This window comes from Leifsonia sp. 563, assembly GCF_040545055.1.
Taxonomy (GTDB): Bacteria; Actinomycetota; Actinomycetes; order Actinomycetales; family Microbacteriaceae; genus Leifsonia.
Genome location: NZ_JBEPLE010000006.1, coordinates 112,105 through 169,775, shown reverse-complemented (window position 1 = coordinate 169,775; position 57,671 = coordinate 112,105). Strand labels below are relative to the sequence as shown.

At 69.8% G+C, this 57,671-nt stretch carries 48 protein-coding genes (2 of these 48 only partly in view); 23 read left to right on the top strand and 25 right to left on the bottom strand.

Annotated elements, in window-relative coordinates; genetic code table 11:
* From ABIC47_RS16235 to ABIC47_RS16220, 4 genes are all read right to left on the bottom strand, one after another.
* On the bottom strand, window positions 1-98 hold the 5' end (the start) of the coding sequence (locus ABIC47_RS16235) for an ammonium transporter (protein WP_354481977.1). The gene continues 1,147 nt to the left of window position 1, outside the view; the window shows 98 of its 1,245 coding nt (coding positions 1-98); its start codon is at window positions 96-98; its stop codon lies beyond the left edge, outside the window.
* Window positions 99-199: 101 nt separating this feature from the next.
* On the bottom strand, window positions 200-1,483 hold the full coding sequence (locus ABIC47_RS16230) for an ammonium transporter (protein ID WP_020077433.1): 1,284 nt from the start codon (window positions 1,481-1,483) through the stop codon (window positions 200-202).
* A 206-nt stretch (window positions 1,484-1,689) separates the two neighbouring features.
* Window positions 1,690-2,124 (bottom strand): SufE family protein, encoded by a 435-nt coding sequence (locus tag ABIC47_RS16225; protein WP_018191273.1) that lies wholly within the window; start codon window positions 2,122-2,124, stop codon window positions 1,690-1,692.
* 34 nt (window positions 2,125-2,158) lie between these two features.
* The gene (locus ABIC47_RS16220) at window positions 2,159-3,058 is read right to left on the bottom strand and encodes a sulfurtransferase (protein WP_354481974.1); all 900 of its coding nucleotides are present in this window, start codon (window positions 3,056-3,058) and stop codon (window positions 2,159-2,161) included.
* A gap of 137 nt (window positions 3,059-3,195) precedes the next feature.
* On the opposite strand from ABIC47_RS16220, the gene zapE reads away from it, so the two are divergent.
* Window positions 3,196-4,248: a cell division protein ZapE gene (gene zapE / locus ABIC47_RS16215; protein WP_018191275.1), complete on the top strand. Its 1,053-nt coding sequence runs from the start codon at window positions 3,196-3,198 to the stop codon at window positions 4,246-4,248.
* Here zapE and ABIC47_RS16210 read toward each other — a convergent pair.
* The gene (locus ABIC47_RS16210; protein ID WP_354481969.1) at window positions 4,245-5,468 is read right to left on the bottom strand and encodes an alpha/beta hydrolase family protein; all 1,224 of its coding nucleotides are present in this window, start codon (window positions 5,466-5,468) and stop codon (window positions 4,245-4,247) included. The two genes, zapE and ABIC47_RS16210, sit on opposite strands and share 4 nt — an antisense overlap.
* A 100-nt stretch (window positions 5,469-5,568) precedes the next feature.
* On the opposite strand from ABIC47_RS16210, the gene ABIC47_RS16205 reads away from it, so the two are divergent.
* From ABIC47_RS16205 to ABIC47_RS16190, 4 genes are all read left to right on the top strand, one after another.
* Window positions 5,569-6,180: a DUF3000 domain-containing protein gene (locus ABIC47_RS16205; RefSeq protein WP_020077430.1), complete on the top strand. Its 612-nt coding sequence runs from the start codon at window positions 5,569-5,571 to the stop codon at window positions 6,178-6,180.
* On the top strand, window positions 6,173-7,369 hold the full coding sequence (locus ABIC47_RS16200) for an HRDC domain-containing protein (protein ID WP_354481966.1): 1,197 nt from the start codon (window positions 6,173-6,175) through the stop codon (window positions 7,367-7,369). Before ABIC47_RS16205 ends, ABIC47_RS16200 begins: the two co-directional genes overlap by 8 nt.
* A gap of 74 nt (window positions 7,370-7,443) precedes the next feature.
* On the top strand, window positions 7,444-8,652 hold the full coding sequence (locus ABIC47_RS16195) for a thiolase family protein (RefSeq protein ID WP_026307199.1): 1,209 nt from the start codon (window positions 7,444-7,446) through the stop codon (window positions 8,650-8,652).
* Window positions 8,653-8,659: 7 nt separating this feature from the next.
* Entirely contained in the window at window positions 8,660-10,798 is a 2,139-nt protein-coding gene (locus ABIC47_RS16190; RefSeq protein WP_354481963.1) for a 3-hydroxyacyl-CoA dehydrogenase NAD-binding domain-containing protein, read from the top strand.
* Window positions 10,799-10,923: 125 nt separating this feature from the next.
* Here the strand turns inward: ABIC47_RS16190 and ABIC47_RS16185 are convergent, their stop codons facing one another.
* The 8 genes from ABIC47_RS16185 to dut form a co-directional block, all read right to left on the bottom strand.
* Entirely contained in the window at window positions 10,924-11,904 is a 981-nt protein-coding gene (locus ABIC47_RS16185; RefSeq protein ID WP_354481961.1) for an aldo/keto reductase, read from the bottom strand.
* The gene (locus tag ABIC47_RS16180; protein ID WP_018191282.1) at window positions 11,901-12,302 is read right to left on the bottom strand and encodes a MerR family transcriptional regulator; all 402 of its coding nucleotides are present in this window, start codon (window positions 12,300-12,302) and stop codon (window positions 11,901-11,903) included. The genes ABIC47_RS16185 and ABIC47_RS16180 overlap by 4 nt, the downstream gene beginning before the upstream one ends.
* Window positions 12,303-12,485: 183 nt before the next feature.
* Entirely contained in the window at window positions 12,486-14,441 is a 1,956-nt protein-coding gene (dxs, locus tag ABIC47_RS16175; RefSeq protein WP_354481957.1) for a 1-deoxy-D-xylulose-5-phosphate synthase, read from the bottom strand.
* A gap of 222 nt (window positions 14,442-14,663) precedes the next feature.
* Window positions 14,664-17,492 carry an aconitate hydratase AcnA gene (gene acnA, locus ABIC47_RS16170; RefSeq protein ID WP_354481955.1) on the bottom strand — a complete coding sequence of 943 codons (2,829 nt, stop codon included), beginning with the start codon at window positions 17,490-17,492 and terminating at the stop codon, window positions 14,664-14,666.
* A 139-nt stretch (window positions 17,493-17,631) separates the two neighbouring features.
* Window positions 17,632-20,007, bottom strand: coding sequence for a cation-translocating P-type ATPase (locus ABIC47_RS16165; protein ID WP_354481953.1), 2,376 nt, complete (start codon window positions 20,005-20,007; stop codon window positions 17,632-17,634).
* A 37-nt stretch (window positions 20,008-20,044) separates the two neighbouring features.
* Window positions 20,045-20,842 carry a DUF3159 domain-containing protein gene (locus tag ABIC47_RS16160; RefSeq protein WP_354481952.1) on the bottom strand — a complete coding sequence of 266 codons (798 nt, stop codon included), beginning with the start codon at window positions 20,840-20,842 and terminating at the stop codon, window positions 20,045-20,047.
* A gap of 9 nt (window positions 20,843-20,851) precedes the next feature.
* Window positions 20,852-21,460 carry a DUF3710 domain-containing protein gene (locus ABIC47_RS16155; protein WP_026307200.1) on the bottom strand — a complete coding sequence of 203 codons (609 nt, stop codon included), beginning with the start codon at window positions 21,458-21,460 and terminating at the stop codon, window positions 20,852-20,854.
* A 65-nt stretch (window positions 21,461-21,525) separates the two neighbouring features.
* The gene (gene dut, locus ABIC47_RS16150) at window positions 21,526-21,984 is read right to left on the bottom strand and encodes a dUTP diphosphatase (protein WP_018191288.1); all 459 of its coding nucleotides are present in this window, start codon (window positions 21,982-21,984) and stop codon (window positions 21,526-21,528) included.
* A 40-nt stretch (window positions 21,985-22,024) separates the two neighbouring features.
* Here dut and ABIC47_RS16145 point away from each other — a divergent pair, with 40 nt between their 5' ends.
* Window positions 22,025-22,471: a DUF3093 domain-containing protein gene (locus tag ABIC47_RS16145; RefSeq protein WP_354481949.1), complete on the top strand. Its 447-nt coding sequence runs from the start codon at window positions 22,025-22,027 to the stop codon at window positions 22,469-22,471.
* Window positions 22,472-22,482: 11 nt separating this feature from the next.
* Here ABIC47_RS16145 and ABIC47_RS16140 read toward each other — a convergent pair whose 3' ends face one another.
* Window positions 22,483-22,776 (bottom strand): DUF4193 domain-containing protein, encoded by a 294-nt coding sequence (locus ABIC47_RS16140; protein WP_026307201.1) that lies wholly within the window; start codon window positions 22,774-22,776, stop codon window positions 22,483-22,485.
* Between the two features lie 203 nt (window positions 22,777-22,979).
* On the opposite strand from ABIC47_RS16140, the gene sepH reads away from it, so the two are divergent.
* Window positions 22,980-24,155, top strand: coding sequence for a septation protein SepH (sepH, locus tag ABIC47_RS16135; protein WP_354481946.1), 1,176 nt, complete (start codon window positions 22,980-22,982; stop codon window positions 24,153-24,155).
* Here the strand turns inward: sepH and ABIC47_RS16130 are convergent.
* A complete protein-coding gene (locus ABIC47_RS16130; RefSeq protein WP_354482144.1) occupies window positions 24,152-25,276 on the bottom strand; it encodes an alkaline phosphatase family protein in 1,125 nt (374 codons plus the stop codon). The genes sepH and ABIC47_RS16130 overlap by 4 nt on opposite strands.
* Before the next feature lie 84 nt (window positions 25,277-25,360).
* Between ABIC47_RS16130 and ABIC47_RS16125 the strand changes: the two genes are divergently transcribed.
* On the top strand, window positions 25,361-27,847 hold the full coding sequence (locus ABIC47_RS16125) for a DNA gyrase/topoisomerase IV subunit A (protein ID WP_354481943.1): 2,487 nt from the start codon (window positions 25,361-25,363) through the stop codon (window positions 27,845-27,847).
* A 124-nt stretch (window positions 27,848-27,971) separates the two neighbouring features.
* On the opposite strand, the gene ABIC47_RS16120 is transcribed toward ABIC47_RS16125, so the two are convergent.
* Complete coding sequence (locus tag ABIC47_RS16120; protein WP_354481941.1) at window positions 27,972-30,068, bottom strand: DNA gyrase/topoisomerase IV subunit B; 2,097 nt, start codon at window positions 30,066-30,068, stop codon at window positions 27,972-27,974.
* A 215-nt stretch (window positions 30,069-30,283) separates the two neighbouring features.
* Here ABIC47_RS16120 and ABIC47_RS16115 point away from each other — a divergent pair, with 215 nt between their 5' ends.
* The 3 genes from ABIC47_RS16115 to alr are packed head-to-tail and all read left to right on the top strand — an operon-like array spanning window position 30,284 to window position 32,352.
* Window positions 30,284-30,520 (top strand): DUF7455 domain-containing protein, encoded by a 237-nt coding sequence (locus ABIC47_RS16115; protein ID WP_018191296.1) that lies wholly within the window; start codon window positions 30,284-30,286, stop codon window positions 30,518-30,520.
* A 36-nt stretch (window positions 30,521-30,556) separates the two neighbouring features.
* Complete coding sequence (locus tag ABIC47_RS16110; RefSeq protein ID WP_354481938.1) at window positions 30,557-31,279, top strand: alanine racemase; 723 nt, start codon at window positions 30,557-30,559, stop codon at window positions 31,277-31,279.
* Window positions 31,276-32,352 carry an alanine racemase gene (alr, locus tag ABIC47_RS16105; protein ID WP_354481935.1) on the top strand — a complete coding sequence of 359 codons (1,077 nt, stop codon included), beginning with the start codon at window positions 31,276-31,278 and terminating at the stop codon, window positions 32,350-32,352. Before ABIC47_RS16110 ends, alr begins: the two co-directional genes overlap by 4 nt.
* Window positions 32,353-32,429: 77 nt before the next feature.
* Here the strand turns inward: alr and ABIC47_RS16100 are convergent, their stop codons facing one another.
* The 5 genes from ABIC47_RS16100 to ABIC47_RS16080 all read right to left on the bottom strand — a co-directional run bounded on the left by ABIC47_RS16100 (window position 32,430) and on the right by ABIC47_RS16080 (window position 38,364).
* Window positions 32,430-33,146 carry a type 1 glutamine amidotransferase gene (locus ABIC47_RS16100; RefSeq protein WP_020077416.1) on the bottom strand — a complete coding sequence of 239 codons (717 nt, stop codon included), beginning with the start codon at window positions 33,144-33,146 and terminating at the stop codon, window positions 32,430-32,432.
* Complete coding sequence (locus ABIC47_RS16095) at window positions 33,143-34,417, bottom strand: MurT ligase domain-containing protein (protein WP_018191300.1); 1,275 nt, start codon at window positions 34,415-34,417, stop codon at window positions 33,143-33,145. Before ABIC47_RS16095 ends, ABIC47_RS16100 begins: the two co-directional genes overlap by 4 nt.
* Before the next feature lie 4 nt (window positions 34,418-34,421).
* Complete coding sequence (locus ABIC47_RS16090) at window positions 34,422-35,795, bottom strand: RNA polymerase sigma factor (RefSeq protein WP_354481932.1); 1,374 nt, start codon at window positions 35,793-35,795, stop codon at window positions 34,422-34,424.
* Between the two features lie 236 nt (window positions 35,796-36,031).
* Window positions 36,032-37,363, bottom strand: a complete 1,332-nt coding sequence (locus ABIC47_RS16085; protein WP_018191302.1) for an MFS transporter — start codon at window positions 37,361-37,363, stop codon at window positions 36,032-36,034.
* Between the two features lie 71 nt (window positions 37,364-37,434).
* Entirely contained in the window at window positions 37,435-38,364 is a 930-nt protein-coding gene (locus tag ABIC47_RS16080; RefSeq protein WP_018191303.1) for a proteasome assembly chaperone family protein, read from the bottom strand.
* Between the two features lie 119 nt (window positions 38,365-38,483).
* Between ABIC47_RS16080 and ABIC47_RS16075 the strand changes: the two genes are divergently transcribed.
* From ABIC47_RS16075 to sucB, 3 genes are all read left to right on the top strand, one after another.
* Window positions 38,484-39,968 carry a leucyl aminopeptidase gene (locus ABIC47_RS16075; protein ID WP_354481929.1) on the top strand — a complete coding sequence of 495 codons (1,485 nt, stop codon included), beginning with the start codon at window positions 38,484-38,486 and terminating at the stop codon, window positions 39,966-39,968.
* Window positions 39,969-40,074: 106 nt separating this feature from the next.
* Window positions 40,075-41,448, top strand: a complete 1,374-nt coding sequence (gene lpdA, locus ABIC47_RS16070) for a dihydrolipoyl dehydrogenase (protein ID WP_029043022.1) — start codon at window positions 40,075-40,077, stop codon at window positions 41,446-41,448.
* A gap of 79 nt (window positions 41,449-41,527) precedes the next feature.
* Entirely contained in the window at window positions 41,528-43,126 is a 1,599-nt protein-coding gene (sucB, locus tag ABIC47_RS16065) for a 2-oxoglutarate dehydrogenase, E2 component, dihydrolipoamide succinyltransferase (protein WP_354481925.1), read from the top strand.
* Window positions 43,127-43,131: 5 nt separating this feature from the next.
* Here sucB and ABIC47_RS16060 read toward each other — a convergent pair whose 3' ends face one another.
* Complete coding sequence (locus tag ABIC47_RS16060; protein WP_354481923.1) at window positions 43,132-44,637, bottom strand: hypothetical protein; 1,506 nt, start codon at window positions 44,635-44,637, stop codon at window positions 43,132-43,134.
* 115 nt (window positions 44,638-44,752) lie between these two features.
* On the opposite strand from ABIC47_RS16060, the gene lipB reads away from it, so the two are divergent.
* The 3 genes from lipB to ABIC47_RS16045 all read left to right on the top strand — a co-directional run bounded on the left by lipB (window position 44,753) and on the right by ABIC47_RS16045 (window position 47,156).
* Window positions 44,753-45,412 carry a lipoyl(octanoyl) transferase LipB gene (gene lipB / locus ABIC47_RS16055; protein WP_354481920.1) on the top strand — a complete coding sequence of 220 codons (660 nt, stop codon included), beginning with the start codon at window positions 44,753-44,755 and terminating at the stop codon, window positions 45,410-45,412.
* Window positions 45,409-46,398, top strand: a complete 990-nt coding sequence (gene lipA, locus ABIC47_RS16050; protein ID WP_354481917.1) for a lipoyl synthase — start codon at window positions 45,409-45,411, stop codon at window positions 46,396-46,398. Before lipB ends, lipA begins: the two co-directional genes overlap by 4 nt.
* 62 nt (window positions 46,399-46,460) lie before the next feature.
* Window positions 46,461-47,156 carry a DUF4191 domain-containing protein gene (locus ABIC47_RS16045; protein WP_020077407.1) on the top strand — a complete coding sequence of 232 codons (696 nt, stop codon included), beginning with the start codon at window positions 46,461-46,463 and terminating at the stop codon, window positions 47,154-47,156.
* 117 nt (window positions 47,157-47,273) lie between these two features.
* Here the strand turns inward: ABIC47_RS16045 and ABIC47_RS16040 are convergent, their stop codons facing one another.
* The gene (locus ABIC47_RS16040) at window positions 47,274-47,696 is read right to left on the bottom strand and encodes an RDD family protein (protein ID WP_354481914.1); all 423 of its coding nucleotides are present in this window, start codon (window positions 47,694-47,696) and stop codon (window positions 47,274-47,276) included.
* A gap of 188 nt (window positions 47,697-47,884) precedes the next feature.
* On the opposite strand from ABIC47_RS16040, the gene glnA (ABIC47_RS16035) reads away from it, so the two are divergent.
* The 4 genes from glnA (ABIC47_RS16035) (at window position 47,885) to ABIC47_RS16020 (ending at window position 52,698) form a co-directional block, all read left to right on the top strand.
* Entirely contained in the window at window positions 47,885-49,309 is a 1,425-nt protein-coding gene (glnA, locus tag ABIC47_RS16035) for a type I glutamate--ammonia ligase (protein ID WP_018191311.1), read from the top strand.
* 114 nt (window positions 49,310-49,423) lie between these two features.
* Window positions 49,424-50,902: a dicarboxylate/amino acid:cation symporter gene (locus ABIC47_RS16030; protein ID WP_354481911.1), complete on the top strand. Its 1,479-nt coding sequence runs from the start codon at window positions 49,424-49,426 to the stop codon at window positions 50,900-50,902.
* Between the two features lie 109 nt (window positions 50,903-51,011).
* Window positions 51,012-51,440, top strand: a complete 429-nt coding sequence (locus tag ABIC47_RS16025) for a YciI family protein (RefSeq protein ID WP_018191313.1) — start codon at window positions 51,012-51,014, stop codon at window positions 51,438-51,440.
* 22 nt (window positions 51,441-51,462) lie between these two features.
* Complete coding sequence (locus ABIC47_RS16020; protein ID WP_354481908.1) at window positions 51,463-52,698, top strand: RNA polymerase sigma factor; 1,236 nt, start codon at window positions 51,463-51,465, stop codon at window positions 52,696-52,698.
* A 151-nt stretch (window positions 52,699-52,849) separates the two neighbouring features.
* Here the strand turns inward: ABIC47_RS16020 and ABIC47_RS16015 are convergent, their stop codons facing one another.
* Both ABIC47_RS16015 and glnA (ABIC47_RS16010) read right to left on the bottom strand, forming a co-directional pair.
* Window positions 52,850-55,873 (bottom strand): bifunctional [glutamine synthetase] adenylyltransferase/[glutamine synthetase]-adenylyl-L-tyrosine phosphorylase, encoded by a 3,024-nt coding sequence (locus tag ABIC47_RS16015; RefSeq protein ID WP_354481905.1) that lies wholly within the window; start codon window positions 55,871-55,873, stop codon window positions 52,850-52,852.
* Between the two features lie 10 nt (window positions 55,874-55,883).
* On the bottom strand, window positions 55,884-57,221 hold the full coding sequence (glnA, locus tag ABIC47_RS16010; RefSeq protein ID WP_354481902.1) for a type I glutamate--ammonia ligase: 1,338 nt from the start codon (window positions 57,219-57,221) through the stop codon (window positions 55,884-55,886).
* A gap of 102 nt (window positions 57,222-57,323) precedes the next feature.
* Between glnA (ABIC47_RS16010) and ABIC47_RS16005 the strand changes: the two genes are divergently transcribed.
* Both ABIC47_RS16005 and ABIC47_RS16000 read left to right on the top strand, forming a co-directional pair.
* Window positions 57,324-57,584 (top strand): hypothetical protein, encoded by a 261-nt coding sequence (locus ABIC47_RS16005; RefSeq protein WP_018191317.1) that lies wholly within the window; start codon window positions 57,324-57,326, stop codon window positions 57,582-57,584.
* Window positions 57,581-57,671 carry the start of a type II toxin-antitoxin system VapC family toxin gene (locus tag ABIC47_RS16000; RefSeq protein ID WP_043742455.1) on the top strand. Its footprint extends 296 nt past the window's final position, so the window shows 91 of its 387 coding nt (coding positions 1-91); the start codon lies at window positions 57,581-57,583; its stop codon lies beyond the right edge, outside the window. The genes ABIC47_RS16005 and ABIC47_RS16000 overlap by 4 nt, the downstream gene beginning before the upstream one ends.

Below are 57,671 nucleotides of genomic sequence, written 5' to 3'. Positions count from 1 at the left end.
CCGGCGAAGAACGCCAGCCCGAACGCGGCCAGCAGCACCAGCGCGCCGCAGAAGAACAGCAGCAGCGCATCCACCTGGTCCGGCGTGGCGTGTGCCATGGGCTCCCTCGGTCGAAATGCCTGCACTCACCCTAGCGACGACAGAACGGGGCGCCGCCTTCCGGCGACGCCCCGTCCGTTGCGGTCGAGTGACGGTCCGATCAGACCGTCTCGAGCGAGTAGCCCTCCTCGCCGTGCACGACGGTGTCGACACCGGCGAGCTCGTCCTCGTTCTTGATCCGGAAGCCCATGGTCTTCTGGATGACCCAGCCGATGGCGTAGGCCAGGACGAAGGAGTAGATCAGCACCGCGAAGGCGCCGACGGCCTGGACGCCCAGCTGGTAGAAGCTGCCGCCGTACAGCAGGCTCGAGAACTGCGAGGTCGCCTCGCCCTTGCTGTTGTACATGTGGGTGAAGCCGAAGAAGCCGATCCACAGGGTACCGATGAGACCACCGACGAGGTGGATGCCGACCACGTCGAGCGAGTCGTCGAAGCCGAGGCGGAACTTCAGGTCGATCGCCAGGGCGCAGACCGCACCGGCCACGAGGCCGAGGAGGATGGCGAAGCCCGGGGTCAGGATGTTACAGGCCGGGGTGATCGCGACCAGACCGGCGACGGCTCCGGATGCGGCACCGATGGAGGTCGGCTTACCGTCCTTCAGCTTCTCGACGATCAGCCAGCCGATCGTGGCGGCGGCCGGGGCGGCGAGCGTGTTCACCCAGGCGATCGCAGCGACACCGTCGACCGCGGCCTCCGAGCCGGCGTTGAAGCCGAACCAGCCGAACCACAGCAGGGCCGCGCCGAGGAGCGTGAGCGGCACGTTGTGCGGCTTGCTCATGCCCTTCTGGAATCCGACGCGCTTGCCGAGGACGAGCGCGAGAGCCAGGCCCGCGGCACCGGCGTTGATGTGCACCGCGGTGCCACCGGCGAAGTCGTTCACGTGCAGGACGGCCGGCGCCCAGCCGTCAGCGAGGTTGAACACCCAGTACGCGACCGGGAAGTAGACGATGGTCACCCAGATGCCGGCGAACACCATCCACGAGCCGAACTTGGCGCGGTCGGCGATCGCGCCGGAGATCAGCGCGACGGTGATGATCGCGAAGGTGGCCTGGAAGCCGGCGAACGCGAGACCGCCGAGGTCCGGGGTGATGCCGTCCTTGCCCATCAGGCTGGACAGGAACCAGTCGGGGGTTCCGAGGAAGTGAGGGATGGAAGCGGGGCCGAACGCGAGACCGTAGCCGTAGAGCACCCAGAGGACGCCGACCAGGGCCATCGCGCCGAAGCTCATCATCATCATGCTGATGACGCTCTTGGCCCGAACCATGCCGCCGTAGAAGAAGGCGACACCGGGGGTCATCAGCAGGACGAGGGCTGCGGCGACAAGGAGCCAGAGGGCGTTGACCGTCCCTGCCTCCGCGTAGTCCGCTGCTGTGTGGAGCACCATGCGAATTGTCTACCTCTCTGTGCATAGCCCCGCGGGGTGACGCGATCCCGATCCGGGTGGGGGGCGCTTTCGGGGTGGAGCCAGTCTCGACGGGAGAGGTTTCGTGAGAGGGATGCTCGTGTTTCGCGAGTGTTACGCATCCCGGCGGTGTGTAAACACTGTGTTTCGGGATGCTGCCGATGTGCTCGGCGGGTGCTGCGACCCTCCTAGGCGGCGAGCTTCTGGCGCACCTGCCGCTTGGCGCGGCCGAGGAGGGCCGACATCCCGCGCAGCCGCAGCGGCGAGACCGCCTGCGTGAGGCCGAGGGTCTGCGGGAAGTCGTCCGGCACAGCGAGGACCTCGTCGGCGGTCAGACCGGCGAGGCCCTGCACGAGGATGGAGGCGAAGCCGCGGGTCGTCGGAGCCTCCGCGGGCGCGGTGGCGTAGAGGTGCACGATCCCGTCGCCGTCGACCTCCACGAAGATGTAGACCGGCGCCTGGCACTCCTCGACGCGCTCCAGGAGGTCCGGGTGGTCGCGGTAGCGCTCGGGCAGGTCGGGAAGCTCGTCGGAGAACTCCAGCAGTAGCTGCAGCCGGTCGTTCTGCTCCAGCGCCTGGAAGTCGTCGCGGATCTCGGCGAGGGTTCCCGTCAGTTCGGTCATCCCTTAAGGCTACGTCCGATTGCGCCGCGCACGGTCAGCGGGTCGGCACCTCGCCGGGCTCGGAGCCGGTGACGATCGGGACGCGCACGGCCGAGCCCCACTCCGTCCACGAGCCGTCGTAATTCTTCACGTTCTCGAACCCGAGCAGGTGGGTGAGCACGAACCAGGTGTGGCTGGAACGCTCGCCGATGCGGCAGTACGCGATCACGTCGTCCCCCGGTTTCAGCCCCGCGCCGTCGAGGTAGACCTCCTCGAGCTCTGCCCGCCGCTTGAAGGTGGCGTCGGGTGCGGCAGCGCGGGCCCACGGCACCGACTTCGCCGACGGGATGTGCCCGGCGCGCAGGGCGCCCTCGGTCGGGTACCCGGGGATCTCGGTGCGCTCCCCGCTGTACTCCTCGGGCGAGCGGACGTCGATCAGAGGCTGTCCGAAGTGGGCGAGCACGTCGTCCTTGAAGGCGCGCACGACGGTGTCGTCGCGCTCGACCACGGGGTACTCGACCGGGGCCGGCTGCGGCACCTCGCGGGTGAGTTCGCGGCCCTCGGCGATCCACTTGTCGCGGCCGCCGTCGAGCAGGCGGACGTCCTCGTGCCCGAAGAGGGTGAACACCCACAGCGCGTACGCGGCCCACCAGTTGTTCTTGTCGCCGTAGATGACGACGGTGGTGTCGCGGGCGATGCCCTTCGAGCCGAGCAGCTCGGCGAAGCGCTCCGGGCTCACGTAGTCGCGGACCACCGGGTCGTTGAGGTCGGTGTGCCAGTCGATCTTGACCGAACCCGGGATGTGTCCGGTGTCGTACAGCAGCACGTCCTCATCCGACTCCACCACGACGAGTCCCGGTTCGCCGAGGTGCGCGGCGAGCCAGTCGGTGCTCACGAGGCGCTCGGGGTGCGCGTAGCCGGCGAACTCGGGCGACGGGTCGGTCTCGATGGTCATGTCTGTGATGCCCTCCAGGGAATCGGTCGGTGGCGCAGGACTAGGCTGGGAAGCCTGCGACAGCTGGAATCTACGTCCAGCGTAAGCGGCTCGGAACAGCCGCGGTAAGACTTCGACACAAAGGTGCAGAACCCGTCATGACCCTCGAACAGACCGGCGCCCTCCCCCGTCTCGCCGACCGCTCGCCCGAGATCACGGGCGCGGAGATCGCCGAGAGCCTGGTGCCGCCGTCGCAGTTCGAGCACGCGACGTTCGACTCCTACCGTCCCGACCACGACTACCCCTCGCAGTCCGAGGCCGTCGCCACGCTGAAGCTGTTCGCCAAGACGTGGGAGCCGCAGCGACCGGCCGGCCTGTTCAGCCGCAGCCGCAAGAAGGTGGAGGCGATGAAGCCGGGCGTCTACCTCGACGGCGGCTTCGGCGTCGGCAAGACGCACCTCCTCGCGGCGCTCTGGCATGAGGCGCCCGGTCCGAAGTACTTCGGCACGTTCATCGAGTACACCGCCCTGGTCGGCGCGCTCGGCTACGCGGGCGCCGTCAACCTGCTGCGCGGGTCCACCCTGATCTGCATCGACGAGTTCGAGCTCGACGACCCGGGCGACACGATGATGATGACGCGGATGCTCGGCGAGCTGGTCGCCTCCGGCACCCGCATCGCCGCCACGAGCAACACCCCGCCGAATGCGCTCGGCGAGGGCCGGTTCGCGGCGAGCGACTTCCTGCGCGAGATCCAGTCGCTCTCGTCGAACTTCCAGACCGTCCGCATCGACGGCCTCGACTACCGCCGCCGCGACACCACCGGCAGCGCCATCACGGTGGAACCGGCGGAGTACGAGCGCGTCGTGACCGCGCTGGCCGGCCGCGGCGAGACCGTGACGAGCGACGGCTTCCAGGACCTCATCGCGCACCTCGCGACCGTCCACCCCTCGCGCTACATCAAGATCATCGACGGTGTGGATGTGATCGGCCTCCGGGATGTGGAGGTGCTGCACGACCAGATGGCCGCCCTGCGCCTGGTCGCGTTCATCGACCGCGTGTATGACGCCGAGATCCCGATCGTGCAGTCCGGCGTTCCGCTCAGCGATGTCTTCGACGACGAGATGCTCGGCGGCGGCTACCGCAAGAAGTACCTGCGCTCGACCTCGCGCATGATCGCCCTCACCGCGGGCGAGCTACCGCCGCACGACTAGTCGGCGCTGGATGCGGTAGCGGCGGCAGGAGCCTCGGAGGGGATGTTGGCGCCCAGCCACTCGGCGATGGCGCCCGTCCACTTGGCCTCGTCGTAGTTCCACAGCTTGGTGTGGAGTGCGACGTCGAACGGCACGAGCGTGACGATGTCGCTCCGCGCCTCGGCGAGCGCACGCGACCCGGTGGACGGCACGAACCCGTCGTCGTCGCTGTGCAGGATGAGCATCGGCAGGCTGAGCTCGGAGGCCCGGGCGACGAAGTCCATGCTGCGGAGGTCGATCGGCGCGCCCTGACCGGTGATCGGGCCGCTCCACTCCGACTCGATGAGGCGCATCGCGGCGCGCGTCATCATGTCCGGGAGGTGCAGGAGGTTGCCCTGGTAGCCGAGGGTGTCGATCCAGTCGATGACGGGAGACTCGAGCACGATACCGGCGACGTGCCGCGCCGACGGCGACCGGGTGATCGTCTGGAGCACCACGGCGCCGCCCATCGACCAGCCCATGAGGACGACGGAGCGCGCGCCCTGCGACACCGCGTAGTCGATCGCGGCCTCGATGTCGCGCCACTCCGTCCCGCCCAGCCCGTAGCGGCGGTCGGCGCTCTCGGGCGCATCCCCGTCGTTTCGGTAGGAGGCGAGCAGGCAGGTGAAGCCGGCGTCGTGGAACACCCGCACGGCCCGGAGGCCCTCCTGGCGGCTGGCGCCCCAGCCGTGCACCTGGATGACCCAGCGCTCGTCGCCTGCGTCCTCCGGGGCCGGGAACACCCACGCGGGCGCCTGGCCGAGCTCCGTGGAGATCTCGACGGACCTGACCGGCAGACCGAGCTCGCCGGGCTGGAGGTAGTAGTACCCGCTGATGCGCGAGCGTCCCACCCGAAGGTCGCCGAACTCCACGCGCTCCAGCTCGCGCGTCACCGAGCCGTCTGCGCGCTCGATCAGCCCGCCGAGCTTGGCGTAGCCGGTGTCGCCGCCCCACCAGAGGCCGAGGCGGCCGGGCATCGTCGCGTCCGGGGTCTCGCGCAGGGTGACCGTTCCGACGCTCTCGTCGAACGAACGGATGGTCTGGTTCTGCGGGCGGCGCCGCACCGGCGTGATCACGGTGCGCGCGACGCGGGCGGTCGCCCATCCGGCGATCAGGGCGGTGCCGACGACCAGCCCTCCCGCGACGAACGCCGCCGTTCCGAGTGCCTTGCCCCATGCCGAATCCGAGCCGCCTGCCGCCATAACGGCAGCGTACCGGCGGCGGCCCGCACGCGGACTCAGGAGTTCCCCAGGCGGCGTGCCTTACTGCCGCCGGACGCCAAAGGCTTCTAGTGTTCGAAGCGTGCCGACACCGACATCCCCACCGCAGCACCCGGCGGAGTTCGCCACGGCGCTGCAGTCCATCCGCACCGCAGTGTCGCGTCCGGAGCTCGTGATCGAGGAGATCCCCGCGCCAGCGCAGCTGGCGCCGTACTCCGTCGCGCTCGCGGCCGACGTCCGGCCCGCACGGCACGGAAGCGACTCGGACCTCGGCACCGGCCGTTTCATCCTGCTCTACGACCCCGACGAGCCGGAGGCGTGGGGCGGCCCGTTCCGCATCGTCTGCTTCGCGCAGGCGCCGCTCGAGACCGATATCGGCCTCGACCCGTTCCTGGCCGACGTCGCCTGGTCGTGGCTGGTGGATGCGCTGGATGCGCGCCACGCGCGCTATACGGCCGCGAGCGGAACCGCCACCAAGATCATCTCCACCGGTTTCGGCGAGCTGGCCGCCCAGGGCGACGGCTCGCAGATCGAGCTGCGCGCCTCGTGGAGCCCGCTCGAGGCGGACGTCTCCGCACACGTCGAGGGATGGGGTGAGCTGCTCTGCATGCTCGCCGGCCTCCCCCCGACCGGCGAGGGGGTGAGCCTGCTCAGCGCCCGGGCGGCCACGCCCAGGAAGGCGCCGCGTGGCTGAGTACACGGTCATCGAGACCCGTGCCGACTACCTGGCGGCGGTCGAGCGCATCACCGCAGGAACCGGCCCGATCGCCGTCGACGCCGAGCGTGCCAGCGGCTTCCGGTATTCACAGAGGGCCTACCTCATCCAGGTCTTCCGGCGCGAGGCGGGCACGTTCCTCTTCGACCCGCCGGCCGTCGGACGCTTCGACGAGCTGAACGAGGCCATCCACGACGACGAGTGGGTGCTGCACGCGGCGACGCAGGACCTCACCTGCCTCCGCGAGGTGGGCCTCGACCCGTCGATCGTCTTCGACACGGAACTCGCCGCACGTCTGCTCGGGATGCCGCGCGTCGGGCTCGGGACGGTCGTCGAGGAGCTCCTCGGCATCCACCTGGCGAAGGAGCACAGCGCGGCCGACTGGTCGACGCGTCCGCTCCCCCAGCCGTGGCTCGACTACGCCGCCCTCGACGTTCAACTGCTGCCCGACCTGCGTGACGCCATCGCGGCGCTCCTCGACGAGGCGGGCAAGACCGACATCGCGCACCAGGAGTTCGCCGACGAGCTGGTCCGCGACCTCGTGCCCGTCCGCAACGAGCCGTGGCGGCGCCTGTCGGGCATCCACTCGATCCGCGGCATCCGCAACCTCGCCGTCGCGCGCGAGCTGTGGCAGGCGCGGGATGCGCTCGCCCGTGAGATCGACACCGCGCCCGGCCGCCTGGTGCCGGACGCCTCGCTGACCGCCGCCGCCAAGGCGATGCCGGAGTCGAAGCGCGCCCTCGCGGCGATGCGGGAGTTCACCGGCCGCGCGAGCCGCACCGAGATCGACCGCTGGTGGGCGGCCATCGAAGCCGGGCGCACCACCGACGACCTCCCCGTGCTGCGCGGCAACGGCGACACGCTGCCTCCGCCGCGGGCGTGGTCCGACCGCAACCCGGACGCCGACGCACGGCTCAAGGCCGCGCGGGCGGCGCTGACGGCCGTTTCGGAGGAGCGCAGCATCCCCCTCGAGAACCTCCTTACCCCCGACACGCTGCGCCGCGTCGCCTGGGCTCCGCCCGCCGAGATCACCCCCGAGAGCGTCGGCGAAGCCCTCACGGCGCACGGTGCACGCCCGTGGCAGGTTGCCGCAACCTCACAGGTGATCGCCCGGGCATTTGTGGAAAGCAGCCAAAGCGCCGACGAGGGGTCCGAGCCCGCTTCGTAGGAAGGATCAAACGATTCTTTTCGTGCACAGCGGTGTACCTAGGATCGTTTCCGACCTTGATTTGGGAGGGCACTGTGGCCGATAGGAACGATGTCGTGTTCGTCGACGGAGTCCGTACTCCGTTCGGACGGGCCGGCGAAAAAGGGCAGTACTGGAACACCCGCGCGGACGACCTCGTCGTGAAGGCGATGATCGGACTCCTGGAGCGGAACCCCCAGGTGCCCAAGGACCGGATCGACGACGTGGCGATCGCCGCGACGACGCAGCAGGGCGACCAGGGCCTCACCCTCGGCCGCACCGCCGCCCTCCTCGCCGGACTGCCCAAGTCGGTCCCCGGATTCGCGATCGACCGGATGTGCGCCGGCGCCATGACCAGCGTCACCACCCTCGGGTCCGGCATCGCGTTCGGCGCGTACGACCTGGCGATCGCCGGCGGCGTCGAGCACATGGGCCGTCACCCGATGGGCTTCGGGGCCGACCCGAACCCGCGCTTCCTCTCCGAGAAGATGGTCGCGGAGGACGCGCTCAACATGGGCATGACCGCCGAGCGCATCCACGACCGGTTCCCGGCGCTCACCAAGGAGCGCTCCGACCGCTTCGCCATGCGCAGCCAGCACAAGGTGGCCGCCGCGTACGAGGCCGGCAAGATCCAGCCGGACCTCGTGCCGGTCGCCATCCGCTCCGAGTCCGGCTGGGGCCTCGCCACGCAGGACGAGGGGATGCGTCCCCAGACGAACATGGAGGGTCTCGCCACCCTCAAGACCCCGTTCCGGCCGCACGGCCGGGTCACCGCCGGCAACTCATCGCCGCTGACCGACGGCGCCACCGCCTCCCTCCTCGCGTCCACCGACGCGGTGAAGGAGCTCGGGCTCACCCCGAAGATGCGCATGGTGAGCTTCGCGTTCGCGGGCGTCGAGCCGGAGATCATGGGCCTCGGCCCCGTCCCGTCGACCGAGAAGGCGCTGCGCAAGGCCGGCCTCAGCATCGACGACATCGGGCTGTTCGAGCTGAACGAGGCGTTCGCCATCCAGGTGCTGTCGTTCCTCGACCACTTCGGCATCGACGACGACGACCCGCGCGTCAACCAGTGGGGCGGCGCGATCGCGATCGGTCACCCGCTCGCCGCGAGCGGCGTCCGCCTGATGATCCAGCTGGCCCGCCAGTTCGAGGAGCACCCGGAGGTGCGCTACGGCGTCACCGCGATGTGCGTCGGCCTCGGCCAGGGCGGCACCGTCATCTGGGAGAACCCGAACTACGACAAGCGCGCCGCACGGAAGGGCTGACACGCACGTGACCGACTACAGCAAGATCGACTTCTCCCCCCTCGCCGACCTCACCGACGACGAAGTCGTCACCCACTCCTTCGTCCGGGATGTGCCGCTCCCCAGCGGCAAGACCCTCGCCCTGGTCACCCTCGACAACGGCCGCGACCACACCCGCCCCAACACCATGGGACCGGCGACGCTGCTGGAGCTCGGGAAGACCTTCGACGAGCTGACCGAGCGGGCGAAGCGCGGCGAGATCGACGCGGTCGCCGTCACCGGCAAGCCGTTCATCCTCGCCGCTGGCGCCGACCTCAGCCGTGTGGACGCCATCCCGAGCGTCGAGGTGGCGAAGCTGCTCCCGCAGCTGGGCCACTACGTCCTCGGCAAGCAGGCGACGTTCGGCGTGCCCTCGTTCGTGTTCACGAACGGCCTGGCGCTGGGCGGCGGTGTGGAGATCGGCCTCAACGCCGGCTACCGCACCATCGACCGTAATGCTGCCGCGTTCGCCCTTCCCGAGGTATTCCTCGGTCTCATCCCCGGCTGGGGCGGCGCGACGATCCTTCCGAACCTGATCGGCATCGAGAACGCCCTCAAGGTGGTCGTCGAGAACCCGCTGAAGCAGAACCGGATGCTGAAGCCGCAGGAGGTGTTCGACCTCGGCATCGCGGACGCGATCTTCGACTCGGCCAACTTCCTCGAGGACTCCCTCCGCTGGGCCGACAAGGTACTCACCGGCGAGGTCGTCGTCAAGCGTCCGAACGAGCCGGGCAAGATCGAGCGGATGGTCAAGTGGGATGCCGCCATCGGCATCGCACGGAAGATGCTCGAGTCGCGCATCGGGACCGTCCCGAAGTCCCCGTACAAGGCGCTCGACCTGCTCAAGGCCGCGAAGTCGAACGACCGCGAGGCCGGGTTCGCCCTCGAGGACGACGCGCTCGCGGAGCTCATCGCCGGCGACCAGTTCCAGGCGAGCATCTACGCGTTCAATCTGGTGCAGAAGCGCGCGAAGCGCCCAGCCGGCGCCCCGGACAAGAAGCTCGCCAAGAAGGTCACCAAGATCGGCGTCATCGGCGCCGGGTACATGGCCAGCCAGTTCGCGCTGCTCTTCGTCCGCCGCCTCCGGGTGCCCGTGGTCATCACCGACCTCGACCAGGCTCACGTCGACAAGGGCGTCGCCTACATCCACGACGAGATCGGCAAGCTGCAGGAGAAGGGCCGCATCTCCCCCGATGAGGCCAACCGCCTGCGCGCGCTGGTCACCGGCACCACCGACAAGGCCGACTTCGCCGACTGCGACTGGGTCATCGAGGCGGTGTTCGAGGAGCTCGGCGTGAAGCAGGACGTCTTCGAGCAGGTGGAGCAGTTCATCTCCGACGAGGCGGTGCTCGCGACGAACACCTCCTCCCTGTCGGTGGAGCAGATCGGCGCGAAGCTGAAGCATCCCGAGCGACTGGTGGGCTTCCACTTCTTCACTCCGGTCGCGGTCATGCCGCTGATCGAGGTCGTGAACACGCCGCTCACGGATGAGGCGACATTGTCGACCGCGATGGTGACGGCCGCCGCGCTCAAGAAGAACGCGGTCATCACGGCCGACACCCCCGGCTTCGTCGTGAACCGCATCCTCGCGAAGATCCTCGGCGACGCGATGCACGCGGTCGACGACGGGACGCCGTTCGACGTCGTCGACGAGGCCATCGCGCCGCTCGGCCTGCCGATGGCGCCGTCCGCCCTGCTCGACCTGGTCGGGCTCAAGGTCGGCGCACACGTGCTCGACACCCACCACGCGGCGTTCCCCGACCGGTTCTACCGGTCGGAGAACCTCCACAAGCTGGCCGAGTACGGCACGCTGCTGGAGAAGGACGCCAAGGGCAAGGTGAAGGGCCTCGACAAGGGCGCGGCGAAGATCGTCTCCGGCGGCACGAACCCGTGGACGAAGGAGCAGATCCTGCGGACCCTCGAAGACGGCCTGGCCGACGAGATCCACCGCATGCTCGCCGACGACCACGTGGTCGAGGCGCCGGAGGACATCGACCTGTGCATGATCCTCGGCGCCGGCTTCCCGTTCCAGATGGGCGGCATCACGCCCTACCTGGATCGCGTCGGAGCCTCCGAGCGGGTGTTCGGGGACACGTTCCACCACCCGCCGGTCAAGGGCGTCGCCTGAGCACCGCCGAGTTGACACAACACGCCGTCCGCCTGATGTGGCGGACGGCGTGTTGCGTCATGCAGCGTGTTGCTTTGGGCAGCGTGTTGCGTCAGGCAGCGTATTGCGTCAGGCAGCGGGATGGGTCAGCGGTTGACCGTCGACATGTCCGGGTAGCGGTCGCCCACCGGGGCGGCCACCGCATCCAGGCGGGCGATCTGCTCGTCGCTCAGGTGCAGGTCGGCGGCGGCGACGTTCTGCTCCAGGTTCTCCACCTTGGTGGTGCCCGGGATCGGGGCGATGTCGTCGCCCTTCGACAGCAGCCACGCCAAGGCCACCTGGCCGGGCTTCGCGCCCAGCTCGCGCGCGACCTCGTCGACCTGCTCGACGATCCGGATGTTCGACTCCAGGTTGTCGCCCTCGAAGCGCGGGTTGAACCGACGGAAGTCGTCGTCCGACAGCTGGTCGAGCGACCGGATCGTGCCGGTGAGGAAACCGCGGCCGAGCGGCGAGTACGGCACGAAGCCGATCCCGAGCTCACGGACCGTCGGAAGCACCTCGGCTTCCGGGTCGCGCGTCCACAGCGAGTACTCCGTCTGGATGGCGGTCACCGGGTGCACGGCGTTGGCGCGGCGGATCGTCGCAGGCGCCGCCTCCGACAGTCCGTAGTGGCGGATCTTGCCCTCCTCGATCAGCTCCTTCAACGCCCCGACGGTCTCCTCGATGGGCGTGTCCGGGTCCATCCGGTGCTGGTAGTACAGGTCGATGTGGTCGGTCTGCAGCCGGCGGAGGGAGCCTTCGACCGACAGCCGCACGTTCTCGGCCGAGCCGTCCATCCCGCGCTCGTCGTTCTCGCGGTGCTTGATGGTGCCGAACTTCGTGGCGATGACGACGCGGTCGCGGCGGCCGTCGGCGAACGCCTTCGCGAGCAGCTCCTCGTTCGTGTAGGGACCGTAGATCTCGGCGGTGTCGAAAAACGTCACCCCGAGGTCCATCGCCCGGTGGATGGTGCGGATCGAGCCCTCCTCGTCGGCGCCCGCTCCGGTGTAGAACGCGGACATCCCCATGCAGCCGAGGCCCAACTGCGAGACCTCCAGCTTCTCGGTTCCCAATGCGATCGTCTTCATGCGTCGTTCCCTTCCGTGACCTGGCCGACGCTCTGCCGGTACAGGTCGATCTTGTAGTCGATGGCCGCCAGGCTCGCCGTCATCTCCTCCAGTTGCCGCACGACGGCCATCCGGTGCAGGAGCAGCAGCTCCAGCCGTTCCGCCTGCGTGCCGTCGCCGTCGCGGGCGAGCACCACGTACTGGCGCATCGTCGCGATCGGCATGGCCGTCGAGCGCAGCTTCGTGAGGAACGTCACCCAGGTGACGTCCGCCTCGGTGTAGCGCCGATGGGTGGAGGATGCGCGCCCGACCGGGGTCAGCATCAGCCCTTCACGCTCGTAGTAGCGCAGGGTGTGGGTGGTGAGCCCGGTCCGCTCGGCGACGTCGGAGATCGACATCGCCGTCCGTGTGTCGGTCATATCGCCACAGTAGAACTTCGAGCGCACTCCAAGTCAACCGGGCCCCACCCACCGCGAAGATTTGCGCCAAATCTCGGTTATGCGGCGGCTATAACCGAGATTTGGCGCAAATCTCTCGCGAAGCGCGGGAGGGGCAGGCGCGCGGGAAGGGCGGGCGCGCGGGTCAGGGACGGGAGGGCAGCGTCAGGCGCGGCGCTTTTTGGCGGGCGCCTCGGCATCGGCTGCGGCCTCGTCGTCGGGCAGCGGGCGCGCGATCGGGACGCGGCTGCCGAGCACCTGGGCGACCAGATCGCGCGCGATCTTCTGCGGCGTGAGCCCGGCGTCCTCGAGGATCTGGTCGCGCGACGCGTGGTCGATGAAGGCGTCCGGGAGGCCCAGCTCGTCCACGGCCGTGTCGATGCCCGCCTCGCGGAGGTCCTGTCGCACGCGAGTGCCGATTCCGCCGACACGGATGCCGTCCTCGATCGTGACGACGATCCGGTGCTCCGCCGCGAGGGCGAGGATGCTCTTCGGCACCGGGACGACCCACCGCGGGTCCACCACGGTCGCGCCGATCCCCTGCGCGGCCAGCCGGTCCGCGACTTTCAGCCCGAGGTCGGCCATCGGACCGACGGTGACCAGCAGGACGTCCTTGCGGTCGCCCTCGCGCAGTACGTCGACCCCGTCGTCCAGCCGGCGGAGTGCCTCGATGTCGGGCTGCACGGAGCCCTTCGGGAAGCGCAGGACGGTCGGGGCATCATCCACGGCCACGGCCTCCCCCAGCTCCTCCCGGAACCGCGTGCCGTCGCGCGGAGCGGCCAGCCGGATGTTGGGCACGACCTGCAGGATCGCGAGGTCCCAGATCCCGTGGTGGCTCGGCCCGTCCGGACCGGTCACACCGGCACGGTCGAGCACGAACGTGACGCCCGCCTTGTGGAGGCCCACATCCATCAGCACCTGGTCGAACGCGCGGTTCATGAACGTGGCGTAGATGGCGACGACGGGATGCAGCCCGCCGAACGCGAGACCGGCGGCGCTGGTCGCCGCGTGCTGCTCCGCGATTCCGACGTCGTGGACACGCTCGGGGAACCGCTCGGCGAACTTGTGAAGGCCGGTGGGACGCAGCATCGCGGCCGTGATGCCGACGATCTTCGGATCCTTCTCGGCCAGGCGGACGATCTCGTCGGCGAAGACGTCCGTCCAGCCCGTCTTGCTGGACCCTGCCATCGGCTCGCCGGTCTCGGGGTCGATCTGGCCGACCGAGTGGAACTGGTCGGCCGCGTCGCGCAGCGCCGGCTCGTACCCGCGGCCCTTCTGCGTGATCGCGTGGACGATGACGGGCGCGCCGTAGTTCTTCGCCTGGCGCAGCGCCTCCTCCATGGCCTCGATGTCGTGGCCGTGGATGGGCCCGATGTACTTGATGTCGAGGTTCGAGTACAGCGCCTCGTTGTTGGAGAAGCGGCTCAGGAACCCGTGGAGGCCGCCGCGCACGCCGCGGTAGAACGAACGCCCGGGCGTGCCGAGCTTGTCGAACGCCTTGCGCGACGTGAGGTACAGGTTGCGGTAGCTCTTGCGGGTCCGCACCGTGTTGAGGAACCGCGCCATGCCGCCGATCGTCGGCGCGTAGGAGCGCCCGTTGTCGTTGACGACGATGATCAGCTTGCGGTTGTTGTCGTCCGAGATGTTGTTGAGGGCCTCCCACGTCATCCCGCCGGTGAGCGCGCCGTCGCCGACGACGGCCACGACGTGCCGGTCCTGCTGGCCGGTCAGCTCGAACGCCCGGGAGATGCCGTCCGCCCACGAGAGCGACGAGGAGGCGTGCGAGCTCTCGACGATGTCGTGCTCGGACTCCGACCGCTGCGGGTAGCCCGCCATGCCGCCGCGCTGCCGCAGCTGCGAGAAGTCCTGACGGCCGGTGAGCAGCTTGTGCACGTACGACTGGTGTCCGGTGTCGAACACGACGGCGTCGCGCGGGGAGTCGAAGACGCGGTGGATGGCGATGGTCGTCTCGACGACACCGAGGTTCGGTCCGAGGTGCCCGCCGGTCTTCGCCACGTTCGCCACCAGGAACGCGCGCACCTCGGCGGCGAGCTGGACGAGCTCCCGCTCGGTCAGCCGGTCGAGGTCGCGGGGACCGTGGATGGTCTCGAGGATTCCCATGGATTCGAGTCTAGGCGCGCCATCGTCAAGAGAGGCTCGGAAGCTGTCGTTCGACGGTCCCCTTGACAACATTTGTTCCTTTCCCGCGGCACCGCGAACGCAGGCATCCGGCGGCGATGTGCGAGACGGAGGAGAAGCCAGGCCGACACGCCCGTAGACGCGGGAAACGGAGGCGTCGACGGCCGTTCTGGCCGCCGACACCTCCGTTTCCGCGCGGCGAGCTTAGACGAGGCTCCGCAGCACGTACTGCAGGATGCCGCCGTTGCGGTAGTAGTCCGCCTCACCGGGGGTGTCGATGCGGACGACCGCGTCGAACTCGACAGTCTGCTTGCCCGCGGGCGAGTTCTCGCTCGGCTCGGCGACCACGTGCACCGTCTTGGGCGTGGTGCCCCCGTTGAGCGCCTCGAGGCCGGTGATCGAGAACACCTCGGTGCCGTCGAGGCCCAGCGAGTCCGCGGACTCGCCGGCCGGGAACTGCAGCGGCACGACGCCCATGCCGATCAGGTTGGAGCGGTGGATGCGCTCGAAGCTCTCGGTGATCACCGCGCGGACGCCGAGGAGGCTGGTGCCCTTCGCCGCCCAGTCGCGCGACGAGCCGGAGCCGTACTCCTTGCCGCCGAGGATGACGAGCGGGGTGCCCTGCGCCTGGTAGTTCTGCGACGCGTCGTAGATGAAGGACTGCGGGGCGCCGTCCTGGGTGAAGTCGCGGGTGTAGCCGCCCTCGACGCCGTCGAGGAGCTGGTTGCGCAGGCGGATGTTCGCGAAGGTTCCGCGGATCATCACCTCGTGGTTGCCGCGGCGCGACCCGTAGGAGTTGAAGTCCTTGCGGTCGATGCCGTGCTCGGTGAGGTACTGGCCGGCCGGGCTGTCCGCCTTGATGGAGCCGGCGGGCGAGATGTGGTCGGTGGTGACCGAGTCGCCCAGCTTGGCGAGCACGCGGGCGCCGACGATGTCGGTGACCGGGGTCGTGTCCAGAGTCATGCCCTCGAAGTACGGGGGCTTCCGCACGTAGGTCGACTTCTCGTCCCACTCGAAGACCGAGCCGGTCGGGGTCGGCAGCGACTTCCAGCGCTCGTCGCCCTCGAAGACGGACGCGTACTGGTGGACGAACATCCCCTCGTTGATCGACGAGTCGATGGTCTGCTGCACCTCGGCCGCGTCGGGCCAGATGTCCTTGAGGAAGACGTCGTTGCCCTCGGTGTCGGTGCCCAGCGGGTCGACCTCGAAGTCGAAGTTCATCGAGCCGGCGAGGGCGTACGCGATGACCAGCGGCGGGCTCGCCAGGTAGTTCATCTTGACGTCGGGGTTGATCCGGCCCTCGAAGTTGCGGTTGCCCGAGAGCACCGCAGTGACGGCGAGGTCGTTGTCGTTGACGGCCTGCGAGATCTCCTCGGGCAGCGGGCCCGAGTTTCCGATGCAGGTGGTGCAGCCGTAGCCGACCGTGTAGAAGCCCAGGGCTTCGAGGTCGTGCGTGAGGCCGGCCTTCTCGTAGTAGTCGGTGACGACCTTGGAGCCCGGCGCCAGGGTCGTCTTGACCCACGGCTTCGCCTTGAGGCCCTTCTTCGCCGCGTTGCGGGCGAGGAGGCCGGCGGCGAGCATGACCGACGGGTTGGACGTGTTGGTGCACGACGTGATCGCCGCGATGGCGACGGCGCCGTGGTCGAGGATGAAGTCCTCGCCGTTCTCCGACAGACGCACGGGGACCGGGTTGGATGCGGCCTTCGGCGCGTGGCTGTGGTGGCTGTGCTGGTGGGTGCTGCGCGCATCCTCCGGCTGGAGCTCACCCGGGTCGGACGCCGGGAAGGACTCGGAGATGGTCAGGTCGACCAGGTCGTGGGAGACGTCGGCGTAGTCGACGAGGTCCTTCTCGAACTGGTCCTTCGCGTGGCTCAGCTCGATGCGGTCCTGCGGGCGCTTCGGACCGGCGATCGACGGGACGACCGTCGACAGGTCGAGCTCGAGGTACTCGCTGAAGACGGGCTCCACCGAGGGGTCGTGCCACAGGCTCTGCGCCTTGGAGTACTCCTCGACCAGCTGGACCTGCTCCTCGCTGCGGCCGGTGAGACGCAGGTAGTCGAGGGTCACGTCGTCGATCGGGAACATGGCGGCGGTCGAGCCGAACTCGGGGCTCATGTTGCCGATGGTGGCGCGGTTCGCGAGCGGGACCTCGGCGACGCCCGCGCCGTAGAACTCGACGAACTTGCCGACGACGCCGTGCTTGCGCAGCATCTGCGTGATGGTCAGCACGACGTCGGTCGCGGTGACACCGGTCGGGATGGCGCCGGTCAGCTTGAAGCCGACGACCTTGGGGATGAGCATGGAGACCGGCTGGCCGAGCATGGCCGCCTCCGCCTCGATGCCGCCGACGCCCCAGCCGAGCACGCCGAGGCCGTTGACCATCGTGGTGTGCGAGTCGGTGCCGACGCAGGTGTCCGGGTAGGCGAGCAGCTCGCCGTTCACCTCGCGGGTCATGGTGACGCGCGCCAGGTACTCGATGTTGACCTGGTGGACGATGCCGGTGCCCGGCGGGACGACCTTGAAGTCGTCGAAGGCGGTCTGGCCCCAGCGGAGGAACTGGTACCGCTCGCCGTTGCGCTCGTACTCGAGGTCGGTGTTCCGCTCCAGCGCGTTCTCCGTGCCGAACAGGTCGGCGATGACGGAGTGGTCGATGACCATCTCGGCCGGGGCGAGCGGGTTGATCTTCTTGGGGTCGCCGCCGAGGGCGGAGACCGCCTCGCGCATGGTGGCGAGGTCGACGATGCAGGGGACGCCGGTGAAGTCCTGCATGATGACACGGGCCGGCGTGTACTGGATCTCGGTGTCCGGCTCGGCGGCCGGATCCCAGCCACCCAGAGCGCGGATGTGGTCGGCGGTGATGTTCGCGCCGTCCTCCGTGCGGAGCAGGTTCTCGAGCAGGATCTTGAGGCTGAACGGGAGCCGCTCGTACCCCTCGACCGTGTCGATACCGAAGATCGTGTAGTCCTTCGACCCGACCGTCAGTGTCCGCTTCGCACCGAAGCTGCCGTGTCCTGCGTTCTCGGTTGCAGTCACAATGCCCTCTCCTTCATCGGCAGGCGATGTCCACGCACGCCTCGTCCATCTTCCTCGTCCGTCGAAGCGCCTTTCCAGCAAGGTAACCCTAAATCGCCGAACCGGAAAGTATCTTGACGTCGAGATAAATCTAGCACGCTCAGAGCCGGTCGAAGACCAGCGATCGGCGCTTCGCGAAGCGGTAGAAGAGCTCGACGCCGGCGGCTCCCACCGCGCCGACCGCGATCCCCCACGCCAGCGCCCCGTCCGCCTGCAGATGCATCTCGAAGAAGGATGCGGTGAACGGGATGAGGCACACCAGCGCGAACGCGGCGGCGACCGCGGCGAGGAGCAGCCACCGCATCCCGGTCAGCGGCCGCGTGAGCACGCACAGGATCCACAACGACACGCAGAACAGCGCGACGGTGGTCACGCTGCGGGCCTCGTGCAGCGGGATGCTGCCGTAGAGCGGCGCGTAGGCGACGATCGCCGTCACTCCGGCGATGAGGCCGGTCGGCACGGAGTACTTCAGCACCCGGCCGAGCACGCCGGGCGTGTAGATGCGCTTGTTGGGAGCGAGCGCGAGGAAGAAGGACGGGATGCCGATGGCGAGCGTCGAGACGAGCGTCAGCTGCCGCGGGAGGAACGGGAACGGCCACAGCACGACGGCGCTGACGAGGGCGAGCAGGATGCCGTAGGTCGTCTTCGCCAGGAAGATGTTGGAGACGCGCTCGACGTTGGCGATCACGCGCCGTCCGGAGGCGAGCACATCGGGCAGCCGGTCGAAGCGGTCGTCGAGCAGCACGACCCGCGACACGGCCTTCGTCGCGGCCGTGCCGGTGCCCATCGCGATGCCGAGGTCCGCATCCTTCACCGCCATCGCGTCGTTCACGCCGTCGCCGGTCATCGCGACCGTCCTGCCGCGCTCCTTGAGCAGCCGGACCGCCGTGCGCTTCTGATCGGGGCTGACGCGGCCGAGCACGCTCGCGGTGTCCAGCGCCTCGGCGAGCGCTTCGTCGGTCGTCAACGTGGACGCATCCACGGCCTCGCCCTCCAGCTGGAGCTCGCGCGCGATGGCCGCGACGGTGACCGGATTGTCGCCCGACATCACCACGACGCGCACGGCCTGCTCGCGGAAGTAGCCGAGGGTGTCGCGCGCCTCCGGCCGCAGGGTCTCGGCGAGGAGCACGAGCAGCGCGGGCTCGACCCGCGTCCCGGTCAGCGGACGATGGACGTCCGCGGGCAGCGGATCGACCGCCCGCGCCAGCGCAAGCGTCCGCAGCCCGGTGGCCGCCAGCTCCGTCGCGCGGGCCAGCGCCTCCGGGTGCTCCTCCAGCACACGCTCGGGGGCGCCGAGCACCCACGCGCTCTCGACGCCGTCGACCGTCATCGCCACCGCACTGTACTTCGTGGCCGAGCTGAACGGGATGCGCCGGGTCACCCGGAACCGGTCACTGCGGAACCGCGATCCGAGCAGCCCGGACGTCGCGTTGCCCGCCTCATCCGATCCGAACGCGGCGAGCGCCGTCTCGGCCAGCTCCACGACGGCCGCGTCGCCGATGACCTCCGTGCCGTGCAGGGAGAGTTCGCCGGTGGTCAGGGTGCCTGTCTTGTCGAGGCACAGCACATCCACGCGGGCGAGCACCTCGACGGCGGCGAGCTCCTGGACGAGCACCTTCTTGGTGGCGAGCTGGATGGCGGCGACGCCGAACGCGAGGCTCGTGAGTAGTACGAGCCCCTCCGGGATCATGCCGACGACCGCGGCGACGGCGTCGAGTAGCGCGCGCCGCCAGCGGTCGTCGACGAAGATCTCCGAGAACCCGCCGTAGGTGAGTACGCGCCCGATCACCGTCACGATGATGAGCGGGCCGAGGATCCACGACAGGTACACCAGGATGCGGTTGGTCGCCTCACGCAGTTCCGACCGCACGAGCGAGTGCTTGCGGATCTCGCTGGTCAGCCGGCTGGCGTACGAGTCGGCCCCGACCGCCGTCACGAGGGCGAGTCCGGTGCCGGTGACGACGTGCGAGCCCGAGAGGAGTGGCGCCTCCGCATCCTTGAACACGGGGTCTGACTCCCCCGTCAGCATCGACTCGTCGAGCGACAGCCCCGTGCTCTCGACCACCACGGCGTCGGCGGGGATCTGATCGCCGGGGCGCAGCACGAGCAGGTCGTCGATCACGACGTCCTCCAGGGCGACCGTGGCGACCTCCCCGTCGCGGCGCACGCGGCTGTGCGGTGCGGCCAGCAGCGCCGCACGGTCGAGCACGCGCTTGGCGCGGTACTCCTGCACGATGCCGATCAGCGCGTTGACGACGACGATGCCGAAGAAGAACCCGTCGCGCAGGTCGCCGAGCAGCACGACGGCGACGAAGCAGGCGGTGAGGATGCCGTTGAACAGCGTGAAGATGTTCTCGCGCAGGATGTCGCCCAGCGACCGCGAGCTCGGCTGCGTCTGCGTGTTCGCGCGACCCGCCGCGACCCGCTCCGCCACCTGGGTGGCCGTCAGCCCGGTCTGCGTCCCCGCGTCCAGCATCCGTCCCCCTCCGTCGCCCGCGAGCCTGCGACCGCCCCTAGCGGCCCGAGACCGTGCGGCGCGGTGCGGCCGCCTTCTGCGGGAACTGCGCCTTGACCACGAACCACGTCACGAGCAGCAGCGGCGCGTACAGCGGGACGCCCATGAGGAGCTTGGTGAGGGCGAGCGCGCTGGTCGCTTCGTCCGTGTGCGCCAGATAGAGAGGTACCTGCACGACGAGCCGCGCGACGAAGAGCAGCAGCCACAGGAAGGTGAGCGCCTGCATCACGCGGAACTTCCGCTTGTCGCTCCGCCAGGCGACCCCGTCGCCCATCAGATAGCCGGCGGCGAGCCCGATGATGGGCCAGCGGACCAGCATCGAGATGAGGATGCCGGCGGCGTACGCGGCGTTGGTCCAGATCCCGAACAGGAAGTTGTCTTCGCCGCGTCCGGTGATGAGCGCGAGGATCGCCGAGATGCCCACACCGATCAGGCCGGCCAGCGCCTGCGTGAGCGGTGTCTTGCCGATCACGCGCAGCACGGTGAAGACGACCGCGACGGCGACCGAGCAGCCGATCGACAGCGGGACGTTCTGCGTGAAGGTGAAGAGGATGAGGAAGACGAGCCCGGGAAGGATCGTCTCGCACAGCCCGCGGATGCCGCCGAGCGCGCCGAGGAGCGCCGCGCCCGTGGAAGCGTCGGTCTCCGCCAGCTGCCCCAGGCCCGAGCGGCGGGCGGCCGCGGCGATGCTGTCGCCCAGGGCGGGAGTCGGCGCGTCTGTGCCTGTCGTGTCCTCCGCCGTGGCCGCCGGGTCGGCCGGCGTGCTCTTCCGGTCGGGCCGGTCCTGATCGGTCATGCGTGCGCCTTAGAGAGAGGAGTAGTCGTTCTCGTTGCCGGTCGTCGGCGCGGCCGGCATCCGCAGCGGGATGAGGTCGCGCGGCGGCATCGGCACCGAGCCGCGGACCACGACGATGCTGCGGAACAGGTCTTCGACGAGCGCGGCCGCCTCCGGCTGCACCGCCGCGTCGCCCGCGATCACGCCGCGGAGGAACCAGCGCGGGCCGTCGACGCCGACGAAGCGCGCGACGCGCGTCTCCACCGGACCGCCGTCGGGCGCTGCAACGGGGATCTCGGCCACGAGCTCCGGACCGAACGCGCCGTCGCGCTCGGAGACCCGGCCACCCTGGCGCTGGATCTGGTCGGTGATCTGCTCGCGGATCTCGTGCCACAGGCCGGTCGACCGCGGCGCCGCGAACGGCTGCACCTGCAGGGTGGAGCCGGCGTAGTCGAGGCCGACCGCGACGACGCGCTGGGTCTCCTCCTCGACCTCGAGGCGCAGGTGCAGACCCTCGCGCGGGAGGATCTTCACCCCGCCGAGGTCGACGTACGGGCGCACCGGGTTGGCCTCGCTCTCGTCGAGCGGCCCCTCGGTCTCGCGGTCCGGCGGGGCCGACTTCTCGAACTCCGCCTCCAGGCCGTCGTCCTGCTGCTCGAGCTCTGCGCCCTCCTCGGCTCCACGAGGGGTGTCGCTGATGTCGCTCACGCGTGTTCTCCTGACTCGGTCACGGTGTACCCGGACGAGCCGAAGCCCGCGGTGCCGCGGTGGCTGTCCGGGAGGGAGTCGACGGGGATGAACCGGGCCCGCGTGACCGGCATGACGATCAGCTGGGCGATCCGGTCGCCGACGGCGATATCGTACGGCATCGACCTGTCGGTGTTGAGAAGGGTCACCCGGATCTCGCCGCGGTATCCCGCATCCACCGTCCCCGGCGCGTTCACGATCGTGAGGCCGTGCCGCATGGCCAGGCCGCTGCGCGGGACGACGAACGCGGCATAGCCGTCGGGGAGGGCGATAGACACTCCGGTCGGCATGGTGAAGCGCTCCCCCGGCCCCAGTGTCACCGCCTCCGCGGCGCACAGGTCGGCGCCGGCGTCGCCCGGGTGCGCGTACGCGGGCAGGGCGGAGGCGATGATCGGGACGTCGACGGTATCGGTCACGTGTCAGAGGCTAGTGCAGAAGTCTGATCGAATAGAGGTCATGGACCTGTACCGAGAGCGACTCTGGGCGACCCCCTGGCTGTTCATCTCCACCCTGCTCGTCATCCCCGCGGTCATGCTCGTCTTCGCGCCGATCAACTTCGCCGTCGGTGTCGTCCTCGCCATCGCGATCTACGTCGCCTTCGCGATCTTCCTGGTCGCGACGGCGCCCGTCATCCGGGTGACGAAGGAGGAGCTGGTCGCCGGCCACGCGCGCATCCCGCTCGGCCTGGTCGGCGAGCCGACGGCCTTCCGCGGCGACGACGCGACCCTGGAACGCGGCCGCCGTCTCGACGCGCGGGCATGGCTGCTCATCCGCGGCTGGATCAAGCCGGTCGTGAAGGTCCCGGTCGTGGATCAGGACGACCCGGCGCCCTACTGGCTCCTCTCAACAAGAAACCCGGACCAGCTGGTCCGGGTTCTCGATGAGGCTCGCCTCAGTTCCTAGTTCGTTCGACGTCAGGCGGCGCACTCCACGCAGATCGGTCCGAGCTTCGTCTCGTGATCGATCTGGGAGCGGTGCTTCACCAGGAAGCAGTTCACGCACGTGAACTCGTCCGCCTGAGGAGGCAGCACCACGACGTCGAGGTCGAGGTCGGAGAGGTCGGCACCGGGCAGCTCGTATCCACCGGGGTTGTCAGCATCTTCGACGTCGACGACCCCCGACATCTTGTCCGGGACACGCTCCTTGAGGGCCTCGATCGACTCGGAGTCGTCCTCGGTCTTCCGCGGTGCGTCGTAATCCGTTGCCATGCCCATCCACTTCTCGTCGTAACGGCCGATTCTCGCAATCGGCGGCCATAGTTTGCATCAATCGCCCCTGAATAGCAAAACCAAACAGGAGCCTCTCAGCATTGCTCGGTGTGCAACTTCCGGCACGCCCGCTGTATTCCCCGGAATGCCTTCTGCTCCGTGGCATCCTGGGGCCGTACGAACGAGCTCGGAAGGCAATCCACATGCAGGATTTGAAGGTCATCGGGGTCGAGAACGGCGCGCTGGTCGCCGTCGGCGACGACGGTGAGCGTTTCCGCATCGCCGTGGACGAGGCGTTGCAGTCGAAAGTGCGCCAGGTGCGGCAGGAGACGCCGGCCGACGCGCCCAAACTCTCACCGCGCGAAGTGCAGGCCCACATCCGTTCCGGCATGTCCGCCGAGGACGTCGCCGCGGTCACCGGAGCCCCGCTGGAGTACGTGCAGCGCTTCGAGGGACCGATCATCGCCGAGCGCGAGCACATCGTCGCCAGCGCCCTCAGCGTCCCCGTGCACACCTCCGACGCCGTCGACCCTCTCGGCGAAGCCGAGACGTTCGGCTCGGTCATCCGCGACCGCCTCGCATCGCTCGGTGTCGCGGGCGAGCGCTGGGCGAGCTGGAAGGACAGCGAGACCGGCTGGATCGTGAAGCTGGAGTTCACGGCGGACACGATCGACCACGACGCCCGCTGGTCGTACGACGCGCGCAAGCACGCCCTCGCACCGCTCAACTCGGAGGCGACCACGCTGTCGCAGGCCGGAGAGCTGCGCGGCGGTTCACTCATCCCCCGGCTGCGTGCCGTGCTCCCGCACGAGGGCGAGCCGGACAGCTCCCGCTTCGACAGCGGAGCCTTCACGTTCCCCGCCCCGGCCGCCGACCTGATGGGTCCGGAGATCACCGCGCCCATCGAGCCGCTGCCGCAAGGCCGAACGCCCGGCGCCAACAACTCGATCACCGTCTCCGCCATCAAGCGCGCCGACGACGGAGCCCCGCGCGACCTGCACCAGACCGCCGACCTGCTGGAGGCGCTGCGCCGCCGCCGCGGTGAGAGGGAGGCCGCCGGCTACGAGGACCGCCCGACGCCGACCGATGCGGCACCGTTGGATGTCGTGCCGACGGCTTCCACCGAGGCCCCGGTCACGCCGGCCCCGGCCGCAACGCCGTTCCGTCTCATCGACGAGCGTCCGCCCGCGGCCGAGCAGCCGCCGCTCCCCCTCGACGTTCCGGCGCCGCCGAGCGGTCCGTCCAACGGCGGGCCGTCGAACGCCGGGCCGTTGAACGACTCGGGCCCGCAGCCCTCGTCGCGCAAGAAGGGTCGAGCGGCCATGCCGAGCTGGGACGAGATCGTCTTCGGCGCCCGAACGGACGACGACCTGGCCTAGCCTGCCGCTCCGAACCGCAGCAGCGGAACCCGCGTCTCCTCCGGCGTGAGCGAGCCGTGCTGGCCGACCATGTTGCGGCCGGTCCGCTGCGGGTCGCGGCCGTCGTAGTACGCGATGCGCTTGCGCGCAGCGACCAGCACATCCCCGATCCGCGGTACGACCTCGGGGTCGACCCGCTCGCCGAACCAGCCGGCGTCGACCGCCTCGGCGCGCGTCGCCACCCACGACCGGTCGCCTTCGGCGTCGCGCCAGCGCTCGGCGACGGCCACCGGTGAGGCACCGTCCTCGACATAGAGGTGCAGCAGCCGCGGCTCGCCGGCGATGTCCGCCACGTCCTGCAGCAGCTCGGGCGCGGTGTCGTACAGGATGTGGCCGCTTTCCGGCACATCCACCGCGCCGTGGTCGGCGGTCAGCAGCGCGCCGCGCCCCGGGCCGAGGCGACGGGCGAAGTCGGCGACCAGCGCATCCAGGGTCTCCAGGGCGGCCGTCCACTCCGACGACTCCCACCCGCGGGCGTGCGCCAGCTGGTCGAGCTCGGCGACATAGAGATAGGTGAGGCCCGGCCCGGCGGTCGCCAGCACGTCGGCCGCCGCGGCGAACCGGTCGGCCATCGACTGGACGCCGACGAACTCCGCTCCGCGCAGCACGGCCGCGGTGAAGCCGGTGCCGGCGAACTTCGGGAGGGCGATCGCGCGCGGCGTGACGCCCCGCTCCGCAGCCTGCTCGAACACCGTGCGCGACCGCTGCCAGGTCGCCGGATCCATCCGATCGTCCCAGCCGGTGAGCTGGTTCGTCAGACGACCGGCGCCGTCGCGCACGCGGTAGCCGACCAGGCCGTGCTCGCCGGGCGTCGTCCCGGTCGTCAGCGTGGCGAGCGCCGCCGCCGTCGTCGTCGGGAATCCGGCGTCGATCGTAGTCGTCTTCCCGAGCAGCGGGGCGAGCGTCCTGGCATGCCCGGCGCGGGCACGGAGGGCTGCCGCGCCGAGCCCGTCGACCACGATGACGACGACGTGCTCCATCTGGGGAAGGCCGAGGTCGTTCGTCTCTCCCGAGAGCGCAGCGAGCGAACTCGGCAGAACCGTGGCGAGGCTCGCTCTCGTCGTGAACGCGGCCGGTAGCATGGGGGGCATCCGGCCCAGTCTGGCACAGCGATCCCGCCGCCCGACAAGCCGCCCCCGCCCCTTCGCACCGCACAGAATGCCCGAATGACACCTGCAGACGACAAGCCCGCCGCCGGAACGACGGAACGCATCGAAGACGTCGACGTCACGACCGAGATGCAGGGCTCGTTCCTCGAATACGCCTACTCGGTGATCTACTCGCGGGCCCTCCCCGACGCCCGCGACGGCCTCAAGCCCGTGCAGCGCCGCATCCTGTACATGATGACGGAGATGGGCCTCCGCCCCGACCGCGGCCACGTGAAGTCGGCGCGTGTCACCGGCGAGGTCATGGGAAAGCTGCACCCGCACGGCGACAGCGCCATCTACGACGCCCTGGTGCGGATGGCGCAGGACTTCACCCTCCGCGTCCCGCTGGTCGACGGGCACGGCAACTTCGGTTCGCTCGACGACGGCCCCGCGGCCGCCCGGTACACCGAGGCGCGTCTCGCCGCCGCCGCCCTCGCGATGACGGAAGACCTCGACGAGGACGTCGTCGACTTCGTCCCCAACTACGACAACCAACTGATGCAGCCGGATGTGCTGCCGGCGGCGTTCCCCAACCTGCTCGTCAACGGGGCGAGCGGCATCGCCGTCGGCATGGCCACGAACATGGCGCCGCACAACCTCATCGAGGTCGTCGGCGCCGCCCGCCACCTCCTCGAGAACCCGGACGCCACGCTCGACGACCTGATGGAGTACGTCCCCGGCCCCGACCTCCCCGGCGGGGGCACGATCGCCGGCCTCGCGGGTGTCCGCGACGCCTACGCGACCGGTCGCGGCAGCTTCCGGATGCGCGCCAAGGTGACCGTCGAATCCATCACCGCGCGCAAGAGCGGCCTCGTCGTCACCGAGCTGCCCTACCTGGTGGGCCCCGAGAGGGTGATCGAGAAGATCAAGGACGGCGTCAACGCCAAGAAGCTCAACGGCATCTCCGACGTCACCGACCTCTCCGACCGCCAGAACGGCCTCCGGCTGGTCATCGGCCTCAAGACCGGGTTCAGCCCGGAGGCGGTGCTCGAGCAGCTGTACCGGTACACGCCGCTCGAAGAGGGCTTCGCGATCAACAACGTCGCCCTGGTCGCCGGCGGACCGCAGACGCTCGGCCTGCGCGACCTGCTGCAGGTGTACCTCGACCACCGCATCAGCGTGGTCACCCGCCGCTCGCAGTTCCGCCTCGCCCGCCGCAAAGAGCGGCTGCACCTGGTCGAGGGCCTGCTCATCGCCATCCTCGACATCGACGAGGTCATCCAGGTCATCCGCACGTCCGACGACACGGAGCAGGCGCGCGGCCGCCTGATGCAGGTGTTCGACCTCAGTACGCTGCAGGCCGACTACATCCTCGAGCTGCGGCTGCGCCGTCTCACCAAGTTCAGCCGGATCGAGCTCGAGACCGAGCGCGACCAACTCCGCCGCGAGATCGACGAGCTGGAGGCGCTGCTCGCGTCGCGCCAGGCCATCAACGACCTTGTGTCAGACGAGCTGGAGCGAGTGGCCGCCACGTTCGGCACCCCGCGCCGCACCCTGCTCACCGAGGCCAAGCCGTCGATCGCCGGCGCATCGCGCAGCAAGGCGGCAACTGTGCAGCTCGAGGTCGCCGACGTGCCCACGCGCGTGTTCCTGTCGACGACCGGGCGCATCCTGCGCGTGGATGCCGTCGCCGGCGCCGACGGAGCGGAGGGCGGCCTCGACCGCATCCAGGCGCCGGCCCGCCGCAGCAAGCACGACGCCATCCTGTCGCAGCTGGACACCACCAGCCGCAGCGAGATCGGCGCCGTGACGAACCGCGGCCGGCTCATCCGCTTCTCCCCCGTCGACCTTCCCGCTGTGCCGGCCAACTCCATCCAGATGGCTGCGGGGGTGAAGATCGGCGACTACCTGGCGCTCGCGGACAAGAAGGAGCGCATCCTCGCCCTCGCCTCACTCGACTCGGAGCGCACGATCGCGCTCGGCACCGCCCAAGGCGTCGTGAAGCGTGTGTCCGCGGGCGACTGGGCGAACAAGCCGGAGTTCGAGATCATCTCGCTCAAGGACGGCGACGAGGTCGTCGGGGCCACGACGGTCACAGACACGGACGAGTTCGTGTTCGTCGCCAGCGACGCCCAGCTGCTGCGGTTCGCCGCGTCCAGCGTGCGTCCGCAGGGCCGGGCGGCCGGCGGAATGGCGGGCATCAACCTCGGTGCGGGCGCGCGCGTCATCTACTTCGGTGCCGTCTCCGCCGCGGAGGCCGAGACAGCGGTCGTCGCGACCATCGCGGCCAGCGACGCCACGCTCCCCGGCGCCGACCCCGGCACGGCCAAGGTCAGCGACTTCGCCGAGTTCCCCGCGAAAGGACGCGCGACCGGCGGTGTGCGCGCGCAGCGGTTCCTCAAGGGCGAGAACGAGCTCGTGCTCGCCTGGGCCGGCCCGGCACCCGCTCACGCGGTCGCTCCGGACGGCGCCGCGCGGAACCTCCCCGAGGGCGGCTCCCGTCGCGACGGCTCGGGCACCCCGCTCGACACCGTCGTCGGCTCCATCGGCCGCCGCATCGGCTGACCCCGCGCCCCTCCCTCCCGTCTCTCGCCGACCCCCCACCGTCGAGTCCGCAAACTTTGCACGCCTACGCGGCGCGTGGTGTGCAATGTTTGCGGACTCGACGGGGGGCGAAGAGCGGAGGGGGTCAGGCGTCGATGCGGGACCGGCTGAGGTCGTCGGCGCCCGCGATGATGAACTCCTTGCGCGGGGCGACGTCGTTGCCCATCAGCAGCTCGAAGACGCGGTTCGCCGCCTCGGCGTCGGGGACGCGCACACGCCGCAGCGTCCGGTGCGCCCGATCCATCGTCGTTGTGGCCAGCTGGTCCGCATCCATCTCACCGAGTCCCTTGTACCGCTGGATCGGCTCCTGGTACTTCTTGCCGCGCTTCTTGAGGTCGGCGAGCACGGCCTGCAGTTCCGCCTCCGAGTACGTGTAGATCGTCTCGTTCGGCTTCGACCCGGGGTTGACGACCACGACGCGATGCAGCGGCGGCACCGCGGCGAACACCCGGCCTTCCTCGATCATCGGCCGCATGTAACGGAAGAACAGCGTCAGCAGCAGCGTGCGGATGTGCGCACCGTCGACATCCGCATCCGACATGATGATGACCTTGCCGTACCGGGCGACCGACAGGTCGAAGCTGCGGCCGGAGCCGGCGCCGATGACCTGGATGATCGCCGCGCACTCGGCGTTCGACAGCATGTCCGAGATCGACGCCTTCTGCACGTTCAGGATCTTGCCGCGGATGGGCAGCAGCGCCTGGTACTCGCTGTCGCGCGCCCGCCGGGCGGTGCCGAGCGCCGAATCGCCCTCGACGATGAACAGCTCGCTGTTGGCGACGTCGTTGGAGCGGCAGTCGACCAGCTTCGCGGGGAGGGAGGAGGTCTCGAGCGCGTTCTTCCTGCGCTGCGTCTCCTTGTGGGCGCGCGCGGAGATCCGGGACTTCATCTCGGCGACGACCTTGTCGAGGACGAGCGCCGACTGCGCCTTGTCGTCGCGCTTCGACGACCCGAACCGCTCGGCCATGGCCTTCTGGACGACGTTGGCGACGATCGCACGCACGGCGGGCGTCCCGAGGATCTCCTTGGTCTGACCCTCGAACTGCGGCTCCGGAAGGCGGACGGTGAGGACGGCGGTGAGACCGGCCATGACGTCGTCCTTCTCCAGCTTGTCGTTCCCCGCCTTCAGCCGCCGCGCGTTCTGCTCCACTTGCTGGCGGAGGAACTTCAGCATCCCCTGGTCGAACCCGGCCTGGTGGCTGCCGCCCTTCGGCGTCGCGATGATGTTGACGAAGCTGCGCATGACCGTGTCATACCCGGTGCCCCAGCGCAGTGCGATGTCGACCTGGCAGTCGCGCCTCAGCTCGGTGGGCAGCATGGCTCCGGTCTCCGACAGCACGGGGACGGTCTCGGTGAAGTGCCCCTCACCCGTGAGCCGCCACGTGTCCGTGATGGGGCTGTCCGGCGCGAGGAAGTCGACGAACTCCGAGATGCCGCCCTCGTAGCGGAACGTTGTGCGGCCCGTCTCCGCGCCGTCGGCTCCCGGGCGCTTGTCGTCGATGGAGATGGAGAGGCCCGGGACGAGGAACGCCGTCTGCCGGGCGCGACCGACGAGGTCGTCCGTCGAGAACTCGGCGCCCTTCGTGAAGATCTGGCGGTCGGCCCAGTAGCGGATGCGCGTCCCGGTGACGCCCTTCGCCACCTTGCCGACGACCCGCAGCTCACTGCCGCTGACGAACGGGGTGAACGGGCTGTCGGGGCCGGGCTCGCCCTTCTTGTCGTCGAAGATGCCGGGCTCGCCGCGGTGGAAGGACATGGCCCACGTCTTGCCGTCGCGGTCGACCTCGACGTCGAGGCGCTCCGATAGAGCGTTGACGACGGACGCGCCGACGCCGTGCAGGCCACCGGAGGCCGCGTACGACCCGCTGCCGAACTTGCCGCCGGCGTGCAGCTTGGTGAAGACGACCTCGACACCCGAGAGGCCCGTCTTCGGCTCGATGTCGACGGGGATGCCGCGGGCGCGGTCGCGCACCTCGACGCTGTCGTCGGCATGCAGGATGACCTCGATGTCGGACCCGTGACCGGCGAGGGCCTCGTCCACCGAGTTGTCGATGATCTCCCACAGGCAGTGCATCAGACCGCGGGAGTCGGTGGAGCCGATGTACATGCCCGGGCGCTTGCGCACGGCCTCCAGCCCCTCGAGCACCGAGAGGTGCCTGGCCGAATAGTCCGAACTCGCCACGGGTGCTCCTTGTGGTTCCGGTGCGCCCATCCGGGTGCGGACGCACGTGCCTCTCCAGAGTAAGCGCCGGGCGGCGCAGCCTACGTCACCGACACGAGTCGGGCGCCGAGGCTACGCGTTGAGCGAAATAGCAGCCAATGCGCGCCTGATTGCCCGGCATCCGTGGTTCTATAGACGTACCGAGTTCAAGCGGTTGCGACGGAAAGGAGCATCACATGTCGACACTCACCTCGGAGAACGGGGCGGTTGACGAGCTCGCATCGGGGCCGCAGTTGACGGCCGCGGACCGTTGCGACAGCTGCGGAGCGCAGGCGTACATCCGTGTCGTTGTCAATAACGGCGAACTTCTCTTCTGCGCCCACCACGGCAAGAAGCACCAGGAGAAGCTGTCTCAGATCGCCCACAGCTGGCACGACGAGACCGCTCGCCTGTTCGAAGAGCAGCGCGCGTAACGCGGCCGCATCGCGAATCGCGAGGCTGACCGGAGGATGACACCAGGAACGGGTGTGCGCAGACGCGCCCACATCGACCTCTCCGTCATCCGCTCGACGGCAGCCGCCGCCATCGCATCGCTCCCCGACTGCACCGCCGATCTCCGCGCCGACGCGTACGGACACGGGCTCATCCCCGTGGCTCGTGCGCTGATGGATGCGGGGGTCGGCGGTTTTCTCGTATCCCGGGTCGAGGATGCCGCGGCCATCGCCGACGAGGGTCTACCCGTCGAGGCGACCGTCGGCAATCGCCGGCCCGCATCCACGCCCGCAGGCGCTCTCCTCGGCCCTGAGCTCTTCGGGCTCGACGCCGACCGCCCGTCCGCCCCGGCCATGCGCCTCGAAGGCGAGATCATCGCCGTCAAGCGCGTCCCCGCCGATCGCGGCGTCTCCTACGGCTACACGTACCGCACCGCCCGGCCCAGCACCCTCGTGCTGGTCGCGCTCGGCTACGCCGACGGCATCCTGCGCGTCGCCTCCAACAAGGCGCCCGTGAAGGTCGGCGACACCGTCGGCCGCATCACCGGACGGATCGCCATGGACCAGTTCGTCGTCGACATCGGTGACGACTCCGCCGCGCCCGGCGACCCCGTCATCCTGTTCGGCGACCCGGACCGCGAAGAACCGACCGTGCGGGTCTGGGCGGATGCGCTGGGCGTCGCGGCTCCGGTCATCACGAGCCGGCTGGGCCGGCGCATCGAGAGGACGTACAGCGCGTGACCATCGTGGACGCCGTCGCCGAGCCGCTCCCCCGCGCCGTCATCGACCTCGCCGCCGTGCGGCACAACGTCGCCCACCTGACGCGGCTGATCGCGCCGGCGCAGACCATGCTCGCCGTGAAAGCGGACGCCTACGGCCACGGACTCCTCCCGGTCGCCGAGGCGGGCCTGGAGGCCGGAGCGACCTCGCTCGCCGTGCTCGAGATCCCGGCCGGGCTCGTCCTCCGGCATGCGGGCGTCACCGTCCCCCTCCTCGCCTGGCTGCACGGTCAGGACACCGACTGGCGCGCGGGCATCAAGGCGGACATCGAACTCGGCATCTCCGCGCTCTGGCAGCTGGAGGCCATCGCGGCGGCCGGCGCCGACCGTCCCGCCGTCGTGCACCTCAAGGTGGACACCGGCCTCAGCCGCAACGGTGCCACCCGCGAGGAGTGGCCCGATCTGATCCGTGCCGCCCTCGACCTGCAGGAGCGCGGCGTCATCCGCATCCGTGCCGCCTGGTCGCACCTGGCCGACGCCTCGATCGCGGACGACGAGGCGGCCCTTGCCGAGTTCCGCTCGGCGGTCGTCCAGGCGGAGCGCCTGGGAGCGTCGTTCCAGGTGCTGCACCTGGCCGCGAGCTCCGCCGGCATCCGGATGCCGGCGGCGCGATTCGATTTCGTGCGGTTCGGCATCGCGGCGTACGGCTTCTCCCCGTTCGACGACTCGACCGGCGGCGAGCTGGGCCTCATCCCCGCGATGCGGCTGGAGGCTCCCGTGACCAAGGTGCACGTCGGCGGTACGACGCACGCCCGGCTCGGGATCGGCTACGCAGACGGCGTTCCGACGCTGGGAATCGCCAAGACGTCCATTCAGCTGAACGGCCGCCGCTGCCCCGTCATCGAGGTCGCCGCCGACAGCATGCTGGTGGATGCGGGCGCGCACCGCGTCGAGGTCGGCGACACCGCCATCCTGTTCGGACCGGGGACGGACGGCGAGCCCACCGCCGAGAAGTACGCCGACTGGGCGGAGACGATCGCCGACGAGATGATCACCGGCGTCGCGACCCGGGTCCCCCGCGTCTACGTCAACTGACCCCAGCCAACCGCTCCTGAGTTTTTCGGCCGACACGCCGGCACGGGCGCGAAAAAGTCAGGAGCTGTCGGCGTGAGTCAGAGGGAGACGCCGAGGCGGTCCGCGATCGCGCGCCGGGCGTTTGTCGCGTAGCGGTCCACGCGCTCCGTCTGCGGCACCGGCGGCAGCTCTCCGCGGAGGGCCGTGCTGAGCAGCCGGTCGGCCAGGACGGGGTTCATCGGCAGCAACGGACCGTGCAGGTGAGTGCCGATCGAGGATCCGACCAGGACGCCCTCCACCGAGCCGTCGTTGCCCGTGCCGCGCACGACGCGGCCGAGCGACTCGGCGCCGTCGAGGACGGTACGGGCCGAGTGGTTCTCGAAGCCGGCGATGGTCGTGCCGTCCGCCAGCCGCACCACGATCTCGCCGACGTGCCTCTTGCCACCGAGAGCGGCGCGCGTCGGGAAGACCGCGGCACCGGCGAGCACTTCACCCTCCGGGGTCTCGAGCTGCGTGCCGAGCAGCTGCCAGCCTCCGGCGATCGCCACGAACGGCACCCCGGCATCCCGCCACTGGCGCAGCTGCGGCGCGATCCGGAGAACGTCGTCGTGAACGGCGCGCTGCGCCGACAGCGGACCCGAACCGATGTGGACGAGGTCCACGGCGGCAGGAAGCTCCGCGCCGGGCGCGTGATCGACGACGTCGACGTCGACTCCGCGCCAACGAGCCCGCTCGGCCAGCGCGAGCACGTTGCCCGCGTCGCCGTTGATCCCGAGTTCGGCCGGGTACAGGTGCAGGATGCGCAACACGGTCATCGCTCGCCGCCCTCCAGGTCGAGGAAGCCGAGCTGCTTGCGGATGAGCATCATCTGCTCATAGTTCACGATCATCGTCTTGGTGCCGCGCGACGGCTTCGGCAGGGCCAGGAACGCCTGCAGCGCGGGCTTCAGCTCCGGCACGACCTGGTCGACGTCGATGCCCGCGTAGGCGAAGCGCGTCGCGAACTGCCACGCCTTCGTGCCGGACACCACATCCACGTGGGTCAGCTTCGACAGGTCGATGTCGTACACCCAGGACGGGTCGGGCGTGCCCTCGTCGACCGAGACGAACACCTGCTCCGGCGACTCGCTCAGGTAGTCGAGGTTCAGCTGGAGGCTCGGCGGGTTCTTCATCATGATGATCTCGATGTCCTCGTCGCCGACGTGCAGCGTCTCCCCGCGGCCGTAAACCGTGCGGAGGGCCGCCATGGCGGCGACGACGGCGTTCGGCTGGAAGCGGTCGCCGAGCAGCCGGCGCGCCATCGCGGTCGCGCCCGCCGCGTCCACCGCGTAGTGCAGGCCGCGCGCGGGCAGGCCGATGCGGACGTTCTCGCCGCCGATGGTCAGCTGAGCGCTCTGCACTTCGAGCTTGCTGACGAACACCGACGGGATGGGCAGGGCGCCGGCGGCCGCGCCCGTGAGGTCCTTGACGTTAGCCAGCCCATTGGGCGACGACTCGATGATCGACGGCGCAACGGCGAACGTGGAGACGTCGCGCCCCTGCGCGGCCAGCTCGGCGCCCACCCGGGCGAGGCTGTCGTCGTCCGCGTTCACGACCACGAACTCCGAGGAGCCCTCGGCGATGGAACGCAGCATGCCGATCACGCGGGTCGGCTCGAAGAAGCGGTTCAGCTGGTCGATCTGGACGTTGAGCAGCAGCGAGCCGCGCGGCTTCAGCACGCGCGCGAGGTCGACGCCGTAGGCCTCATCCACCTCGATCACACCGACGTCGCCTCGGACGTAGCCGTCGAGCGGCACGTCGGCGAGCAGCGCGGACGCGATGCCTTGCGGGAGGTTGCCGCCGGACGGGTTCGTGAACACGTCGAGACCGTGCTCGCGCAGGATCGCGGTGAGCATGTTCGTCGTCGTGGATTTGCCGTTCGAGCCGGACACGAACACGACGCCGAGCGGAAGGCGGCTGACCGCACGCTCCAGGAACTTCGGTGCGATGGCCAGGGCGACACGGCCGGGGACCGCGGAGCCGCCTCCCCGCAGGCGCAGAAGCCAGCGGGCGAGGCGGCCGGCGATGACCGCCAGTCGGTAGCGCACCGGTTTACTCGAGGTAGTCGCGCAGCGACTGCGAGCGCGACGGGTGACGCAGCTTCGCCATCGTCTTCGACTCGATCTGGCGGATGCGCTCACGCGTCACGCCGAAAGTGTCGCCGATCTGGTCGAGCGTCTTCGGCATGCCGTCGCCGAGGCCGAAGCGCATGCGGATGACGCCAGCCTCGCGCTCGGAGAGCGAGTCGAGCAGGCTCTCCAGCTGCTTCTGCAGCATCGTGAAGCCCACCGCGTCGGCCGGGACGACCGCCTCGGTGTCCTCGATCAGGTCGCCGAACTCACTGTCGCCGTCCTCACCCAGCGGGGTGTGGAGCGAAATGGGCTCGCGGCCGTACTTCTGCACCTCGATGACCTTCTCCGGGGTCATGTCGAGTTCCTTCGACAGCTCCTCGGGGGTGGGCTCGCGGCCCAGGTCCTGCAGCATCTGGCGCTGCACGCGGGCCAGCTTGTTGATGACCTCCACCATGTGGACCGGGATGCGGATGGTCCGCGCCTGGTCCGCCATCGCGCGGGTGATCGCCTGACGGATCCACCACGTCGCGTAGGTCGAGAACTTGAAGCCCTTCGTGTAGTCGAACTTCTCGACGGCACGGATGAGGCCCAGGTTGCCCTCCTGGATGAGGTCGAGGAACTGCATGCCGCGACCGGTGTAGCGCTTGGCGAGGCTCACCACGAGGCGCAGGTTCGCGCCGAGCAGGTGGCTCTTCGCGCGCTGGCCGTCGCGGGCGACCCACTTCAGCTCGCGCTCCAGCTCCTTGCTCAGGTTCGGGGTGTTCGCGAGCTTGTCCTCGGCGAACAGACCGGCCTCGATGCGCATGGCGAGCTCGACCTCTTCGGCCGCGTTCAGCAGCGGCACCTTACCGATCTGCTTCAGGTAGTCCTTGACCGGGTCGGCCGTCGCGCCGGTGATCGTCGAGGAGTAGACGGGGATGTCGTCGTCCTCATCGACGGCGCGCAGAACGAGCGCGTCCGTGGGCAGCGGGATGTCGCCGACCGGGATGGTGATCGCGGGCGTCTTGCCCTCGGTCTCGTCGCCATCGGCGTCGTCGGAGTCGGCCTCGTCGGTCGTCTCCGCGTCGTCGGTGTCGTCCGCCGCCGCGTCGTCGTCCGCGACGACGGCCACGTCCTCCACGTCGATCTCGACCTCGGCGTCGTCGTCGATCTCGTCGTCGTCGTCCGCCGCACTGCCCTTCGCCTTGCTCGACGCGGTCTGCTTCTTCGCAGACGTCTTCGTCGCAGCCTTCTTCGGAGCCGCCTTCGTGGCGGTCTTCCTGGCGGGCTTCGCCGTCTCGTCCGCGGCGACGGTCACGGTCTCATCGACCTCGACCTCCGCATCGCGGGTCTTCGTTGCTGCACGGGTTGCCATGTGAACACCTTTCATACCAAGCAGAGGGGCCGGGATCCTGACGGCCGAGCCTGGCTCAGGGTTTGCGTGCGGACACTACTAAGACCCATGTCAAGTCCTGGGTGATTGCGCCGGGCATCGTCGAATGCTCCGGCCCAGGGACATGAACGGGTCCAGACGTCAATTATTGCACGTTCCACGTGAGCCCCCGACCACGTACGGCCATATCGGATCGAATCGGGACGCCGCCTGCGCCCCTACAGCGCTTCGCGCCCGCCGCGCCTCCTCCACGCTCCGACGAGTGCAACCCACAGAGGGGCCACTTCTATTCCCTCGTCGTCCTTCAATCTGCGTCGTGTGCGGCGTCGTGCGTGCACCAGGAAACCCACCCCGATGCCGACGATCACGTACTGGATGGCGAACGCCCAGCGGAAGTGGTCCAGCTGGTAGAGCTCCGCATCCCCGCCCGCTCCGTGCGCCTGCACGTCGAGCGACACGCCGATCAGGAACATCATCACGAAGCTCGCGAGGAAGCCGCCGACGTTGACGATCCCGTTGGCGGACCCCAGGCTGTGCAGCGGGTTGAAGGTGCGCGCGAAGTCGAAGCCGATGAGCGATCCGGGGCCGCCGATGCCGATCGCCGCGATCAGGACGATCACCGTCCAGAGCGGGGGCTTCCCTGGCCAGAGCAGGACAAGCGTCCAGGCGGCGGCCATCAGGGCGACGATCCCGAGCACCAGGTTGCTGCGGCGCATCGGGAAGCGGGCGGTGAGGATTCCGAGGATCGGCCCGGAGATGAGGCCGGCGCCGACGAGCACGGTGAGCAGCGCGGACGCCTCCGCCGGCTCGATGCCGATCGCGAAAACGAGGAACGGGATGCCCCACATGAGGCTGAACACCGTGCCGGAGGACTGCGTGACGAAGTGGGACCAGAACCCGAGCTGCGTGCCGGGGCGCGCCAGGCTGATCCGCAGCTGCCGCAGGGAGTCCGACCAGGAGACCGGCCTGGGGCCCTCGCTCGCCCCCACCGGCCGGTCGGTGACCGCGGCCACGATGCCCACCAACGCGATCACGGAGAGGCCGGCCGCGGTGAGGAACGCGACCGTCCAGCCGGAGAGGTGCAGCAGCAGCGCGAAGGGAACCGCCGACAGCACCTGTCCCAGCTGGCCGACATTGCCGATCCATTGCGACAGCTGCGGCACGATCTTCCCGCGGAACCAGGAGTTGGTGAGCCGCATCAGCGACGTGAAGACGGTCGCGTCACCCGCCCCGACCAGGATGCGTCCGACGATCGCGATGGCGATGCTCGGCGCGAGTGCGACGGCGACCTGCCCGACCACCATGAGTGCGGTTCCCGCGATCATCAGGACGCGCGATCCGATCCGGTCGATGAGCACACCGACCGGGACCTGCATCCCGGCGTAGACGATCAGCTGGACGACCGCGAGCGTCGACAGGACGGACGCGGAGACGTGGAAGCGGTCGGTCGCGGCCACACCGGCGACGCCGATGGTCGTGCGCTGCATGACCGCGATCAGGTAGGCGAAGACACCGATCCCGTAGACGACCCAGGAGCGACGCGAATTCACCGAATGATCCTATGCCCGCGGTCCGGAGGGGCTGCTCCGAGGCGACGCGGCTGCCACTCGGGCGTGTGCGCTCAGCGCTCGCCGCGCCCGTTCTCCTCGTCGCCGTGGCGGCGGAAGGCGAGGAAGTTCTCGAGTTCGGCGGCGATCTCGTCGGCGCTCGGGAGCTCGCCGTCGCTGTCGGTCAGCGGCGAGCGCAGCTGCGTGTCCTCCATATAGGAGTCGTGCCGCTCCTCCAGCGTTCCCACCAGGCGGCCGAGCTCGGCGTTGCCGGCGACCTGCTCGTCGATGTTCGCGACGAACTCCCGGTCCTCCTGCCGCAGGCGGTCGGTCGGGAAGATGAGCCCCGTCGCCGCGCTGATCGAGTCGAGGGCGGCGATGGCCGCGGCCGGGTACTCGGTGTCGGCAAGGTAGTGCGGGATGAGCAGGATGAAGCCGGCGATCGGGTACGACAGCTGCTGCAGGCGGTACTCGAGCAGGTGCAGGGCGTTCGCGGGGACCTGCGTGTGCGGCTTCCAGATGGACATCGAGTCGATCAGGTCGGTGCGGTTGCCGCTCACCGTCACGCCGATCGGCCGGGTGTGCGGCACAGGCATCGGGATGGAGTGGACCCAGGTCACGCTCTTCACCTTGTAGCGCTCGATCAGACCGAGCACGGCCTCCGTGAAGGCCTCCCAACGGAAGTCCGGCTCGAACCCGGAGAGCAGGAGGAACGGCTGACGCAGCTCGTCGTAGGCGAGGTACAGCTTGAGAGTCGCCGGCTGGTAGTCGGTCAGGTGGTCCTGATCGAAGTAGATGATGGGGCGACGGGCACGGTAGTCGAGGAGGATGTCGGCGTCGAAGGTGGCGACCACCTCGCTGTCGAGCGTGCCGAGCAGATAGGTGCCCAACTGGCTCACGCCGGAGCCCGCGTCGGCGAAGCCGGTCAGCCCCGCGACGAGCGGCAATCCCTCCGGCACGGCCAGTGCCGGGTTGAGCTCGAACAGTTCGCCGGGGTCACGCATACCTCAACTCTAGAGCGGACCCCGGCGAGGGGAGCCGGGTCCGCGCCGGGTGCGGGAACGCCCACAGCGAACACGGCCGGCGGCCGGGACGGAACGCGCGTGCGCGTTAGGGTCGAGGCATGACCGTTCCTGCGCTGACCGTGACCGACGCATCCACCCCCTCCGGCCCCGCCGACGTGCTCGTCGTCGCCGCGCGAGTCGCGCGCGACAGCGTGACCGTGCTGTCGGGCGCCGACCGCGACCAGCTCGCGCAGCAGTTGCGGGATGTCGGGTTCAGTGGTGGCAAGGACGAGCTGGTCCGGCTGCCCGGACAGGGTTCCGGTTCGTCGCTCGCGGTGATCGGGCTGCCCGAGGGCGGAGAGGACGCCCTCCGCTACGCCGCGGGAAGTGCCGTGCGGCAGCTGGCGGGCACCGCCGCGGTCGCGCTCGATCTCCCCGCCGAGGGCGATGCACAGCTCGGCGCGGTGCTCGAAGGTGCGGCTCTCGGCGCCTACGCCTTCACGGAGTACCGGGAGAAGAGCCGTGCGGCGACCAAGGATCCCGTCGGGTCCGTCGAGGTGCTCGGCGCCGCGTCGGACAGCGGAGCGCTGATCGCCCGCGCCACCGCCATCGCCATCGCTGCTGCGCTCGTGAAGGATCTGGTGAACACTCCTCCGCTCGACCTCTACCCCGAGACGTTCGCCGAGCGTGCGCAGGCGGCGTCGTCGGACCTCCCCGTGACGGTGACCGTCTGGGACGAGGAGCAGCTCGCGGTCGAGGGGTTCGGTGGCATCCTCGGGGTCGGACAAGGCTCGATCCGGCCGCCGCGGCTCGTCAAGGTCGCCTACTCCCCCGACGGCGCCGAGCGGCACCTCGCGCTGGTGGGCAAGGGCATCACGTTCGACTCCGGCGGCCTGTCGCTGAAGCCGGCGACCGGGATGGTCGGGATGAAGTACGACATGACCGGCGCCGCGACGGTGCTCGGCGTCGTGCTCGCCGCCGCCCGTCTCGCCCTCCCCGTGCGCGTCACCGCGTGGCTGTGCCTGGCGGAGAACATGCCGTCCGGATCGGCGATCCGTCCGAACGACGTGCTGCGCATCCGCGGCGGACGCACCGTCGAGGTGCTCAACACCGACGCTGAGGGCCGGCTCGTGCTCGCTGACGGCCTGGTCGCCGCCAGCGAGGAGCAGCCCGACGCGATCGTCGACGTCGCCACGCTGACGGGCGCGGCGATGGTCGCCCTCGGCACCCGGTACGCGGCCGTGATGGGCTCCGACGACCTCGTCGACCAGGTGCTCACCGCGGGCAAGGAGAGCGGCGAGCTGCTCTGGCCGATGCCGCTCCCCGGCGAACTGCGCGCGACGATCAACTCGGATGTGGCCGACATCGCGAACGCCAACCCGGGCAACACCGCGGGCGGCGCTCTGCTCGCGGGAGTGTTCCTGCAGGAGTTCGTCGGACGCACCGGCGACGCGGACGACGCCCCGCGCATCCCGTGGGCGCACCTCGACATCGCGGGCCCGGCGAAGAGCCCCGCGGCGCCGTACGGATTCACCGGAAAGGGACCGTCCGCCGTCAGCGTAAGGGCGCTCATCCGTCTGGCCGAGAGCTTTTCCCGGAAGTAGTAGGGTCGTATGGGCGGGAAATCCCGCCCATCAACACGTCTCCCGGAGCCACCCCTCTGGGCGGCAAATCGTGTCACATGATCCTGATGCGCGAGGGAGTAGCTGGGTGTCTGAGCAGAACTTTGACATTGTGGTGCTCGGCGGTGGGAGTGGAGGCTACGCAGCAGCGCTGCGTGCGGCCGAGCTCGGTTTCACCGTCGGCATGATCGAGAAGGACAAGGTCGGCGGCACCTGCCTGCACCGCGGCTGCGTCCCCACGAAGGCGCTGCTCCACGCGGCCGAGGTGGCCGACTACTCGCGGGAGTCGTCGAAGTACGGCATCGTGACCCAGCTGCAGGGCGTCGACATCAACGGCGTGAGCGAGTACCGCAAGGGAATCGTCGCCAAGAAGTACAAGGGCCTGCAGGGCCTGGTGAAGGCGCGCGGCATCACCGTCATCGAGGGCGAGGGTCGTCTGACCTCCCCGACCACCGTGCAGGTGGGCGACGACACGATCGTCGGCAAGAACGTCATCCTGGCCACCGGCTCCTACTCGCGCTCGCTTCCGGGCCTCGAGATCGGCGGCCGCGTGATCACCAGCGAGCAGGCTCTCGAGCTCGACTTCGTGCCCCGCAAGGTGGCCGTGCTCGGCGGCGGCGTCATCGGCGTCGAGTTCGCCAGCGTGTGGAAGTCGTTCGGCTCCGAGGTCACCATCATCGAGGCGCTGCCGCACCTCGTCCCGAACGAGGACGAGTCGATCAGCAAGTCGCTGGAGCGCGCGTTCCGCCGCCGTGGCATCGACTACCGTCTCGGCATCCGCTTCCAGGGCGTCACCCAGGACGAGAACGGCGTCGTCGTCACCCTGGAGAACGGCGACACCGTCGAGGCCGACGTCCTGCTCGTCGCCGTTGGCCGCGGCCCGCTGACCCAGGGTCTCGGCTTCGAGGAGGTCGGGGTCACCATGGACCGCGGCTTCGTCATCACCGACGAGCGCCTGCACACGAACATCCCCGGCGTCTACGCGGTCGGCGACATCGTCCCCGGCCTGCAGCTCGCGCACCGCGGCTTCCAGCAGGGCATCTTCGTGGCCGAGGAGATCGCGGGCCTCAACCCGATCGTCATCCCCGACGTCAACATCCCCAAGGTCACCTACTGCGACCCGGAGGTCGCCTCCATCGGCCTCACCGAGGCCAAGGCGGCCGAGAAGTACGGTGCCGACAGCGTCAGCAGCTACGACTACAGCCTGGCGGGCAACGCCAAGAGCGAGATCATCGGCACGAACGGCAGCGTCAAGGTCGTCCGTGTCAACGACGGCCCCGTGGTCGGCGTGCACATGATCGGCGCCCGCGTCGGAGAGCTCATCGGCGAGGCGCAGCTGGCCGTGAACTGGGAGGCGTACCCGGAGGATATCGCTCCTCTCATCCACGCGCACCCCACGCAGAACGAGTCCCTCGGCGAGGCGTTCCTGTACCTCGCGGGCAAGCCGCTGCACACCCTCTAGGACGACCAGCCGGGTCCGCGCCGCGCGGACCCGGCTGCAATAAGCTACTGAACGATCAGGTTTTGAAGGAGAGAAGCTCATGAGCGAATCCGTCAGCCTCCCGGCGCTCGGCGAGAGCGTCACGGAAGGCACGGTCACCCGCTGGCTGAAGAACGTTGGCGACCGTGTCGAGGTGGACGAGCCCCTGCTCGAAGTCTCGACCGACAAGGTCGACACCGAGATCCCGTCGCCGGTCGCCGGCGTCATCGAGGAGATCCTGGTGCAGGAGGACGAGACGGTCGAGGTGGGCACTGCGCTCGTGACGATCGGTGACGGCTCCGGTGCAGGCGCTGAGGCGCCCGCTGCTCCGGCAGCCGAGGCCGCTCCTGCGGAGGCCGCCCCGGCCGAGGCGGCTCCGGCCGAGCAGGCTGGTCCCGCGGAGGCCGCACCCGCGGAGGCTGCACCGGCTCAGGCCGCACCGGCTCCCGCCGAGCAGGCCGCACCCGCCCCGCAGCAGGCCGCGCCCGCACCGCAGGCTGCTCCTGCGGAGGCCGCTCCTGCCCAGCAGGCCGCTCCCGCCCAGGAGGCCCCCGCTGCGGCTGCTCCCGCGGCTCCGGCTCCGGCTGCTCCCGCCGCTCCTGCACAGCAGGCGGCACCCGCCCAGGCTGCCCCCGCCCCGCAGGCGGCTCCTGCCGCTCCCGCCGCTCCCGCAGCTCCGGCCGCTCCCGCGCAGGCCGCGCCCGCCGCGGAGGCCCCCGCGGCCGCCGGCGGCTCGTCATCGGGCGCCCACGCCGGCAACGCCGGCTACGTGACCCCGATCGTCCGCAAGCTCGCGAACGAGCAGGGCGTCGACCTCTCCACCGTCACCGGAACCGGTGTCGGCGGTCGCATCCGCAAGGAGGACATCCTCTCGGCTGCTGCCCCGGCCGCGGCTCAGGGTGGCGCGCCCGCTGCTGAGGCGGCTCCGGCTCCCGAGGTCTCGCCGCTCCGCGGCACGACCCAGCCGATGTCGCGTCTCCGCAAGGTCGTCGCCGAGCGCGCCGTCGTCTCGATGCAGTCGACCGCGCAGCTCACCAGCGTCGTCGAGGTCGACGTCACGAAGGTCGCCGCTCTCCGCGACCGTGTGAAGGGCGACTTCCTCGCGAAGACCGGTGTGAAGCTCTCCTTCCTGCCCTTCTTCGCCCTGGCCGCGGCCGAGGCGCTGAAGACGTATCCCGTCATCAACGCGACGGTGGACGGCGACAGCATCGTGTACCCGGACCACGAGAACATGTCGATCGCGGTCGACACCGAGCGCGGCCTGCTCACCCCGGTGGTGCGCAACGCGTCCGAGCTCGACATCGCGGGTCTCGCGAAGGAGATCACCGACCTGGCCGAGCGCACCCGCGACAACCGGCTCAAGCCGGACGAGCTCGCCGGTGGCACCTTCACGCTCACGAACACCGGTTCGCGTGGCGCCCTGTTCGACACCCCGGTCGTCTTCCTCCCGCAGGTCGCGATCCTGGGCACGGGCATCGTCACGAAGAAGCCGGTCGTCATCTCGGCCGACGGCACGGACTCGATCGCCATCCGTTCGACCGTGTACCTCGCTCTCTCGTACGACCACCGCATCGTGGACGGTGCCGACGCGGCCCGCTTCCTCGTCGCGGTCAAGAACCGTCTCGAGGGCGGCAACTTCGAGGCCAACCTCGGAATCTGATCCGCTCACGGGTACACCGCCCGTAGCCGCCAACCGGCCTCGCTCCTCACCAGCAGGAGCGAGGCCGGTTCGCTTTTCGGGGTGCGGGTGGAGTCCGGGGCGGCGCTGACGAGGGCGGCACCACCCCACCGTTCGACCAGCGACAGCGTCGCGCCGCTGAAGTCGCGCTTCGCGGCGGCACCCTCCGCACCCAACGCAGCCGTCTCTTCCGCGACCACGGGCGAGCCCTCGTCGAGGACGCCCGTCAGGCAGTCGGAATGGGCGGTCCGCGCCGTGAAGCACGAATGCCGAGCGTCGAGCACGGCGCGGGCCGCATCCACCGGATCCTCCGTCGCCGAGCCGCCGGCGGCCTCGCCCGCCCCGACCGCAGCCTCTGCGACAGCCGCAGGCGCCACCGCGGACGACGAAGGCGGCGGCGTCGGCGTCGCCGTCGCCGTCCGGCCGAACGGCGACGGAGTCGGCGCCAGTGTCGCCATCCGCGTCGCCGCCGTCTGCGGCGACGAGCCGGGTGCCGGCGATAGCGCGACGAACGCGAGCGCCGCCACCACCGGCACCGCCGCAGCCGCAACCAACGCGGGCCTCCGCCGCAGCGTCGTCCGGATCCGTTCACCGAGAGCACGCCCCGGTCGACCGTCGAGCAGGTCCATGGCCCGGCTCACCAGCACGGCGGCCCGCCCGACGCGACTCGAAGACGTCCGACGTTCGACGGGCTCGACGTCGTCGAGCGTGGACTGTTCCAGCCCCACAGGTTCCGGCGCCACCACGTGCAGAACGGAGTCCGCGACGGCCGGCCAGCGCCCGCGACGGAGCCCGGCTTCCACAGCGGCCAGCAGCCGCATCCCGAATCCATCCACCACCTTCAGGCAGATCGTCCGAGCCAGGGCGTAGAAGCGCTCCGCGTCCGTCACGGCGGCGTCGGCGGTCCACGGCCCCACGTCGTCGAGCGCGTCGAGGGCCGGACAGCCGTCGCCGAGGAATACGATCCCCGAACCGGTCAGTCCCGGTCCGGCCCAGCCGGAGGAGTGCAGGGCGGCCAGTCCGGCAGCGGCCCCGAGCAGGATGGTCGCCGCCTCGCCCGAACGCACGCCTCCCCTCCGTGCGAGAAGGCCGTCGAGGTCTCCGTGCTCCGGATAGTCCAGGAGCACAGCATCCACCTCTCTCCCACGCACGCGCCGGTCCGGAAGCTGTGCCACCACACCGACCACATGCTCGCTGATCGCCGCAACACGCGCGGCGATGTCGGCACTGTCGGCGGCCACCCCGGGAGCACGCTCCCGCACCCGCAAGAGACGCCGCCCCGGGAGCCGCCCACCGGATACCGCCACCCGGATCTCGTGCGGCGGCTCGCCGCGCACCTGACAGGTCGGCGCATCCACCTCCCACCCTTCGGCGGCGGCGATCGTCCGGGCCACACGCAGGAGTTCGGCCTCGGCCGGGGCGCGGTCGGCGGAACGCGCGGACGCCGAGGGCGGGATGGACGATGAACGAAGGGAGACGGGAGAGGAAGTCACACATCCATCCCATCCCACCGCCGGCCGACGAGGTCGCCCGTCCGCGGATCTGTGCATAACGCATCCACTCGTCCGCCTGTGAACACCGAACGCGCCCCGCGCATAGACTGGCCCTGTGACCACGTATGACGTCACGGGGCTAAGCGCCAACTCCGTGCCGTATCTCGAGGCCCTTCAACAGCAGCGTGCCCTGCACGCCGCCGTCGTCGCAGGCCGGGCGCCCGATACCGTCATCCTCCTCGAGCACCCGCCGGTGTACACCGCGGGCAAAAGGACCTCACCGGACGAACGTCCCGACGACGGCACCCCCGTCGTCGACGTCGACCGGGGAGGCAAGATCACCTGGCACGGACCGGGTCAGCTCGTGGGGTACCCGATCCTCCGCCTCCACGACCCCATCGACGTCGTCGGCTACGTCCGCGCGCTCGAACGGGTGCTCATCGACGTGCTCGCGCGCGTCGGCGTCACCGGGGTGCAGATCGAGGGCCGCTCCGGCGTGTGGATGCGACCCGAGCACAACCCCGGAGCCACCAGGGACGAGAAGATCGCCGCCATCGGCATCCGCGTCGCCGAGGGCGTCACCATGCACGGGTTCGCGCTCAACTGCTCCAACAGCCTCGACGCCTACGACCGCATCATCGCCTGCGGCATCCGCGACGCCGGCGTGACCACGATCTCCCGGGTCCTCGGCCGCACCGTGACACCGCAGGACGTCGCGCCGCTCGTCATGGACGCCTTCGACCTGGAGTTCACCGCTGCGGAGGCCGTCGCGTGAGCGCCGTACCCGAGGGGCGCCGGATGCTGCGCCTCGAGGTTCGCAACGCCCAGACGCCGATCGAGCGGAAGCCCGAGTGGATCAAGACCAAGGCGAAGATGGGGCCGGAGTACCGGCAGCTGCAGAGCCTGGTGAAGTCCGAGGAGTTGCACACGGTCTGCCAGGAGGCCGGCTGTCCCAACATCTACGAGTGCTGGGAGGACCGGGAGGCGACCTTCCTCATCGGCGGCTCGCAGTGCACGCGCCGTTGCGACTTCTGCCAGATCGACACGGGCAAGCCGGCGGAGTTCGACCGCGACGAGCCCCGACGCGTCGCAGAGTCCGTGGAGCGCATGGGCCTCCGATACGCGACGGTGACGGGCGTCGCGCGCGACGACCTGGAGGACGAGGGCTCGTGGCTGTACGCGGAGACGATCCGCGAGATCCACCGCCAGTCGCCGGGCACCGGGGTCGAGATCCTCGTGCCCGACTTCTCCGGCAACCCCGACCACCTCGGCGAGGTGTTCTCCGCCCGCCCGGAGGTGTTCGCCCACAATGTGGAGACGGTCCCGCGCATCTTCAAGCGCATCCGGCCCGCGTTCCGCTACGACCGCTCGCTGGACGTGCTGACACAGGGCCGGTCCGCCGGGCTGATCACGAAGTCCAACCTCATCCTCGGGATGGGCGAGGAGCGCCACGAGATCAGCACAGCCCTGCGCGACCTCCACGACGCGGGAACCGACATCATCACGATCACGCAGTACCTGCGGCCGAGCCCGCGCCATCTGCCGGTGGCGCGGTGGGTGCATCCCGACGAGTTCGTCGAGCTCAAGCAGGAGGCGGAGGAGATCGGATTCCTCGGCGTCCTGGCGGGACCGCTGGTGCGCTCGTCGTACCGAGCGGGACGGCTGTGGGCGCAATCCATGCAGGCGAAGGGACGGCCGGTGCCGGACGAGCTGAGGCACCTCGCCGACGCGACGCTCGGCTTCGCGCAGGCCGTCTCCTGAGAGCCCTCTCCCCGCAGCGAACGGGTCATCTGGAACGCCGCCGAGCCGGTATCCTTGAAGCTATGGCAAAGGACAAGTCCACCAAGGAGCCCGGCCGTCTGAAGCAGATGTGGCAGGTGTTCCAGATGACCCGCCGGTACGACAACCGCGCGGTGCTGTACATCGTCCTCGGGGCTGTCCTGCCGATCATCCTCGGCATCCTGCTCGCCGTGTTCCTCTCCGGCGGCAACATCTTCACGATGGTGCTGTGGATCCTCGCGGGTGTGCTCGCCGGCGTCCTGATCGCGCTGATCATCCTCGGTCGTCGCGCCGAGCGTGCCGCGTACTCGCAGATCGAGGGGCAGCCGGGCGCCGTCGGCGCGGTGCTCCGCTCGTCGCTGAAGCGCAGCTGGCGCGGCTCCGAGATGCCGGTCGCCGTCAACGGCAAGACGCAGGATGCGGTGTACCGGGCGACCGGTCGCGGCGGCGTTGTGCTCATCAGCGAGGGCCCGGTGACCCGCACCAAGCGCATGATCGACGAGGAGCGCCGCAAGGTGAACCGCGTGCTCCCGAACGTTCCGGTCACCGTCATCAGCGTCGGGCCGGACGCCGACTCCGTGCCGCTGCACAAGGTGCCGCGCACCCTCGCCAAGATCAAGCCGACCCTCACCAAGGCCGAGGTGCTCGCGATCAGCAACCGCCTCCAGTCGATGGAGAACCAGATGCCGATCCCGAAGGGCATCGACCCTATGAAGGTGCGCGCTCAGCGCGCGCGCTGACCCTCGCACTCCCCCTCCGTCGGGCCGCTCCGCCCGCCGTCGAGTACACAAAAACTGCACGGATCCCACCCGGAAACCGTGCAGTTTTTGCGTACTCGACGGTGGGTGGGAACCGCGTCAGGCGCGGATGAGGACGGTGCCGGCGATCTTGTCGTGGAAGCCGCGCTGGTCGGAGTCCCAGACCAGCGCCGGGATCACGATGCAGAGGAGCAGCGTCCGGACGATCGGACGCCACACCCCGACCCAGCCGCCGCGCACGGCGACGACGCGCATCCCGAGCGCCCTGTGGCCGACACTGCCCCCGAGAGTCGGGATGAACACGATCTGCAGCACGGCGAAGATCGAGATCGTCGCCCACGAGTCGTAACGGAAGAACGCGAACGACAGCAGGGATGCGATGGCCCAGTCGATGGCGATCGCCGCGATCCGCCGTCCCACCCGTCCGACGGACCGCGGACCGGCCTCGGGCAGTCCGAGGCGCTCCCCCGGGTAACGACTGGGGGCGATGTCGCCGGGGCGGCTGGCGGGATTCTGCGGCACCCGCCGAGTCTATCGAGAGCTCCCCGGCGCATCCTGAGCCCTGCTGACCGCGATCGCGCATCCCCTGCCCGGGTACCCGTAACATGCCTGAAACATTTGCGTCACCCCCGGGAAACGGCCTCCCCTTAGCGTTGACGTGGGCTGCACGCGCAGTCCGGTCACCCGCAAAGCCATTGGGAGTCGTCCGTATGTTCCGTGATTCGTCTGAGGTGCTCAAGTTCATCAAGGACACCGACGTCAAGTTCCTTGATATCCGCTTCACCGACCTTCCCGGTGTGCAGCAGCACTTCAACATCCCCGCCTCGACGGTCGATGAGGAGTTCTTCTCCGTCGGTCAGCTCTTCGACGGCTCCTCGATCCGCGGCTTCGCGTCGATCCACGAGTCCGACATGCAGCTGATCCCGGACGTGTCGACGGCCTACATCGACCCGTTCCGTGCCGAGCGCACGCTGATCATGGTGTTCGACATCTACAACCCGCGCAACGGTGAGATCTACTCCAAGGACCCGCGCCAGGTCGCCAAGAAGGCGGAGAAGTACCTCGCCTCGACCGGCATCGCCGACACCGCGTACTTCGCACCCGAGGCGGAGTTCTACATCTTCGACGACGTGCGCTACGAGGTGAAGCAGAACTCCAGCTTCTACTCCGTCGACTCCGAAGAGGGCGCCTGGAACTCGGGCCGCGTCGAAGAGGGCGGCAACCTCGCCAACAAGACCCCGTACAAGGGCGGCTACTTCCCGGTGAGCCCCGTCGACAAGCAGGCCGACCTGCGCGACGACATCTCGCTGAAGCTGATCGACGCCGGCCTCATCCTGGAGCGCGCGCACCACGAGGTGGGCACCGGCGGCCAGGCGGAGATCAACTACCGCTTCGACACGATGGTCCACGCGGCGGACGACATCCTCAAGTTCAAGTACATCGTCAAGAACACCGCCAACGAGTGGGGCAAGACGGCCACGTTCATGCCGAAGCCGCTGTTCGGCGACAACGGCTCGGGCATGCACACCCACCAGTCGCTGTGGAACGACGGCAAGCCGCTGTTCTACGACGAGGCCGGCTACGGCGGACTCTCCGACATCGCCCGCTGGTACATCGGCGGCCTGCTGAAGCACGCCCCGGCCGTCCTGGCGTTCACGAACCCGACGGTGAACTCGTTCCACCGCCTGGTCCCCGGCTTCGAGGCACCGGTCAACCTGGTCTACTCGGCCGGCAACCGCTCGGCGTCGATCCGCATCCCGATCACGGGCTCCAACCCGAAGGCGAAGCGCATCGAGTTCCGCGCGCCCGACGCGTCCGGCAACCCGTACCTCGCGTTCGCCGCGCAGCTGATGGCGGGCCTCGACGGCATCAAGAACCGCATCGAGCCGCACGAGCCGGTCGACAAGGACCTCTACGAGCTTCCCCCGGAGGAGGCGCGCAACATCCCGCAGGTGCCGGCGTCGCTCGGCGAGGCACTCGACGCGCTCGAGGCCGACCACGACTTCCTCACCGCGGGCGGCGTGTTCACCCCGGAGCTCATCGAGACCTGGATCGAGTACAAGCGCGAGAAGGAGATCAAGCCGCTCGCGCAGCGTCCGCACCCGTTCGAGTACGAGCTGTACTACGGGGTCTGATCCGCACGTTCTCACGCGAAGGGCCGCATCCGATCACGGGTGCGGCCTTTTCGTGTGTTTCGGTATGTTGCCGTAGAACTGGGAGTCCACCTCCCCCGCTTCTAGCGTTGAAGCATGACTTCCACTTCGCTTTCCTCCCCTGCGCCACGGACCCGGCGCGGCCCCCGCTGGCTTGGCTCCTTCGGCGTCCAGGTCACCGCTGCGCTCGTGCTCGGCGTCGTCGCCGGCCTGATCGCACGCCAGCTCGGCGAACCGGGCGGGCAGCCCAACGGGCTCACTGCGACCCTCAACACGATCGGGCAGTCGTACGTCTCTCTGCTGAAGGCCGCGGTGATCCCGCTCGTCTTCCTCGCGATCGTCTCCAGCATCGGCAACCTGCGCCGCGTCTCGAACGCCGCGCGTCTCGCCGGGCGGACGCTGCTGTGGTTCGCGATCACTGCGTTCATCGCGGTGAGCATCGGCATCGCACTGGGCGTCGTCATCCAGCCGGGCAGCCGGGCGTCGCACGGGGAACTCGCCGCCGCCGATCCCGGCGTCACCGCGACGTGGTGGAACTTCCTGCTCGGCCTGGTGCCGGCGAACTTCGTCGGCGCTCAGGTCAACACCCATGTGGATGTGGTGGATGGCGTGGCCACTGCCACCTCCGCCGTCAGCTTCAACGTGCTGCAGGTGATCGTGGTCGCTGCGGCCATCGGCATCGCGGCCCTGAAGGTGGGCAGGAAGGCGGAGCCGTTCCTCACCTTCACCGATTCGGCGCTGAAGATCGTCCAGCGTGTGCTCTGGTGGATCATCCGGCTGGCTCCGCTCGGCACGTTCGCCCTCATCGGCAACGCTGTCGCGACCTACGGATGGACGACCATCGGATCGCTCGCCTGGTTCGTGTTCGCGATCTACCTCGGCCTCGCGATCGTGCTGTTCGTGGTCTACCCGATCATCGTCCGCAGCAACGGTCTCTCGATCCGCCAGTACTTCTCGGGCGTGTGGCCGGCGGTGCAGCTGGGCTTCGTGAGCCGGTCCTCGATCGGGACGCTCCCGCTCACGCAGCGCGTCGTCGAGCGCAACCTGGGCGTGCCGAGCGGATACGCGTCATTCGCCGCGCCGCTGGGGGCGACGACCAAGATGGACGGTTGCGCCGCGATCTACCCGGCCATCGCCGCGATCTTCGTCGCGCAGTTCTACGGCATCCAGCTCAACATCCTGCAGTACCTGCTCATCATCGTGGTGTCGGTCGTCGGATCGGCGGCGACCGCCGGGACGACCGGCGCGATCGTCATGCTGACGCTCACGCTCTCGACGCTCGGCCTGCCCCTCGACGGTGTCGGCCTGCTGCTCGCGGTGGACGCGATCCTCGACATGGGCCGGACGGCGGTCAACGTGGCCGGCCAGGCGCTGGTGCCGACGATCGTCGCCAAGCGGGAGGGCATCCTGGACCTCGAGCTGTACAACGCGCCGCGCTCTGGCGTGCCGTTCACCGATGAGGATGAGGCGCACGCCACAGAGGCCGGCGACACCGATGCGACGGTGGACGGCGGAGAGCCGGAGACCGGCGACAGCGGCGACGACGCCCGCGGTAAGGTCGCGCAGCCGGTCTGAGGTCGGCATCCCGAAGATTTTCCACCGCCCTGTCGACCTTTCGCACCGCCGTTCGACACGATGGTAGGAGGGTGCGACCGAAGCACCCCGGAACTGAGGGAGACACCCCATGAAGTACATGCTGATCATGCGCTCGGACGACGCCGCGAAGCAGGCCTACCAGGAGATGGACTTCAACGAGGTCATCACCCAGATGGGCAAGTACAACGAGCAGCTGATCTCCGCGGGCGTCCTGCTGTCGGGCGACGGCCTCGCGGACGATGTCGCCGAGACGGGATTCGTCGTGGACTTCTCGTCGACGCCCCCGGCGATCACGGACGGCCCCTACGGCGAGACCCACGAGCTGTTCAACGGCTTCTGGATCCTCGAGGTCGGCTCCAAAGAGGAGGCGGCGGAGTGGGCCAGCCGATGCCCGCTCGGTCCCGGCTCGAAGCTGGAGGTGCGCCGCGTCACCGACGAGAGCGACTTCGCCGCCTTCGCCGACAACGAGTACATCCAGAAGGAGGCCGAGTGGCGAGCGGCCGCCGACAAGGCCTGAGCAGAGCGGAAAGCAGCAGAAGATGAGCGGGATCCCGGCACGGGTCGACGCCGTCTGGCGCATCGACGGAGCGCGCGTCGTCGCGACGCTCGCGAAGGTGACCGGCGACGTGGGCCTGGCCGAGGATCTCGCGCAGGAGGCGCTCGTCGAGGCGCTGAACCAATGGCCCCGGGATGGCGTGCCCGAGAATCCGGGCGGCTGGCTCGTCGCCGTGGCGAAGCGCCGCGCGATCGACCAGTGGCGGCGGCGCGAACGGCTCGACGACCGGTACCGGGCGATCGCGGCGACACTGGAGGAGACGGCCGAAGACTCCTGGGAGCCGATCGACGACGACGTGCTCCGGCTCGTGTTCACCGCGTGCCATCCTGCTCTGTCGAGGGAAGGCCAGGTCGCGCTCACCCTGCGCGTGGTGGCCGGGCTCAGTACGGCGGAGATCGCCCGGATGTACTTCGTGCCGGTCGCCACCGTGCAGCAGCGGATCGTCCGGGCCAAGAAGACCATCGCCGCCGCGCGCATCCCCTTCGCCTCTCCCGAACCCACCGAATGGAAGCAACGGCTCGCCGGCGTGCTCAGCGTTGTCTACCTGATCTTCACGGAAGGCTACGCGGCGACGACGGGACGCGAGTGGATGCGGGCCGACCTCGCGAACGAGGCGCTGCGGCTGGGACGCATGGTCGCCGCGCTGCTGCGCCGGGAGCCCGAGGCGCATGCGCTCGTCGCTCTCATGGAGTTGCAGGCCGCGCGCTTCCCGGCGCGGACCCGGCCGGACGGGACTCCGGTGCTGCTGACCGAGCAGGACCGGACGCGATGGGACCGCGCGCAGATCCTCCGTGGACGGGCGGCGCTCGCCCGGGCGGACGAGCTTGGCCGCGGGCGCGGGCCGTACGCGCTGCAGGCCGCCATCGCCGAATGCCACGCGGTCGCGCCGAGCGCCGACGACACCGATTGGGACCGCATCGTCATCCTCTACGAAGCGCTCGGCCGGATCGCCCCGAGCCCAGTGGTGGAGCTGAACCGGGCGGCAGCGGTGTCGATGGCGACCGGTCCGGCCAACGCTCTGCGGATCGCCGACGACCTCGCCGCGCGCGGCGCCCTCCCGGGGTCGCACCTGCTGCCGAGCGTCCGCGGCGAACTGCTGGCGCGCCTCGGGCGCACCGAGGAGGCGGCCTCCGAGCTGACCGCGGCGGCGGGCCTCACCGCGAACGAACGCGAGCGCGACGTCCTGCTCGCCAAAGCCGCCCGCCTCCGCGACGCCTGACCCCTCCGCGCCCTCCGCGCCTCCGCGCCTCCGCGCCTCCGCGCCACCGTCGAGTCCGCAAACTTTGCACGCTGGGCGCCCCGAAACCGTGCAAAGTTTGCGGACTCGACGGTGGGGGGACGGGGGCGGGCGATGGAGGGGCGCGGGCGCGTCAGGCGGTGGGGGCGGGGCGCTGCGGGAGGCCGTAGAAGGCGCGCTCGAAGACCTGGCGGGCGCGGCGCGTCACCGCGAGGTAGTCCTCCTCGAGACGGGAGGCGGAGCCGGGCGGGTACTCCATGAGCCGGGCGACGCCGTCGAGCGCGACGCGGTCGGACGGCAGCACATCGGCGGTCTTGTCCGCCCACAGGGTCATCGCCGATCGGGTCCGGGATGCGAACACCCATGCGTCACGCAGCCGCGCGGCGTCCTCGGCGGAGACGAACCCGTGCTCGGCGGCCGCAGCCAGCGCATCCAGAGTGGATGTGGTCCGCAGCGCGGGCACCTCGGCGGCGTGCTGCAGCTGGATCAGCTGGACGAACCACTCGACGTCGCTCAGCGAACCGCGCCCGAGCTTGAGGTGGCGCGACGGGTCGGCGCCCTGCGGCAGGCGCTCGTTCTCGACGCGCGCCTTGATGCGCTTCACCTCGCGGATCTCCTGCTCGCCGATGCTCTGCGGATAGCGCACCTCGTCGGCGAGTTCGGTGAAGTCAGCGAGCAGGCCGGCATCCCCCGCAATCCCGCGGGCGCGCAGGAGCGCCTGCGCCTCCCAGGTGAGCGACCAGCGCTGATAGTAGGCACGGTAGGAGTCGAGGGAGCGCGCCGGCGGTCCGTTCTTCCCCTCCGGGCGCAGGCCGATGTCGAGGTCGAGCGGGAGCCGGTTGTCCTCGGTGAGCCGGTTCAGCTCCGAGACGATCGCCAGGGCGCTCCGGTTCGCGGCCTCCTGTTCGGCCGCCAGCGGCCGGAACACGTACATCACGTCCGCATCGGAACCGAAGCCGAGCTCGCGACCGCCGAACCGCCCCATGCCGATGACGGCGAACTCCAGCTGGTCCGCATCCCCTCGGGCGAGCCGGATGGCCTCCAGCACACCCGAGATGATGTTCTCGGTGACGTCGGTGAGCCCGTGCGCCAGCTCCTCGATCGTGGCGAACCCGAGGATGCCGGAGAACGCGAGCCGCAGGATCTCCCGTCGGCGCACCGCGCGGAGCGCCGACGCGGCCGTGTCGACCGACTCGTGCCGGGCGAGGATCGCGGCCGTCTCCTCCCGCAGCAGCGCCGCCGGCCGGGGCCGCAGCTCGTCTTCGTCTTCGAGCCACGCGACGGACTCGGGGATGCGCCCCAGCAGCTCGCCGGCGAACCGGGAGCCGGACAGCACACGCGTGAGGCCTTCGGCCGCCCCCGTGGAGTCGCGCAGCATCCGCAGGTACCAGTGCGTGCTGCCCAGCTCTTCGCTGAGTCGCCGGAAGGTGAGGAGGCCGTAGTCGGGATCCGGACCACTCGCGAACCACTGCAGCATCACCGGGAGGAGGTGCCGCTGGATCGCCGCCCGGCGTGAGACGCCGGAGGTGAGCGCGCCGATGTGCGAGAGCGCCCCGCGCGGGTCGCGGAACCCGATCGCGGCGAGACGTGCCTCCGCCTGCTCGCTGGTGAGCCCCGCTCCCCCGCCGAGCCGCGCGTCGTCGGCGGGTGTCGCCGCGACCGCGCTGAGCAGCGGGCGGTAGAAGAGCCGCTCGTGCAGCCCGCGCACGCGGTGCTTGATCTCGTTCCACTGCACGAGGAGCCCATCGGCGCTGGGAGCCAGACCGGTGGCGCGTGCGAGGATGCGGACATCCGCCTCGTCGCGCGGCATCAGGTGGGTGCGGCTCAGCCGTCGCAGCTGCAGCCGGTGCTCCATCAGGCGGAGCGACCGGTAGTCGCGCGAGAAGGTCGCCGCCTCCTCACGCCCGACGTAGCCCTGCTCGGCGAGGGCAGCGAGCGCGGAGAGCGTGTCGCGCTGCCGCACGGCGTCGTCGGTCTGGCCGTGGACGAGCTGCAGCAACTGGACGGTGAACTCGACATCGCGCAGGCCGCCCGGGCCGAGCTTCAGCTGGTAGTGGACCTCGTCGTCCGGGATGTGGTCGGTGACGCGCTCGCGCATCCGCTGCACCGACTCCACGAAGTTCTCGCGCGAGGCGCTGCTCCACACCTTCGGCGCGAGGGCCGCGACGTACCGCTCGCCGAGCCCGGGGTCGCCCGCGAGCGGACGTGCCTTGAGCAGGGCCTGGAACTCCCATCCCTTCGCCCACCGGTCGTAGTAGGCGATGTGCGAGTCGAGCGTGCGGACGAGCGCGCCGTCCTTGCCCTCCGGCCGCAGATTGGGGTCGACCTCCCACAGCCCGGGCTCGATGGCCGGCTCGTGGATGCCGCGCATCGTCAACATCGCGAGACGGGTGGCGATGTCGACCGCGCGGCCCGGCTCCAGTCCGGCCGCGTCGTCGCCCTCGGTGACGAAGATGACGTCGACGTCGCTGACGTAGTTCAGTTCTCGGGCGCCCGCCTTGCCCATTCCGATGACGGCGAACCGTGTCGCGCGCACCTGGTCTTCGGGGAAGCGGCCGGGACCAGTGCCGATGGCCATCCGCCGCGCCACGGCCAGCGAGGCCTCGAGCGCCGCCGCGGCGAGGTCGGAGAGCGTCGCGGCGACCGCGTCGAACCCGCCGACGGGGTCGGCCTGCTCCAGGTCGAAGCTCGCCACCTGGACGAGGCGGCGGCGGTAGCGGATGCGGAGGCGCGTCCACGCGCTCTCGTCGCCATCGGCGGCCACACCGTCGACCGCTCCGACGACGGCGAGAAGGTCTTCTCGCAGTTCGTCGGCCGACGGGAGCTCGGCGATCGGCGCGGCGAGGGCATCCACTTCGGCCGGCTGGCGGAGGAAGAACTCGGCCGCGCCCTCCGACGCCCCGATCACGCGGAACACCCGGCGGGCGTCCTCCTCGGTGCGGAGAGCCGCCGTCGCCTGTTCAGGCGCCTGCCGCAGCAGCCGCAGTGCGGAGGCCAGCGCGGTGTCGGGATCGGCCGCAGCGGACAGCGCCGAGATCAGCGTCTCGGGAGTCAGTCCGGTGAGGTCGGCGAGCTCGTCCAGCGCGTCACGGACCGAACTCAGCCCCACGAACCCGGCGCGCGCCAGGGCGGTGAGGGAGAGCTGCTGCCGCGTCACGACGAAGAGGTCAGAGGATCTCGAGGTTGGATCGCAGCTCGTACGGGGTGACCTGCGCCCGGTACTCCGCCCACTCCTTGCGCTTGTTGAGCAGGACGTGGTTGAAGGCTTGCTCGCCGAGCGTCTCGGCGACGAGTTCCGAGTCCTCCATCAGGGAGATGGCGTGGTCGAGACTGGCCGGGAGCTGGCTGTACCCGAGGGCGCGGCGTTCGCCGTCGGACAGGGCCCAGACGTTGTCCTCTGCCTCCGGCGGCAGCTCGTACTGCCCCTCGATGCCCTTGAGGCCGGCCGCGAGCAGCAGCGAGAACGCGAGGTACGGGTTCGCTGCGGAGTCCATCGCCCGGTACTCCACGCGCGAGCTCTGGCCCTTGCTCGGCTTGTACAGCGGGACGCGGACCAGCGCGGACCGGTTGTTGTGGCCCCAGCTGACGAAGCTCGGTGCCTCGTCTCCGCCCCACAGCCGCTTGTACGAGTTCACGAACTGGTTGGTGACCGCAGTGATCTCCGGGGCGTGGCGGAGCAGGCCGGCGATGAACTGGCGGCCGATCTTCGACAGCTGGTACTGGGCACCCGGCTCGAAGAACGCATTGGTGTCGCCCTCGAACAGCGACATGTGGGTGTGCATCCCGGATCCGGGGTGGCCGTAGAGCGGCTTCGGCATGAAGGTGGCGTACACGCCCTGCTCGATGGCCACCTCCTTGATGACCGTCCGGAACGTCATGATGTTATCGGCCGTTGTGAGCGCGTCGGCGTAGCGCAGGTCGATCTCGTTCTGCCCCGGACCGGCCTCGTGGTGGCTGAACTCGACGGAGATGCCGAGGTCTTCGAGCATGCGCACCGAGCGGCGGCGGAAGTCGTGGGCGGTGCCGCCGGGGACGTTGTCGAAGTAGCCGGCCGAGTCGACCGGCTCCGGGCCCTCGGTGCCGAAGGACGACGACTTGAGCAGGTAGAACTCGATCTCGGGATGCGTGTAGAAGGTGAAGCCGCGGTCGGCCGCCTTCTCCAGCGTGCGCTTGAGCACGTTCCGCGGGTCGGAGACGGCCGGCTGACCGTCCGGCGTCGTGATGTCGCAGAACATGCGTGCGGTCGGGTCGATCTCGCCCCGCCACGGAAGGATCTGGAAGGTCGTCGCGTCCGGAAGGGCGAGCAGGTCGGACTCGTAGGCGCGGGTGAGGCCCTCGATGGCGGAACCGTCGAACCCGAGCCCCTCGCTGAACGCTCCCTCGACCTCGGCCGGGGCGATCGCGACGGACTTCAGTGTGCCGACGACGTCCGTGAACCACAGCCTCACGAACTTGACGCCACGCTCCTCGATCGTGCGAAGAACGAAGTCGCGCTGCTTGTCCATCCTGCCCCTTTCCTCGGCCGTGTCCAGACTACTGGTTGCGGGCAGCGTCCACCCCGCAACGCGTCGGTGCAACACCTGAGAGGCAGGTGCTACACTTCTGTCATGCCGACCACATTGCTCCGCACTCAAGTGACACATACGCCGTCCGTCGCCCATGCCCTGGAGGCTGCGCGAGAGAGGTGGCCTGGCGAATCGGATAGCAAGCTGCTCCTGCATCTGGTCGAGCTGGGCGAGCACGTCCTTCGGGCCGATCAGAGGAAGCAAGCGGACGATCGGCTGGCCGAACTCGATCGCATCAGCGCGCGCTACGCGCATGCTTTCACCGAAAGCCCTTCGGGCGCTCGAGACAGCCGGCCAGAGTGACCTTGGTTCTCGATGCGAGCGTGCTCATCGGACTGCTCAATCCGAAAGACGAACACCACGCTGCATCAAAGAAGGTATTCGAATCAG

What these genes read in the sequence shown, in the direction of transcription:
- ABIC47_RS16230 (WP_020077433.1), bottom strand. Translation starts at nt 1,483, where the DNA reads ATGGTGCTCCACACAGCAGCGGACTACGCGGAGGCAGGGACGGTCAAC.
- ABIC47_RS16225 (WP_018191273.1), bottom strand. Translation starts at nt 2,124, where the DNA reads ATGACCGAACTGACGGGAACCCTCGCCGAGATCCGCGACGACTTCCAG.
- ABIC47_RS16220 (WP_354481974.1), bottom strand. Translation starts at nt 3,058, where the DNA reads ATGACCATCGAGACCGACCCGTCGCCCGAGTTCGCCGGCTACGCGCAC.
- zapE (WP_018191275.1), top strand. Translation starts at nt 3,196, where the DNA reads ATGACCCTCGAACAGACCGGCGCCCTCCCCCGTCTCGCCGACCGCTCG.
- ABIC47_RS16210 (WP_354481969.1), bottom strand. Translation starts at nt 5,468, where the DNA reads ATGGCGGCAGGCGGCTCGGATTCGGCATGGGGCAAGGCACTCGGAACG.
- ABIC47_RS16185 (WP_354481961.1), bottom strand. Translation starts at nt 11,904, where the DNA reads ATGAAGACGATCGCATTGGGAACCGAGAAGCTGGAGGTCTCGCAGTTG.
- ABIC47_RS16180 (WP_018191282.1), bottom strand. Translation starts at nt 12,302, where the DNA reads ATGACCGACACACGGACGGCGATGTCGATCTCCGACGTCGCCGAGCGG.
- dxs (WP_354481957.1), bottom strand. Translation starts at nt 14,441, where the DNA reads ATGGGAATCCTCGAGACCATCCACGGTCCCCGCGACCTCGACCGGCTG.
- ABIC47_RS16165 (WP_354481953.1), bottom strand. Translation starts at nt 20,007, where the DNA reads ATGCTGGACGCGGGGACGCAGACCGGGCTGACGGCCACCCAGGTGGCG.
- ABIC47_RS16160 (WP_354481952.1), bottom strand. Translation starts at nt 20,842, where the DNA reads ATGACCGATCAGGACCGGCCCGACCGGAAGAGCACGCCGGCCGACCCG.
- ABIC47_RS16145 (WP_354481949.1), top strand. Translation starts at nt 22,025, where the DNA reads ATGGACCTGTACCGAGAGCGACTCTGGGCGACCCCCTGGCTGTTCATC.
- ABIC47_RS16140 (WP_026307201.1), bottom strand. Translation starts at nt 22,776, where the DNA reads ATGGCAACGGATTACGACGCACCGCGGAAGACCGAGGACGACTCCGAG.
- sepH (WP_354481946.1), top strand. Translation starts at nt 22,980, where the DNA reads ATGCAGGATTTGAAGGTCATCGGGGTCGAGAACGGCGCGCTGGTCGCC.
- ABIC47_RS16130 (WP_354482144.1), bottom strand. Translation starts at nt 25,276, where the DNA reads ATGCTACCGGCCGCGTTCACGACGAGAGCGAGCCTCGCCACGGTTCTG.
- ABIC47_RS16125 (WP_354481943.1), top strand. Translation starts at nt 25,361, where the DNA reads ATGACACCTGCAGACGACAAGCCCGCCGCCGGAACGACGGAACGCATC.
- ABIC47_RS16115 (WP_018191296.1), top strand. Translation starts at nt 30,284, where the DNA reads ATGTCGACACTCACCTCGGAGAACGGGGCGGTTGACGAGCTCGCATCG.
- ABIC47_RS16110 (WP_354481938.1), top strand. Translation starts at nt 30,557, where the DNA reads ATGACACCAGGAACGGGTGTGCGCAGACGCGCCCACATCGACCTCTCC.
- ABIC47_RS16100 (WP_020077416.1), bottom strand. Translation starts at nt 33,146, where the DNA reads ATGACCGTGTTGCGCATCCTGCACCTGTACCCGGCCGAACTCGGGATC.
- ABIC47_RS16090 (WP_354481932.1), bottom strand. Translation starts at nt 35,795, where the DNA reads ATGGCAACCCGTGCAGCAACGAAGACCCGCGATGCGGAGGTCGAGGTC.
- ABIC47_RS16080 (WP_018191303.1), bottom strand. Translation starts at nt 38,364, where the DNA reads ATGCGTGACCCCGGCGAACTGTTCGAGCTCAACCCGGCACTGGCCGTG.
- ABIC47_RS16075 (WP_354481929.1), top strand. Translation starts at nt 38,484, where the DNA reads ATGACCGTTCCTGCGCTGACCGTGACCGACGCATCCACCCCCTCCGGC.
- sucB (WP_354481925.1), top strand. Translation starts at nt 41,528, where the DNA reads ATGAGCGAATCCGTCAGCCTCCCGGCGCTCGGCGAGAGCGTCACGGAA.
- ABIC47_RS16045 (WP_020077407.1), top strand. Translation starts at nt 46,461, where the DNA reads ATGGCAAAGGACAAGTCCACCAAGGAGCCCGGCCGTCTGAAGCAGATG.
- glnA (WP_018191311.1), top strand. Translation starts at nt 47,885, where the DNA reads ATGTTCCGTGATTCGTCTGAGGTGCTCAAGTTCATCAAGGACACCGAC.
- ABIC47_RS16030 (WP_354481911.1), top strand. Translation starts at nt 49,424, where the DNA reads ATGACTTCCACTTCGCTTTCCTCCCCTGCGCCACGGACCCGGCGCGGC.
- ABIC47_RS16025 (WP_018191313.1), top strand. Translation starts at nt 51,012, where the DNA reads ATGAAGTACATGCTGATCATGCGCTCGGACGACGCCGCGAAGCAGGCC.
- ABIC47_RS16020 (WP_354481908.1), top strand. Translation starts at nt 51,463, where the DNA reads ATGAGCGGGATCCCGGCACGGGTCGACGCCGTCTGGCGCATCGACGGA.
- glnA (WP_354481902.1), bottom strand. Translation starts at nt 57,221, where the DNA reads ATGGACAAGCAGCGCGACTTCGTTCTTCGCACGATCGAGGAGCGTGGC.
- ABIC47_RS16005 (WP_018191317.1), top strand. Translation starts at nt 57,324, where the DNA reads ATGCCGACCACATTGCTCCGCACTCAAGTGACACATACGCCGTCCGTC.